General features: G+C 65.5%; 40 protein-coding genes and 2 tRNA genes. 13 read left to right on the top strand and 29 right to left on the bottom strand.

Translation table 11 applies throughout. The annotated features are described in order from the left end of the window. Window positions 1-29: 29 nt before the first annotated feature. Complete coding sequence (locus FGS76_RS03135) at window positions 30-1,469, bottom strand: helix-turn-helix domain-containing protein (protein ID WP_138771172.1); 1,440 nt, start codon at window positions 1,467-1,469, stop codon at window positions 30-32. A 347-nt stretch (window positions 1,470-1,816) separates the two neighbouring features. Between FGS76_RS03135 and FGS76_RS03130 the strand changes: the two genes are divergently transcribed. Then, window positions 1,817-2,344, top strand: a complete 528-nt coding sequence (locus FGS76_RS03130) for a hypothetical protein (protein WP_138771171.1) — start codon at window positions 1,817-1,819, stop codon at window positions 2,342-2,344. A 399-nt stretch (window positions 2,345-2,743) separates the two neighbouring features. On the opposite strand, the gene FGS76_RS03125 is transcribed toward FGS76_RS03130, so the two are convergent. The 10 genes from FGS76_RS03125 to FGS76_RS03080 form a co-directional block, all read right to left on the bottom strand. Further along, window positions 2,744-2,820, bottom strand: a tRNA-Pro gene (locus FGS76_RS03125). A 92-nt stretch (window positions 2,821-2,912) separates the two neighbouring features. Continuing rightward, window positions 2,913-3,269, bottom strand: coding sequence for a MerR family transcriptional regulator (locus FGS76_RS03120; protein WP_138771170.1), 357 nt, complete (start codon window positions 3,267-3,269; stop codon window positions 2,913-2,915). Then, window positions 3,250-3,549, bottom strand: a complete 300-nt coding sequence (gene ihfA, locus FGS76_RS03115) for an integration host factor subunit alpha (protein ID WP_138771169.1) — start codon at window positions 3,547-3,549, stop codon at window positions 3,250-3,252. The genes FGS76_RS03120 and ihfA overlap by 20 nt, the downstream gene beginning before the upstream one ends. A 28-nt stretch (window positions 3,550-3,577) precedes the next feature. Further along, complete coding sequence (gene pheT, locus FGS76_RS03110) at window positions 3,578-5,953, bottom strand: phenylalanine--tRNA ligase subunit beta (protein WP_138771168.1); 2,376 nt, start codon at window positions 5,951-5,953, stop codon at window positions 3,578-3,580. Between the two features lie 17 nt (window positions 5,954-5,970). After that, window positions 5,971-6,990, bottom strand: a complete 1,020-nt coding sequence (pheS, locus tag FGS76_RS03105; protein WP_138771175.1) for a phenylalanine--tRNA ligase subunit alpha — start codon at window positions 6,988-6,990, stop codon at window positions 5,971-5,973. 214 nt (window positions 6,991-7,204) lie between these two features. Next, window positions 7,205-7,564 (bottom strand): 50S ribosomal protein L20, encoded by a 360-nt coding sequence (gene rplT / locus FGS76_RS03100; RefSeq protein WP_138771167.1) that lies wholly within the window; start codon window positions 7,562-7,564, stop codon window positions 7,205-7,207. A gap of 25 nt (window positions 7,565-7,589) precedes the next feature. Continuing rightward, entirely contained in the window at window positions 7,590-7,784 is a 195-nt protein-coding gene (gene rpmI, locus FGS76_RS03095) for a 50S ribosomal protein L35 (RefSeq protein ID WP_138771166.1), read from the bottom strand. A gap of 62 nt (window positions 7,785-7,846) precedes the next feature. Beyond that, window positions 7,847-8,452 (bottom strand): translation initiation factor IF-3, encoded by a 606-nt coding sequence (gene infC, locus FGS76_RS03090; RefSeq protein WP_452039034.1) that lies wholly within the window; start codon window positions 8,450-8,452, stop codon window positions 7,847-7,849. Window positions 8,453-8,553: 101 nt separating this feature from the next. Continuing rightward, window positions 8,554-8,630: transfer RNA gene (locus FGS76_RS03085), tRNA-Val, on the bottom strand. A gap of 168 nt (window positions 8,631-8,798) precedes the next feature. Next, complete coding sequence (locus FGS76_RS03080) at window positions 8,799-9,497, bottom strand: GntR family transcriptional regulator (protein ID WP_138771165.1); 699 nt, start codon at window positions 9,495-9,497, stop codon at window positions 8,799-8,801. Window positions 9,498-9,688: 191 nt separating this feature from the next. Between FGS76_RS03080 and FGS76_RS03075 the strand changes: the two genes are divergently transcribed. The 4 genes from FGS76_RS03075 to FGS76_RS03060 all read left to right on the top strand — a co-directional run bounded on the left by FGS76_RS03075 (window position 9,689) and on the right by FGS76_RS03060 (window position 12,974). After that, window positions 9,689-10,231 (top strand): hypothetical protein, encoded by a 543-nt coding sequence (locus tag FGS76_RS03075; RefSeq protein ID WP_205717162.1) that lies wholly within the window; start codon window positions 9,689-9,691, stop codon window positions 10,229-10,231. Between the two features lie 152 nt (window positions 10,232-10,383). After that, on the top strand, window positions 10,384-11,811 hold the full coding sequence (locus tag FGS76_RS03070; protein ID WP_138771164.1) for a cytochrome ubiquinol oxidase subunit I: 1,428 nt from the start codon (window positions 10,384-10,386) through the stop codon (window positions 11,809-11,811). A 3-nt stretch (window positions 11,812-11,814) separates the two neighbouring features. Further along, window positions 11,815-12,828 (top strand): cytochrome d ubiquinol oxidase subunit II, encoded by a 1,014-nt coding sequence (gene cydB, locus FGS76_RS03065; RefSeq protein ID WP_138771163.1) that lies wholly within the window; start codon window positions 11,815-11,817, stop codon window positions 12,826-12,828. Continuing rightward, on the top strand, window positions 12,825-12,974 hold the full coding sequence (locus FGS76_RS03060; RefSeq protein ID WP_138771162.1) for a DUF2474 domain-containing protein: 150 nt from the start codon (window positions 12,825-12,827) through the stop codon (window positions 12,972-12,974). The genes cydB and FGS76_RS03060 overlap by 4 nt, the downstream gene beginning before the upstream one ends. Before the next feature lie 339 nt (window positions 12,975-13,313). On the opposite strand, the gene FGS76_RS03055 is transcribed toward FGS76_RS03060, so the two are convergent. From FGS76_RS03055 to dapA, 5 genes are all read right to left on the bottom strand, one after another. After that, entirely contained in the window at window positions 13,314-14,501 is a 1,188-nt protein-coding gene (locus FGS76_RS03055; RefSeq protein WP_138771161.1) for a phosphoglycerate dehydrogenase, read from the bottom strand. A gap of 75 nt (window positions 14,502-14,576) precedes the next feature. Next, window positions 14,577-15,293, bottom strand: coding sequence for a phosphoribosylaminoimidazolesuccinocarboxamide synthase (gene purC / locus FGS76_RS03050; RefSeq protein ID WP_138771160.1), 717 nt, complete (start codon window positions 15,291-15,293; stop codon window positions 14,577-14,579). A 28-nt stretch (window positions 15,294-15,321) separates the two neighbouring features. Continuing rightward, on the bottom strand, window positions 15,322-16,095 hold the full coding sequence (locus tag FGS76_RS03045; RefSeq protein ID WP_138771159.1) for an MBL fold metallo-hydrolase: 774 nt from the start codon (window positions 16,093-16,095) through the stop codon (window positions 15,322-15,324). 39 nt (window positions 16,096-16,134) lie between these two features. Next, window positions 16,135-16,746, bottom strand: a complete 612-nt coding sequence (gene bamC, locus FGS76_RS03040) for an outer membrane protein assembly factor BamC (protein WP_138771158.1) — start codon at window positions 16,744-16,746, stop codon at window positions 16,135-16,137. Beyond that, complete coding sequence (dapA, locus tag FGS76_RS03035) at window positions 16,746-17,627, bottom strand: 4-hydroxy-tetrahydrodipicolinate synthase (RefSeq protein WP_138771157.1); 882 nt, start codon at window positions 17,625-17,627, stop codon at window positions 16,746-16,748. Before dapA ends, bamC begins: the two co-directional genes overlap by 1 nt. A gap of 140 nt (window positions 17,628-17,767) precedes the next feature. Here dapA and bcp point away from each other — a divergent pair, with 140 nt between their 5' ends. After that, complete coding sequence (gene bcp / locus FGS76_RS03030; RefSeq protein ID WP_138771156.1) at window positions 17,768-18,232, top strand: thioredoxin-dependent thiol peroxidase; 465 nt, start codon at window positions 17,768-17,770, stop codon at window positions 18,230-18,232. A 618-nt stretch (window positions 18,233-18,850) separates the two neighbouring features. On the opposite strand, the gene FGS76_RS03020 is transcribed toward bcp, so the two are convergent. From FGS76_RS03020 to FGS76_RS03010, 3 genes are all read right to left on the bottom strand, one after another. Continuing rightward, window positions 18,851-19,330, bottom strand: coding sequence for a phasin family protein (locus FGS76_RS03020; protein ID WP_138771154.1), 480 nt, complete (start codon window positions 19,328-19,330; stop codon window positions 18,851-18,853). A 114-nt stretch (window positions 19,331-19,444) separates the two neighbouring features. Further along, window positions 19,445-19,738, bottom strand: coding sequence for a hypothetical protein (locus tag FGS76_RS03015; RefSeq protein ID WP_138771153.1), 294 nt, complete (start codon window positions 19,736-19,738; stop codon window positions 19,445-19,447). 21 nt (window positions 19,739-19,759) lie between these two features. Then, window positions 19,760-20,980, bottom strand: a complete 1,221-nt coding sequence (locus FGS76_RS03010) for a DUF445 domain-containing protein (protein WP_138771152.1) — start codon at window positions 20,978-20,980, stop codon at window positions 19,760-19,762. A 252-nt stretch (window positions 20,981-21,232) separates the two neighbouring features. Between FGS76_RS03010 and FGS76_RS03005 the strand changes: the two genes are divergently transcribed. Then, window positions 21,233-21,982, top strand: a complete 750-nt coding sequence (locus tag FGS76_RS03005) for an SCP2 sterol-binding domain-containing protein (RefSeq protein WP_138771151.1) — start codon at window positions 21,233-21,235, stop codon at window positions 21,980-21,982. Between the two features lie 80 nt (window positions 21,983-22,062). Here FGS76_RS03005 and FGS76_RS03000 read toward each other — a convergent pair whose 3' ends face one another. Beyond that, the gene (locus tag FGS76_RS03000; protein ID WP_138771150.1) at window positions 22,063-22,368 is read right to left on the bottom strand and encodes a hypothetical protein; all 306 of its coding nucleotides are present in this window, start codon (window positions 22,366-22,368) and stop codon (window positions 22,063-22,065) included. A 170-nt stretch (window positions 22,369-22,538) separates the two neighbouring features. On the opposite strand from FGS76_RS03000, the gene FGS76_RS02995 reads away from it, so the two are divergent. Next, complete coding sequence (locus FGS76_RS02995; protein ID WP_138771149.1) at window positions 22,539-23,312, top strand: nucleotidyl cyclase domain-containing protein; 774 nt, start codon at window positions 22,539-22,541, stop codon at window positions 23,310-23,312. A 3-nt stretch (window positions 23,313-23,315) separates the two neighbouring features. Here FGS76_RS02995 and cmoB read toward each other — a convergent pair whose 3' ends face one another. After that, window positions 23,316-24,281 (bottom strand): tRNA 5-methoxyuridine(34)/uridine 5-oxyacetic acid(34) synthase CmoB, encoded by a 966-nt coding sequence (gene cmoB / locus FGS76_RS02990; protein ID WP_138771148.1) that lies wholly within the window; start codon window positions 24,279-24,281, stop codon window positions 23,316-23,318. Window positions 24,282-24,420: 139 nt separating this feature from the next. Here cmoB and FGS76_RS02985 point away from each other — a divergent pair, with 139 nt between their 5' ends. After that, on the top strand, window positions 24,421-25,710 hold the full coding sequence (locus FGS76_RS02985) for an NADH:flavin oxidoreductase/NADH oxidase family protein (protein ID WP_138771147.1): 1,290 nt from the start codon (window positions 24,421-24,423) through the stop codon (window positions 25,708-25,710). A gap of 140 nt (window positions 25,711-25,850) precedes the next feature. Here the strand turns inward: FGS76_RS02985 and FGS76_RS02980 are convergent, their stop codons facing one another. Further along, window positions 25,851-28,397 (bottom strand): hybrid sensor histidine kinase/response regulator, encoded by a 2,547-nt coding sequence (locus FGS76_RS02980; protein ID WP_138771146.1) that lies wholly within the window; start codon window positions 28,395-28,397, stop codon window positions 25,851-25,853. Between the two features lie 130 nt (window positions 28,398-28,527). Between FGS76_RS02980 and FGS76_RS02975 the strand changes: the two genes are divergently transcribed. Continuing rightward, window positions 28,528-29,199 (top strand): hypothetical protein, encoded by a 672-nt coding sequence (locus tag FGS76_RS02975; protein ID WP_170214386.1) that lies wholly within the window; start codon window positions 28,528-28,530, stop codon window positions 29,197-29,199. 23 nt (window positions 29,200-29,222) lie between these two features. On the opposite strand, the gene FGS76_RS02970 is transcribed toward FGS76_RS02975, so the two are convergent. Further along, complete coding sequence (locus FGS76_RS02970) at window positions 29,223-30,101, bottom strand: AEC family transporter (protein WP_138771144.1); 879 nt, start codon at window positions 30,099-30,101, stop codon at window positions 29,223-29,225. A 76-nt stretch (window positions 30,102-30,177) separates the two neighbouring features. Here FGS76_RS02970 and mnmC point away from each other — a divergent pair, with 76 nt between their 5' ends. Both mnmC and FGS76_RS02960 read left to right on the top strand, forming a co-directional pair. After that, window positions 30,178-32,070 carry a bifunctional tRNA (5-methylaminomethyl-2-thiouridine)(34)-methyltransferase MnmC2/FAD-dependent 5-carboxymethylaminomethyl-2-thiouridine(34) oxidoreductase MnmC1 gene (mnmC, locus tag FGS76_RS02965; protein ID WP_138771143.1) on the top strand — a complete coding sequence of 631 codons (1,893 nt, stop codon included), beginning with the start codon at window positions 30,178-30,180 and terminating at the stop codon, window positions 32,068-32,070. 142 nt (window positions 32,071-32,212) lie between these two features. Beyond that, window positions 32,213-32,611, top strand: coding sequence for an MAPEG family protein (locus tag FGS76_RS02960; RefSeq protein ID WP_138771142.1), 399 nt, complete (start codon window positions 32,213-32,215; stop codon window positions 32,609-32,611). 122 nt (window positions 32,612-32,733) lie between these two features. Here FGS76_RS02960 and FGS76_RS02955 read toward each other — a convergent pair whose 3' ends face one another. The 6 genes from FGS76_RS02955 to smc all read right to left on the bottom strand — a co-directional run bounded on the left by FGS76_RS02955 (window position 32,734) and on the right by smc (window position 41,493). Continuing rightward, on the bottom strand, window positions 32,734-32,961 hold the full coding sequence (locus FGS76_RS02955; RefSeq protein WP_138771141.1) for a YheU family protein: 228 nt from the start codon (window positions 32,959-32,961) through the stop codon (window positions 32,734-32,736). A 25-nt stretch (window positions 32,962-32,986) separates the two neighbouring features. Beyond that, window positions 32,987-33,412 carry a hypothetical protein gene (locus tag FGS76_RS02950; protein WP_138771140.1) on the bottom strand — a complete coding sequence of 142 codons (426 nt, stop codon included), beginning with the start codon at window positions 33,410-33,412 and terminating at the stop codon, window positions 32,987-32,989. A 174-nt stretch (window positions 33,413-33,586) separates the two neighbouring features. Then, window positions 33,587-34,165: a transglycosylase SLT domain-containing protein gene (locus FGS76_RS02945; protein WP_138771139.1), complete on the bottom strand. Its 579-nt coding sequence runs from the start codon at window positions 34,163-34,165 to the stop codon at window positions 33,587-33,589. A 139-nt stretch (window positions 34,166-34,304) separates the two neighbouring features. Further along, a complete protein-coding gene (ligA, locus tag FGS76_RS02940) occupies window positions 34,305-36,659 on the bottom strand; it encodes an NAD-dependent DNA ligase LigA (RefSeq protein WP_138771138.1) in 2,355 nt (784 codons plus the stop codon). Between the two features lie 232 nt (window positions 36,660-36,891). Next, window positions 36,892-37,938: a cell division protein ZipA gene (zipA, locus tag FGS76_RS02935; RefSeq protein ID WP_138771137.1), complete on the bottom strand. Its 1,047-nt coding sequence runs from the start codon at window positions 37,936-37,938 to the stop codon at window positions 36,892-36,894. Between the two features lie 54 nt (window positions 37,939-37,992). Further along, a complete protein-coding gene (gene smc, locus FGS76_RS02930; protein ID WP_138771136.1) occupies window positions 37,993-41,493 on the bottom strand; it encodes a chromosome segregation protein SMC in 3,501 nt (1,166 codons plus the stop codon). 498 nt (window positions 41,494-41,991) lie between these two features. Between smc and dbpA the strand changes: the two genes are divergently transcribed. Beyond that, complete coding sequence (gene dbpA, locus FGS76_RS02925) at window positions 41,992-43,371, top strand: ATP-dependent RNA helicase DbpA (RefSeq protein ID WP_138771135.1); 1,380 nt, start codon at window positions 41,992-41,994, stop codon at window positions 43,369-43,371. The last annotated feature ends 265 nt before the right edge of the window (window positions 43,372-43,636 follow it).

Genomic DNA, 43,636 nt, shown 5'->3' with positions numbered 1-43,636 from the left:
CAACCATTTAATCCGCTTACCCATAATCTTTACGCTGGGTTCTTCGCATCCGCCTGGTCAGTCTGCTCCCTGCAGTCGTAGGTCAAAAAATGGACGGTCTTCCCCCTAACCGGCATCAAGAGGATATCTGAATAACGCGAACCGATGTTTTCGGTCACCAATTCCGGGCTCGCTTCCTCATTCTTAGCCATGACCGCTATAACCTCCCGGGCCCTCCGCCAGACGTGAATGCAGAACCAGCGAGCCAATAAGACCCTGGCTCCCTTATACCTCTCTCGTAACTGACCATTGGACAACAATTCGCGCTCTACCCTTTCAAGGAGGGCCCCGGCCGCATCCGGTTCACTCCGCTCGCCTCTCTCCCCGTCGTGCAGCTCCGTTGGATACTCGTTAACCAGCCACGTCACATAGTCACAAGCTTTGAATAGAAGATATTCTCGAACCTCTGCACGACGTGGTTCGCCGGCGAATGCCGAATATAAGGGCGGAGGCTTCTCCTCGCCTTCTTCCTCCTCCTGATGCGGTGGTACCAGACCGGGATAAGCGGAAGCCTCCGCCTCGATCCATCGATCCGAGTCACCGTCATTCACCTTACCGCTCACAGCAGCGGCGCTCCTTTTGTTCGAAATCCGATCGCACTTCCGGTGCACGGACGCCACAGGACTGAGTTCGCCTAGGTTCAGAAAGATGCCAGTCGAGGGAGTATCTGTCGCTAACTTTGGATAACCGATGGCGGCGCTGTTCAATACCAGGGCACTCGGCACCTTTCCTGGGACGAAGCGCCCGGTCAGGCCAGGGACCCTTAACGTGAAGAACCCCAACTGCTCCAGGCGGTGAAGATGATTACGGACTCGGGAAGGAGACATCCCCACCAGCCGAGATAGCCGACGAAGCCCAGCGTCGATCACCACCCCTCGTCTATCCGCCAAATTCCACAGAATCGCTAACAAAAGCTTGCCCGGAATGGCCAGGCGAGAAGGAAGCTGATCCTCAGCCTTAACCTGCACCCGCCCATCGAACGAATCAGTATTTTGACCTAACTGCACCGCGCGGCAGTGAAGAGCTGCAGCTACTTTATTCGCCTGACTAACGGCGCCCCGATCAATCGGCATGCTCGCCAACTTTTGCCCCAACGCTCTCTCCACACGGAACTCCCGCACAGGACGCCCCCGAGTAAATTTACCAGGTCCCCAGTCGGGCCAATCATCCTGATAGCGCGTCACCAAACACGGCCTTCGCTCCTCTGACCTGGGATCCGCGAGCAGCTCGCCTCTGGCGTCGAGAAATGTCTTTCGGCTGATCCCGAACAACTCCTGTAACTGCTTAATTTTCAGTCTCACCGGAGAGGTTCCGAACATGAGCCACACTCGCACCAGTAAGTACCTAGCCTCTGGTGAAAGCGCTGGATCTTCCGTGGTTAATAGCCACGCCATGCCACCCAGCTTGCCGTCAAGCGCGCTTTCATCCAAAATTAACACCTATTAAAAATAGAATTAAAACACGTCACAACTCTAATCGTTGATGTGTAATAATACAATCAAGAATATAATTTCGGACATCTCAGATCTAAGACAGACGTGGGGGAAATCCAATGGGGAGGGAGTGGCTCGACTGGTTTAAGTTCGAAGACCAAGAGCACTGTGAATGGGCTACCAAGTATCTCGGTCAGCGAGGCCACATAGTCGGTCCAGCGAATGGCTGGCGGTCACTTCAATCGCGTCTGAGCGGGCTGGTAGCGGAGTGGCCGGCGCGCGATCAGGCCACCCAAATGCCACAAGATCCTGCGCACGCTCCATACCTCATGCTGGAGCTGAGGATGCGCTCCGCGTACTACCAGTGGAAAAAAAGGCGGGACGATAAGCAGTTCAGCACCTACAACTTAAGAATGAGAAAAGATCTACGGCCTTTGCTGCGCCATCTTGCCAAAAATCAGAATATGACCATCAGCGAAGCTCTTGAGGATCTCGTGCGCCGAGAGAACAGCATGAGCCGGGATTTCCGGGCCGAAATGGACCGGCGCCTTGCAGAAGCGAGCCAGAAAGCGAGTCAAGAAGCGGAACACAAAGAAGAGCTGCAGAAGCAGCGCCTTGAGCAACACCAGCGTGTTATCACGCAGCTCACCAACCGGGCCGCAAACGTGGAGGTTCAGCTAGAAGGCCTCACAATAACGGACCAGGCGGCCCAAGAAGAGCGCGAAGCATTCGAAGGTTTGGTCGAGGAAAGAGCAAGCGTGATACGCGATGAGTACCAGGACGAGCTATCCCGGATTCCAAAGGCGCGTAGACGCTCCTCGGCCTCCCTACCACGCACCCCTCCTCCACCCCCGGACAACAGTACAGACTGAAAGCCAGTATCTACCGAAGCGTTTCCAGGTGATCCGCCCACCGCTGTAGCCACTCCCGGCCCCCTTCCTCATAGCCGTGCACCTTGACGCCCTCTGGGAATGCACCAGGACGCGCACAGGGTTGTTGTAGAGGGTACGGCGGAGGAGCCTGGCGTTAGGCTCGCGCAGGCCAGGGATGCTCTTCAGCACGCCGCTGCAGGAATCGACAAACCACCCTGCCCTTAATCACCTCGGACAGATAGAGCTCCACGGGTGCGCCCCGCTTTGGAAAAGGGCCTTCTACGCGACCGGGGTGCCACTCCGAGGCCGAGCAATTATTCGGTGGGGCAAAAAGTGGGGCAAAAATGCAGACAACAAAAAAGGGGCTAGGCTGTGAATCGCCTAACCCCTTGTTTTATTTGGTCGGGACGGAAGGATTCGAACCTTCGACCCCTTGCACCCCATGCAAGTGCGCTACCAGGCTGCGCTACGCCCCGAATCGTTGCCTCGGCGGGCGGTTGCCCTGTCGAAGCGGCGAGCATCATAACGGATCAGCGCGGGGGATGGAACCCGGATTTAGCCTGTTTGATCAGGTGTTAAGCACGTCCAGCACGTCTTCCAGCTCAACGATCATCTGGCGGATCATCTGGTGGTAGCGGGTGGCGTGCTCGGCGTTGGCGTCGCCGGACAGTTGCTGCCGGGCACCGCCAATGGTGAAGCCCTGCTCGTAGAGCAGGCTGCGGATCTGGCGGATGGTGAGCACGTCCTGGCGCTGGTAGTAGCGACGGTTGCCACGGCGTTTGACCGGCTTGAGCTGCGGGAATTCCTGTTCCCAATAACGCAGCACATGGGGCTTCACGTCGCACAGTTCGCTGACTTCGCCGATGGTGAAATAACGCTTGCCCGGAATCGCCGGCAGTTCGTCGTTATGACTGGGTTCGAGCATAGTCTTCAACCCGCTGTTTTAATTTCTGACCGGGCCGGAAGGTCACCACGCGACGCGCGGAGATGGGGATTTCCTCGCCGGTTTTCGGGTTACGACCGGGACGCTCGCTTTTGTCCCGGAGGTCGAAGTTGCCGAACCCGGAGAGCTTCACCGGCCGGTTGTCGGCCAGTGAGTCCCGGATTTCCTCGAAGAAGGTTTCCACCAGTTCCTTGGCTTCACGCTTGTTAAGACCGAGCTCTTCATGCAGCCGGTCGGCCATGTCTGCCTTGGTCAGCGCCATCGGAAATGCCTCGATCAAGCCCCTGCGATCAATCCCTGAGGGTCGCGTTAAGCTGTTGTTTTACCTGGGATACCACCTGCTCGACCAGGTCGTTGACCTGGGCGTCCCTAAGAGTGCTCGAAGCATCCTGGAAGGTCAAGGTCAAGGCCAGGCTTTTGCGGCCGGCCTGGATGTGCTCGCCCTGGTACACGTCGAAAATGTGTACCGTGCGCAGGCGCTCATCACAGGCCGCCCGCACCACCGCCAGCAACTCGCCGGCGGGCACTTCGGCATCGATCACAAAGGCCAGGTCGCGCTGTACCCGGGGCTGGTCGGAGACCGGCTCGAAGTGCGGCAGCAGACCCTGGCGCAGCGGTTCCAGGGCCAGCTCGAACAGGTACAGATCGGCGGGCAGGTCCAGGTCCCGGGCCAGGCGCGGGTGCAGCTTGCCCAAGTGGCCCACCACCTGGCCGTCGCGGACCAGTTCCGCGCATTGGCCGGGGTGCAGGGCCGGGTGCTGGCCGGGCCGGAAGCTGAACGCCGCCGGGTCGGACAGCGCGGTGAGGGCTTCCACGTCCCCTTTCAGGTCGTAGAAGTCCACCCGCCGAGGCTTGCCTTCCCAGTGGGCCGGGCGGGCGCTGCCGTACAGCAGACCGGCCACCCGCGGCTCCTGGGCCAGGCCGTCGGCGCCGGGTACGAAGCGCAGGCCGGTTTCGAACAGGCGCAGGCGGTCGATCTGCCGGTTCAGGTTGCGGGCGGCGGCGTTCAGCAGGCCGGCGAACAGGTTGGTGCGCATCACGCCCAGGTCGGCGGAAATCGGGTTCACCAGCGCCAGCGGCGGGTGGTCCGGGTCCACCTTGGCGAGCAGGTCCGGGGCCACGAAGCTGTAGGTGATGGCTTCCAGGTACCCCCGGTCGCGCAGGGTGTCGGACAGCTGGCGCAGGGGCAGCTGGCGCTCGCCGTCCGGTTCACCGGCCGGGGTGCCGGAGGGCACCCGGCTGGGCCAGTGCTCGTAGCCGCGTACCCGCGCCAGTTCCTCGATCAGGTCCTCTTCGATGGCCATATCGAAGCGCCAGCTGGGTGCCAGTACCGCCCATTCCCCGTCGCCGGTGCGGCGCACGGTCATGCCCAGGCGCTCCAGGATATCGACGATGTCGTCGTGCTCCAGGGCGGCGCCCAGCAGCGCGGTGGCGCGCTCCGCGCGCAGGGTGATTTCCGCCGGCTGCGGGGCGCGGGTGGCGTCACCGGCTTCGGTGACCGGGCCCGCCTGGCCGCCGGCGATCGCCAGGATCAGGGCGGTGGCGCGCTCCATGGCCCGGCTTTGCAGGGCCGGGTCCACGCCACGCTCATAGCGGTGGGAGGAGTCGGTGTGCAGACCATAGCCCCGGGCGCGGCCGGCGATGGCCAGCGGGTTGAAGAAAGCGCATTCCAGGAACAGGTCCACGGTGTCGTCGGACACGGCGGTGGGCCGGCCGCCCATGATGCCGGCCATGGCCACCGGGCCGTTGTGGTCGGCGATCACCAGGGTGTCGTCGCGCAGTTCCTGGGTCTGGTCATCCAGGGTCAGCAGTGACTCGCCGGCGCGGGCCTTGCGCACAACGATGCCGCCGCTGAGCTTGTTCAGGTCGAAGGCATGCAGGGGCTGGCCCAGCTCCAGCAGCACGTAGTTGGTCACATCGACGATCGGGTCGATGGCGTGCAGGCCGGCCCGGCGCAGGCGCTCCACCATCCACAGCGGCGTGGTGGCGGCCGGGTCGATGCCACGAATCACCCGGCCCAGATAGCGCGGGCAGCCGTCGGCGTCTTCCACGGTGACCGGGAAGGTGCTGTCGTCGGCGGCGGCCACCGGTTCCAAGGCGGGCTCGGTGAGCGGCGCCCGGTTGAGCACGCCCACTTCCCGGGCGATGCCGCGCAGGCTCAGGCAGTCCGCCCGGTTCGGGGTCAGGTCCACCTCGATGACGGTGTCGTCCAGGCTCAGGTAGTCGCGGATATCGGTGCCCACCGGCGCGTCCTCGGGCAGTTCCAGCAGACCGTCGATCAGGTCGTCCAGGCCCAGTTCGGAGCCGCCGCAGAGCATGCCCTCGGAGGGTTCACCGCGCAGCTTGGCCTTCTTGATCTTGAGATCGCCGGGCAAGTGGGCGCCGACCTTGGCGAACGGTACCTTCAGGCCCTCGCGGGCATTGGGGGCGCCGCACACCACCGGAAACAGGGATTCACCGTCGCTGACTTCGCACAGGCGCAGTTTGTCCGCGTCCGGGTGCGGCCGGCAGCTTTTGATCTCGCCGACCACCACGCCGGTAAAGGGCGGCGCCGCCGGTTCCACGGCGTCCACTTCCAGGCCGGCCATGGTCAGTTGGTGAACCAGGGTGTCGGTGTCGATGGCGGGGTTGACCCATTCCCGCAACCAGGCTTCGTTGAAACGCATTCTCGGTGATCCCTATTTCAGGCGAATTGCGACAGGAAACGGGCGTCGTTCTCGAAGAACAGGCGCAGATCGTTGACGCCGTAGCGCAGCATGGTGAGTCGTTCGATGCCCATGCCGAAGGCGAAACCGCTGTAGCGGGACGGGTCCACGCCACCGTGCTCCAGCACCTTGGGGTGCACCATGCCGCAGCCCATGATCTCGATCCAGCCGCTGTGCGAGCACACCCGGCAGCCTTCGCCGCCGCAGTGCACGCAGCCCACGTCCACTTCGGCGCTGGGTTCGGTGAACGGGAAGTAGCTGGGCCGGAACCGCACCGGCAGGTCGTCCACCTCGAAGATGTACTGCAGGAAGGCGGCCACGGTGCCCTTCAGGTCGGCGAAGCTGATGTTCTCGTCCACCAGCAGCCCTTCCACCTGGTGGAACATGGGGGTGTGGGTCAGGTCCGAGTCGCAGCGGTACACCCGCCCGGGGGCGATGATCCGGAACGGCGGCTGGCCTTTTTGCATCACCCGCACCTGCACCGGCGAGGTGTGGGTGCGCAGCAGCCGCCCGTCGCCGAAGTAGAAGGTGTCGTGCATGGCCCGCGCCGGGTGGTGGGCGGGAATATTGAGCGCCTCGAAATTGTGGAAGTCATCCTCCACCTCCGGGCCCTCGGAAATGTCGAACCCCAGACGCAGGAAGAAATCCTCCATGCGGCGGCGCATGCGCGTCACCGGGTGCAGGGCGCCGGGCAGCTCGCCCCGGCCGGGCAGGGTCACGTCCAGGGACTCGGCGCTCAGTTGCTGGTCCAGCGCGGCCTGTTCCAGCGCTTGGCGGCGCTCGTCCAGGGCCGCCTGCACGCGCTGTTTGCCTTCGTTGATCAGCGCGCCGGCCTTGGGCCGTTCCTCGGCACTCAGCCCGCCCAGGCTTTTGAGCAGTGCGCTGAGGTCGCCTTTCTTGCCCAGGTAACGGACCCGCACCTCGTCCAGGGCGCGGGCGTCCGCGGCGCCGGCCACCTCGGCCAGCGCCGCGTCCACCAAGCTATCCAGGTTTTCGATCATAAACCACCCGATTCGTTTCTTGGCCGCCTGATCGACGGACTTATTGCTGGGGCGTTTTCGCGGCTGAAGCCGCTCCTACGACCCCATGCAGCGTAGGAGCGGCTTCAGCCTCGGCACGACCCCGCCATCACAACGAAAACGGGGGAAGAGCGCGAGCTCTTCCCCCGTTTCAGAGAACTGTCGTCTTGTTACGGACGGATCGACAGTGTGCTCAGGCGGCGAGACTCGCTTTGGCTTTTTCCGCCAAAGCGCCAAAAGCCACCTGATCACGGACCGCCAGGTCCGCCAGTACTTTACGGTCGATCTCGATGGACGCCTTTTTCAGGCCGTCGATCATACGGCTGTAGGACAGGCCGTTGATGCGGGCCGCGGCGTTGATGCGCACGATCCACAGACGACGGAACTGACGCTTGCGTACCTTACGGTCACGGTAGGCGTACTGACCGGCCTTGATAACCGCTTGCACCGCTACGCGGAACACGCGGCTTCGGGCACCGTAGTAACCTTTTGCTTGCTTGAGAATTTTCTTGTGCCGGCGACGCGCCTGCACACCACGCTTGACTCGAGCCATTGTTCAGACCTCCAAAAACCGGTGTTTAGACGTAGGGCATCATGCGTTTGACCAGAGCCACGTCACTTTCGTGGACCTGGGTCTTGGGACGCAGATGGCGAATCGTCTTGGACGATTTCTTCGTCAGGATGTGGTTTTTGAATGCCTGCTTACGCTTGAAACCGGAGGCGGTTTTCTTGAAACGCTTTGCGGCCCCGCGGTTTGTCTTGATCTTTGGCATGGTACCTATCTCAAGTTCGTGTGTTTCGGTTCGTTGATAAGAACAAACAACCGGCGGACCGGTTATTTCTTCTTCTTGCTGCCCGGGCTGAGCACCATGATCATCTGGCGCCCTTCCATGTTCGGGCGTTGTTCGACGGACCCGTGGTCCGCCAAATCCGCTTCCACGCGCTCCAACAGTTCGCGACCCAGCTCCTGGTGAGCCATTTCGCGACCACGGAACCGCACGGTTACCTTGGTCTTGTCGCCGGCCTCCAGGAAGCGCTTGAGGTTACGCAGTTTCACCTCATAGTCGCCGGAGTCGGTGCCGGGACGGAATTTAATCTCTTTCAGCTGGGTCTGCCGCGTCTTCTTGCGGGACTCCTTGGCCTTCTGCTTCTGCTCGAACAGGTGCTTGCCGTAATCCATGATCCGGCACACCGGTGGTTCCGCGTCGGGCGAGATTTCCACCAGATCCAACTGCTTGCCACTGGCTTTCTCGAGGGCTTCCTCGACGGTGACGATGCCGATTTGCTCACCCTCGACGTCGATCAGCCGAACCTCGTTCGCCTGGATTTGCTGATTGATTCTGGCGCGCTGCTCGCGGCCTTTGCCTCCACGCTTAATGTCGTGAACCTCCGGTTGGTTATTCGAACTATGCCGGACGGACACCATCGGGGCGCCGTTCAAGGCATACGTCATCCTCAAGAATAGCCGTCCATTCTAAGTCACGGCACCGCACCCGTAAACCCGGGGGTCACGGAAGCGGTAAAAGAGGGTGGCGCGAAAACTGGTAGAACCGGGCGGATTCGAACCGCCGACCTCTGCCATGTCAAGGCAGCGCTCTAACCAACTGAGCTACGGTTCTGCAGAGGGGCGCAATTCTAGGCAGACAGGACGCCGCTGGCAAGCCCCTTTGTTCCGCCCGCCGTTCGGCGGGCGGAACGTTAGCTGCAAGCTGCAAGCTACAAGCTGCAAGCTGCAAGCTGCAAGCTACAGGCAACCCCGGAGCCAGCTTGCAGCTTGTAGCTTGTAGCTACTTCTTGTTGCGTCGTCCGCGCCAGGCGGCTTCGATCTGGCGGGCGCGGGTGATGGATTCCTCCACCAGCGCCGATTGGCGTTCGGCGAACTCGCGGATGATCTCCAGGGCGGAGCGCACGTCACGCTGGAAGATGGTCTCCACCAGGGCCTTGAAGAACGACAGGCATTCCTTGATCTCATCGCCGTCCAGGTGCAGGGCCATGAAATAGGTGCGCTGCAGCGCCGGGTGCAAATCGGTGAGTACGTCCTCCACGAAGCTGTTGCGGGCGAACGGATAGGCGTGCTCCAGGAAGCGGAAGCTGAGGTCGAAAAAGCGGTCCAGATCCCGGTCCGAGACCGCCAGCTGCAATTCGTGGATCAGCGCGATGATCGGGTCCAGGTCCTCCTCGCGCACGTTCTTGATGGCCTTGCGGATCACCAACCCGAGCAGCACCTGGACCAGCTCATAGAGGCCGCGCACCTGGGATTCGGAGAGATCCCGGACCACCGCGCCCCGGCGCGGCAGGATGTCGATCAGATGGCGGCGCTCCAGGATCAGCAGCGCCTCGCGCACGGAACCCCGGCTCACTTCCAGCTCGCCGGCCACGCGCAGTTCCTGAATCCGGTCGCCGGCCAGCATTTCACCTCGGATGATCTGACCGGCCAGATGACCGGCAATCTGCTCGGAAAGGCTTTCCCGGGCTTTGAATGTCATGGTTTGTCCAACAATCCCCTGATATTGTCCGACTATACAACCATTCGCCGACAATAAAACAAGGGTACCGCGTCACCAAGCCTGTAAAAGCATTGGCAAAACTGCGCCCCCGGTCATGACAAGGGCGGCACGGCATGGTTAATTGCGGAGACAAGGAACGCAGTCGGGCGGCCTGGCCGCCGGGGGCAGTCATGAAACCGTTGATCACCGAACTGGCGGAGCTGGACGCCCTGTTCGATCACTACGCGGAACGCTTCGGCAGGGACCAGACCCCCTATCGCAACCATGTGTACCGGGTCATCAACCTGGTGGCGGCGCAACGGCCGCTGACCGGTGACGACCTGCGCAAGGTGGAACTGGCCGGTTTTTTCCACGACGCCGGCATCTGGCTGGCCGGCACCTTCGATTACCTGGGCCCCTCCGCCCGCCTGGCCTGCCATTACCTGGATGAACTGAACCTGGCCCACTGGGCCGACGATATCCACGCCATGGTTGTCCAGCACCATAAGCTCACCGGCACCGGCGAATCGCCGGACAACCTGGTGGAAGCCTTCCGGCGCGCGGACTGGATCGACCTGTCCCTGGGGCTGGTGCGCTTCGGCGTGCCGCGCCGGCGCATCCGCGAGATCCAGGAGCGCTTCCCCAACGCCGGCTTCCACGGCCTGCTGCTGGGCATGGCCGCCCGCCGGCTGTGCACCCATCCCTGGAATCCGTTGCCCATGCTACGTAGATAGCTGCGTAGATAACTACGGAGATAACCACCTGGACAATCCGTCCAAGGACAGAATGCCCAAGGACACCATGTCCAGGCGCTCCCCACCGCCACTCCGCCTAGAATCCATGCATCGCCGGCCGGCAAGGGGCCGGCCCGCAACGGAGACAGCGGATGGCGGAGTCGCTCGCGCTCGACCTGGCCCGTATCCAGTTCGGGTTCACTATTTCCTTTCATATCATTTTCCCGGCCATCACCATCGGTCTGGCCAGCTACCTGGTGGTGCTGGAGGGCCTGTGGCTGTATACCCGCCGGACTCTTTACCGGGACCTCTACCACTTCTGGTCCAAGATCTTCGCGGTCAACTTCGGCATGGGCGTGGTGTCCGGCCTGGTGATGGCCTACCAGTTCGGCACCAACTGGAGCTTTTTCTCGGAATTCGCCGGCGGTGTCACCGGGCCGCTGCTCGCCTATGAGGTGCTTACCGCCTTCTTTCTGGAGGCCGGCTTTCTCGGCGTGATGCTGTTCGGCTGGAACCGGGTGGGCCCGGGGCTGCATTTCTTCTCCACCGTGGTGGTGGCGGTGGGCACCCTGATCTCCGCGTTCTGGATCCTGGCCTCCAACAGCTGGATGCAAACGCCCCAGGGCTTCCAGGTTATCGACGGCCGGGTGGTGCCCACCGACTGGTTGGCGGTGATCTTCAATCCTTCCTTCCCCTATCGATTGGCGCACATGACGGTGGCGGCTTTCCTGGCCACCGCCCTGTTCGTGGGCGCCTCGGCGGCCTGGCACCTGCTGCGCGGCCGCGACCAGCCGGCCATCCGCACCATGTTTTCCATGGCCATGTGGATGATGGTGGCGGTGGCGCCGCTGCAGGCGCTGATCGGCGACCTGCACGGCCTCAACACCCTGCAGCACCAGCCCGCCAAGTTGGCGGCCATGGAGGGGCACTGGGGCGGCGAGCCGGACCGGGGCCAGGGGCTGCCGCTGCTGCTGTTCGGCTGGCCGGACATGGAGGCGGAAACCACCCACTGGGCGCTGGGCGTGCCACGCCTGGGCAGCCTTATTGTCACCCACAGCTGGGACGGCACCATTCCCGGCCTCAAGGATTTCCCCGCCGAGGATCGCCCCAACGCCGCCGTGGTGTTCTGGTCATTCCGGGTGATGGTGGGCCTGGGCCTGCTGATGATACTGCTCGGCGCGCTCAGTGTGCTGCAGCGCTGGCGCGGTCGCCTGTACCACTCGCCCGGGTTGCTGCGCTTCGCCCTGGTCATGGGGCCGGCCGGGTTGGTGGCGATCCTGGCCGGCTGGTACACCACCGAGATCGGCCGCCAGCCCTGGGTGGTGTACGGCCTGATGCGCACCTCGGAGGCGGTGTCGCCCCACGCCAGCGGCACCCTGGCCCTGTCCCTGGGGCTGTTCGTGGTGGTCTATCTGTTCGTGTTCGGCGCCGGCGTGGCCTACATGCTGCGGCTGGTGCGCAAGGGCCCGGTCACCGACGAGGGCCGCGAGCAAGGCGACGGCGGCCCGGGCCACCAGCGCCACGCCATGCGCCCGCTGTCGGCGGTGCGCGAGACCTTCGACGACGACGGGAGGGCCTGAACCATGGGCATCGATCTACCCCTGCTGTGGGCACTGATCATCGGCTTCGGCGTGATGATGTATGTGCTGATGGACGGTTTCGACCTGGGCATCGGCATCCTCTACCCCTTCATACCCGACAAGCACCATCGGGACGTGGCCATGAACACGGTGGCGCCGGTGTGGGACGGCAACGAGACCTGGCTGGTGCTCGGCGGCGCCGGCCTGCTGGCGGCGTTTCCGCTGGTCTATTCGGTGGTGCTGACCGCCCTGTATATCCCGCTGATGTTGATGCTGCTGGGGCTGATCTTTCGCGGCATCGCCTTCGAGTTCCGTTTCAAGGCCCGCGAGCGGGAGCGGCACATCTGGGACAAGGCCTTTATCGGCGGCTCCTTCACCGCCACCTTTTTCCAGGGCGTGGTGCTGGGCGCCTACGTGAGCGGCCTGCCGGTGCGCGACGGCGCCTACACCGGCGCTCCCCTGGACTGGTTGGCGCCCTTCCCGCTGTTCACCGGGGCGGCGCTGGTGTGCGCCTATGCGCTGCTGGGCAGCACCTGGCTGATCATGAAAACCGAGGGCGCCCTGCAGGCGCGCATGGTCGCCCTGACCCGGCCGCTGGCCTGGGCGCTGCTGGCCTCCATCATGGTGGTCAGCCTGTGGACGCCGCTGCGCGATCCGGCCATCGCCGCGCGCTGGTTCAGCTTCCCCAACCTGCTGTGGTTCTCGCCGGTGCCGCTGCTGGTGGCGGCCGGCTGGGTGGCGCTGCTGCGCGCCCTGCGCCGGGGCCGGCAGGTGGCGCCGTTCGTGCTCACCCTGTTTCTGATGGGGCTGGGCTATGCGGGCCTGGCCATCAGTGGCTGGCCGCATATCCTGCCGCCGGACATCGACCTGTGGCAGGCCGCCGCGCCGCCGCAGAGCCTGGGCTTCGCCCTGGTGGGGGCGCTGTTCATTATTCCCATCATCCTGGCCTACACCGCCTTCGCCTACTATGTGTTTCGCGGCAAGGTGCGCCCCGGCGACAGCGGGTATCACTCATGAGCGGGCGGGAACCGGCGGCGCCCCGCCCCTCCCGGCTTCGCCGGCTGGGATGGCTGGTGCTGATTTGGGGCGCCAGCGTGGCGACACTGGCCGGGGTGGCCGCGCTGATGCGCGCCTTGATGAACGCCCTGGGCCTTCAGGCCTGAGCGGCGTCGGATCGGAGGCCGGGAAGTTACCCACAGAATCTGTGGATAAGTCTGTGAACTTTCTGTCAGGAAATCCGCCCGGGGCCCATTACGGCGGCGCTGACCCCAAAATGACGAAAAAATATCCATTATATGAAAATCGAACAAAATCAATGAGTTATAAATATCTCCCGGCAAAATCAAGCGGTTACGCTCACTTGTTCATGACGGGCTCACCGATGCCCGTTCGCTGTGCAAAACTCCGACTCACCGTGGCGGCGCGCACCTTGAGAAAGCTTTTTCATAACAAAGCCCGGGTTACCGACCGGGGCGGCGGGCCGCCGGGGCCGCCACCGCGGGTCAGGCCGGGTCCCGGGCGCCGTGCACCAGGCGCACGTTGATCACCCCTTCCAGGCGGCCGATGCGCGCCAGCACTGCCGGGGACGGCGCCTCCGCCAGGTCCAGCAGGTTGTAGGCGAGCTGGTCCCGGCTTTTATTGAGCATGTCCAGCACGTTGATATTGGCGTCCGCCAGCTCCGAGAGCACCGACCCGAGCATGCGCGGCACGTTGCGGTTGGTCACCGCCAGCCGGGCACCGGGGCCCGGCTCCAGGATCAGGTCCGGAAAATTCACCGAATGGCGGATATTGCCGTTCTCCAGGAAATCCACCAGGGCGTCCGCCGCCATCACCGCGCAGTTCTGCTCGGACTCGTCGGTGCTGGCGCCCAGGTGCGGCAGGGTCAGCACCCCGGGCACCCCGGCCAGGGCCAGGCTGGGAAAGTCGCTGACGAAGCCGCCCAGGGCCCCGTTATTGAGGGCGTCCGCCACCGCGCCGTCGTCGACGATGCCCTGGCGGGCGAAGTTGAGCAGCACCGCGTCCGGTTTCATTACCGCCAGTTGCTGGGTGCCGACCAGGTCGCGGGTGGCGTCCAGCAGCGGCAGGTGCAGGGTGACGAAGTCCGCCCGCGCCAGCAGCGCTTCCAGACTGGCCATGGGCGTCACCTGGCTGGGCAGCCGCCAGGCGGCGTCCACGCTCAGCGCCGGATCGTAGCCGATCACCGCCATGCCCAGGTCCAGGGCGATGCGCGCCACCCGCGAGCCGATCGCGCCCAGGCCCACCACGCCCAGGGTGCGTCCGCTCAGTTCACGGCCCAGAAACTGTTTCTTGCCGGCTTCCACCTGGCGGTGCAGATCCGCTTCGTCCGCCGCTTCCAGGGCGTGCACCCAGTCCAGGCCGGCGCGCAGGTGGCGGGCGGACAGCAGCATGCCCGCCAGCACCAGTTCCTTCACCGCGTTGGCGTTGGCGCCGGGGGTGTTGAATACGGGGATGCCGCGCTCGCTGCAATGGGCCACGTCGATGTTGTTGACGCCGGCACCGGCCCGGGCCACCGCGTGCACCGTGGCCGGCAGGGCGTCGGCATCCAGGGGGTGGCTGCGCAGCAGGATGGCGTCCGGGTCGGACAGGTCGCTGGCGATTTCGAAGCGGTCGCGGGGGAAGCGTTCCAGGCCGCGCAGGGCGATCTGGTTATGGGTGCGGATACGGAACATGGCGGCTCTCCGGGTGGCCGGGGTTGTTGTTTTCCCCAAGCCTCCCGGAAAAGCGCCGTTGTGACCAGACCCGGATCAGTATTGGAAGGTCATGCCCAGGCGGTGGCCCACTTCCTCGTAGGCCTCGATAACGTTGCCCAGGTCCTGGCGGAAGCGGTCCTTGTCCATTTTTTCGCGGGTGTCCTTGTCCCACAGGCGGCAGCCGTCCGGGGAGAATTCGTCGCCCAGCACCACCTCGCCGTGGAACAGGCCGAATTCCAGCTTGTAGTCCACCAGCAGCATGTTGCCGTCCAGGAACAGCTTCTTGAGCACGTCGTTGACCTTGAAGGTCAGCGCCTTCATGGTCTCGATCTGCTGGTCGGTGGCCCAGCCGAAGCTGCGCACGTGGTATTCGTTGATCATCGGGTCGCCGAGCGCGTCGCTCTTCAGGAACATCTCGAAGGTGGGCGGGTTCAGTTCCTTGCCCTCTTCCACGCCCAGGCGGCGCACGATGGAACCGGCGGCCACGTTGCGCACCACGCACTCCACCGGAATCATCTCCAGGCGTTTGACCAGGCACTCATTGTTGGAGAGCAGCTTCTCGAAGTGGGTGGGCACGCCGGCGGCTTGCAGCTTTTCCATGATGGCGGCGTTGAACTGGTTGTTGACCGCGCCCTTGCGGTCCAGCGCCTGCTTCTTCTTACCGTCGAAGGCGGAGGTGTCATCGCGGAAGACGATCACCAGCTTGTCCGGATCGTCGGTGGTGAATACGGACTTGGCCTTGCCGGCGTAGAGTTCGTCGCGCTTTTCCATGAAATAACCTGCGTTGATGGGTCTTGGTTCAGTGAATGTCGAGCCAGTCGAACCCGTGGTTCTGGCCGGCCACCCGGATTCGTTCCTGGCCCCGGGCCACCGCCCGGTGGATCTGGGCCAGGGCGTGTTCGGGGGTGTTATTCTGCTCGCTCAGGTGCGAAAGCACGAGATGCTGCAGGCGGTCCACGTTGCAGTGGCCCAGCAGGGTCGCCGCCTGCTCATTGCTGAGATGCCCGAAGTTGCCACCCACCCGGCGTTTCAGCGAGGCCGGATAGGGGCCGTTGGCGAGCAGCTCCGGGTCATGATTGCACTCCAGCACCAGGGCGTCGCACTCCCGGTAGCACTCCACCACATGGGGCGTCAGCGAACCCAGGTCGGTGAGCACGCCCAGCTCCCGGTCACCCCAACTGAAGCGGTACTGGCAGGGTTCGCGGGCGTCGTGGGGCACGGTCACCGGCGTCACCGTCAGGCCCTGGACCTGGAAGGTCCGGCCCGGCCGCACCTCCCGCCACAGCGTGTTCTGAAAGCCGGCGGGCTTGCCGGTCACCGCCCGCGCGGTGCCGAAGGTGCTGTACAGCGGCACGCCGTGTTTGCGCGCCAGGGCGCCGGCGCCGCGCACATGGTCCCCGTGTTCATGGGTGATCAGCACCGCCGCCAGGTCCTCCGGGGCCAGCCCGAACAGAGCCAGGCGGCGCACCGTCTCACGCAGGGTGAAACCGCAGTCCACCAGCACCAGGGTGTCGCCGGCGCGCACCAGGGTGCCATTGCCTTTACTGCCACTGCCCAGGGATGCCAGTCGCAACTACCCTACTCCCGCCTTTGCGTTCCAGGTAATCCGGACTCAGAGTTCGCGATGCACGCTTTCCAGAATCGCCAGGCTGGAGTCCTTGCCGGCCAGCGCCGTGCCCTCGCCGTTGAGCACCGCCACCTGAATACCGTTGGTGGTGTGGCTCAGCTTGAGTTGGGCCTGGGGCGGCTGCAGCTGATAGCGCTCCGGCGTGGTCAGAAAGAACACACCCTGGTCGCGGTTGCGGTCGGTGACGCGCAGATCGGTCTGGGTCAGCGCCTGGGTCACTTTCTCCCAGGCCCAGGCGAAGCTGGTCGGCATCATGATGATCGGATAGCCGCTGCCATCCTTGCCGAGAACCGCCTGACCCTGCTGGCCCGGCGGCGGCGTCGGCGCGGCGTCGTCATCCTGGTCGTCGCCGGCGACGGCCACCAGTTGCGGCGGACGCGGCGCCTTGAAGCCGTCCTCGCCCTCACGGACGCCGACGATGCGCTGGTCAATTCGCGGCACCGCGTAGAGCGGCGCCTCGCCGATGAACACCATGCCATCGGGCACCGTCATCGGCTCGATGACCTCGGCGTCACGATAGTGAAGGCTACTGTCCGGAAGCAAGCCGCAGCCGGCCAGAGCCAGTGCCACGGCGGTTACTGCAATACTGCGATGCATCATCCCTCCAGGAGTCCGCAGCCGCGCAACGTCTCGCGCAGACGCGGCTGGGCGGCCTTGGACAGCGGCACCAGCGGCAGCCGGATACCATTGTCGATAAGGCCCATTTCATAGAGCGCCCATTTGGTCGGTATGGGGCTGGGTTCTATGAACAGATCGCGATGCAGGGGCTCAAGTTCCGCATTCAATTCGCGGGCGCGGTCGGTGTCACCGTCCAGGGCGGCCTGGCACATGGCCGCCATCTTCGCCGGGGCCACGTTGGCGGTCACCGAAATGTCGCCATCGCCGCCGCCCAGCATCAGTTCCAGGGCGGTGGCGTCGTCGCCGGAATAGATCAGGAAGTCGTCGCCGCAGCGCTCGCGGATTTCCCGGGCCCGTTCCAGGTTGCCGGTGGCTTCCTTGATGCCGACGATGTTCGGCACCTTGGCCAGCCGCTCCACGGTCTCGGGCAGCAGGTCGCAGGCGGTGCGGCCGGGCACGTTATAGAGAACCTGCGGAATATCCACCGCCCGGGCCACCTTCAGATAATGCTGATAGAGGCCTTCCTGGGGCGGCTTGTTGTAGTACGGCGTGACCAGCAGGCAGGCGTCGGCGCCATCCCGTTTGGCATCGCGGGTCAGTCGGATCGCTTCCTCGGTGCTGTTGGCGCCGGTACCGGCGATCACCGGGATACGCTTGTCCGCCACCGCCACCACTTCACGAATGACGCTGTCGTGCTCCTCGAAACCCAGGGTGGCGGATTCGCCGGTGGTGCCCACCGCCACGATTCCATGGGTGCCTTGTTCCACATGCCAGTTCACCAGAGCGCGCAAACGTTCCCAATCGACGGAACCGTCCTCGCGCATGGGGGTGACCAGGGCCACGATGCTACCGCGAATCATGCCGTTATCTCTCTTCGTGCAAAGGGCGATATGGTACAACCGGCGCCGGGGGCAAGGGAACCTCTACCGGTGCATCCGTCGGACCGGTAAGCTCCCGGTTTTTCGCAACGCCCATTCACGAGACAAGCCAAGGATCGTTCATGAGCATCAAAGAAGGCCAGCCGGCCCCGGATTTCACCGCCCCGGCGACCAGCGACACCACCGTTACCCTGTCGGCCCTGAAAGGCCGCAAGGTGGTGCTTTATTTCTACCCCAAGGACAGCACCCCGGGCTGCACCACCGAAGGCCAGAACTTCCGCGACCTTTATCCCAACTTCCAGGAAGCCGGCTGCGAGGTATTCGGTGTCTCCAAGGACTCCCTGCGCCGCCACGAGAACTTCAAGGCCAAGCAGGAGTTCCCGTTCGAGCTGATCAGCGACGAGGACGAAACCGTCTGCCAGCTGTTCGACGTGATCAAGCTGAAGAAAATGTACGGCAAGGAGTTCGAGGGCATCGAGCGCAGCACCTTCCTGATCGACCAGGAAGGGGTGGTACGGGACGTATGGCGCAAGGTGAAGGTCAAGGGCCACGCCGAGGAAGTGCTGGACGCGGTCCACGCTCTGTGAGCCGCCCGGGGTTATGCACAGATGCCGTGGGCAACTCTGTGGATAACCCCTGGAAGACCGCGCCGGGCGCGGCGTTGATCAGCCGCGCCACGGTCTGCGGTATTTTTAACCCATTTTTTCTTTACCTGTTCCGCCCTGAAAAGCGCCCGCCAACTTGCGCGGGGGTTTTCCACAAATACTGTGGATAACCCTGTGGGAAAAATGCGGAAAACAGCGCCGAAGGGCCTCATTCAGGCCCCCGCCCCAGTTTGACGTTTTTTTGACCAAAATAAGAAAATCGTTTTAAAACAATAACTTAAATAAATTTTATCGGCGGGTATTGACGTCGCCCGGTTCGTTGTTACCTTCTTTCCCATCCCCACACATGCTGTGCACAAATTCAGGACACCGTTCGCTTGTCAATAGTGAAAAGGCGTCAACGGCCACTCCCGAAAAGAGGGCACGGCGGTGCCGCCACCGGGAACACGCAGCCATGTCCGGCCCCGGCGTCGGGCACCGGCGGTCGCCGGTTTTCCGGTCAAATGTGGATAACTTTGTGGATAGGGTGTCAGGAAAGGGCGGATAACCGGGTTTTACCGGCCCCGCCGCCCCGTTGCGGGGCAGCCGGGCCGGCCGGGTTCAGCGGCTGCCCGGCAGGTCGTCGTCCGGGTCCAGGTCCGGATCCACGTCGTGGTCGGCGCGGGCCCGGTCCATCTGGTCCAGGGCGTTGGTGAGATCCTGCACCCGCTGGCGCAGGGAATCCACTTCCCGCTTGTTGGGAATGCCGAGCCGCGACAGCGCCTTGCCCAGGCGGTCGTCGAAGGCCTTCTCCATGCGGTCGATGGTCTCTCCGGTGTGATGGCGCACCCGCTCCTTGATATCTTCCACCTTGGGGGTCTTTTCCTTGGCGCGCCGCTCCACCTCGCGGCCGGCTTCCACCAGGGCATCGAAAAAGCCGCTGCCTTCTTCCTCGGCACGGGCATAGGCGCCCAGACCGGCCAGCCAAATCTGATGGGTGTATTTGCGCAGGTCGCGGGTGGCGCCACTGAGGGCGCGCAGGGGACGGCCGCGCTCGTCCCGGGGGATTTGATCGTCGTCGTGATCGTCGCGATCGGACATGGTCCTGTTCTCCTGGCTCAACGCTGGCGTCGCTTGACGCAGGCGGCGAGTATAGGCCAAAGATGACAGGCCCTGCCAATCGTCTGTCGGACAATTCCCCGGTGCCGCCCGGGGTTATTCCTGGGCTGGCGGGTCGCCGTCGTCGCGGCCCCGGCGGCCGCCCACCAGGCGCGCCAGATCCCGGGCCCGGTCGCGGATCAGGTCCCGGGATTTACCAGTGAGCACCGCCACGAACCGCTCCGTCAGGCGGTCGGCGCCGGCCTCGAAGCGGCTGTCGATGTGCCGCTCCAGCTTCGGTCCCAGCCAGAACTTCACCGCCAGGCCCACCGCCACCAGGGTCACCAGCGACGACAGCAGGGCGCAGCCGATCAGCAGCCAGGCCAGATCCGAGGGGGTGATGGGGTCCATGGCTTCTCCCTGCCCGTTTCGTCAGGCCAGACCAAACAAGAAGATCAACTGCGCCAGCCCGGCCAGCGCCCCCAGGAAACCGCCCACCAGAATAAGAATCCATTCGTCTTCCTGGAACGCCGGGCGCAGCAGATCCTGGAAGTCGTCGGCGCTGAGCGCTTGCATACGGTCGCGCATCAGCCGTTCGATGATGGCGCTGCGCTCGCGGTTGAAGTGGTCGTCCTCGAACGGCTCCACCGCCAGATCCACCGCCTTGTCTTCCACCGCCCGCTTGAGATCGGCGTAGCCGCCGGGGCCGACGGTGAGCTGGGCGGCGGTGCGCACGAAGCCGCCGTTGAGCAGCGGCTTGAGGTGACGCTTGATCAGCGCCTTGGTGCGGTCACCGCGGGGGCCATTGATCACCTGGTACATGATATTGCGCAGCGTCACCAGTTCCTCGGTGGTGAGCCGGGCGAAGGACTCGGCCACGTCGCGCTGGCGCTTGAGAAACAGCCCCTGCACCCGGAACGGGCCCACCCGCACCGGGTTCAGGGGCCGGAAGATCACGTTCAGGGCCAGCCAGTTGGTGGCGATGCCGACCAGAAAGCCGAACATGGGCAGCACCCAGTTATCGGGCACCAGGATAAACACCGGTATCTGGATCAGGCCGAACAGAAAGCCGAAATAGAACCCGGAGTTGGTGACGAAGCGGAACTCGGGCTCGCCCACCTCCTGGAACATCTGCACCATCAGCGCCTTATCGGAACGCATGCGCTCGACGATCATGTGCTTCATGTCCACCAGGTTTTCCAGGTTGCGGCTGATGTCGTCGACCACATTGTCCATCACCGCAGGGATGGCGCGGCGGGCGCGGGCGTAGACCCGGCGGCGCACCGCCAGGGGCAGGTTCTCCCAGAGCACCGCGTTGCGCTCGGTCATCACCTCGTCCACGTATTCCTCGATGCGGGCCTGCACGCTCTTGGTCAGGTGGGCGGCGATCTTCTCCGGCTCCATCTCGCGGAAAAATTCATCCAGGCTGCCCAGCTTCTGCAGGGTCTTGTCCACCACGATGGCGGCCATCTTCTCTACCTTGGACGGAATAATGCCCTGCCAGCCGAACACCGGCCGGATGCCAATGAACTCCAGCGGATAGAAAGTCATCTGCACCGCCGCCCAGTTGGTGGCCCAGCCCACCGCGCCGGCGATGAACGGCATACTGATGTACTTCCAGAGGTCCGGATGGGAAAACAACGAATCCAGCATGTGGGTGAACAGCCCTCCCAGGATGACGCACGGGTCGCCGGGCCGGGCCCGGAGGTTGAACAAGCCTAGCCGGCAAAGGCCGCCGGGAACAGTTCCCCCGGGCGCCGGGCGCGGTCAAAAAAGCCAATGTTATGTGGTTGCCCGATATAGATAGTCAGTGAACCGGTGCAATGTCATTTTTTGGCAACCGGCGCGCCCTTCGTCATACTGCCGGGTAGGACCCGCCCATCGCCAAGAAGGATTCCGTCTCACATGACCTCGCCGTCCTCGTTGCCCGGACTGTTTATGTACGGGGCCCTGGAAACCCTGCTCAATCAGGCGCTCACCGGCGACCCGCGCGGCCGCGAGCAGCTTGCCGCCCTGCACGGCACCGCCGTGCGGCTGCGCGGCGAGCAGCCCATGTGGGTGCTGTATGTGCTGATCTACGAGGACGGCGTGGAGCTGCACGACGATTACGAAGGGCCGGTGGACGTGCGCGTGCGCGGGCCGCTGGGGGCCATGCTGCACTGGCTGCTGGCCCCCAACAGCGCCGACGCGGAAGAAAACCTGCGCATCACCGGCCCCGCCGACACCCTGGACAAGCTGCAGCGCATGGTCGGCGAATTCAGCCTCTGGCCGCTGGTGCGCAACTGGCTCGACGACCATGTGCGCCTCAAGGAACTGCTGGCGGTGCTGCGGCGGGAAGACCCGGTATGGCTGGAGCAACTGGCCGGGCTGCCCGACCGGGTGGGTGAGCTGGCGGCACAGATGGCCCGCCAGCAGCTGCTGCAGGAAGACATTCTCGAAGAGCTGCGCGAACTGCGCCGGGATATCCGCCACGCCCGGCGGCTGGACCTGGCCTTTCTGGTGGCCGGGCTGGGCCTGATGCTGGTGGCGCTGCTGCGCGCCCTGGGCCATTGGCAGGACACCTGGCACGCCCTGGCCCATGACCATGCCTCGCTGGCGATGATCAGCTTCGGGCTGGCTTTGATTATCGGGCGCTTGCTGCACCGGCAGCGTTGATATCGCGACTGAAGTCGCTCCTACGGCGGGGGGATGGCGGTGCGCTGTAGGAGCGACTTCAGTCGCGATAATCCCTCCCGCTATTTCTTATTGAAGAACCGGCTCAGCCGTTCGCCCACCATTTCGGTGCTGGTGCGCGCCAGGCTGCGGCTGGTTTCCTCGATCATTTCCCGGGTGGGCAGATTGCGCACGCCATCATTGATGCCCCGTTTCACCGCCTCCTCCACCCGGGCGGCGATCAGGTCGGCGGCGTTGCGCGCCTCTTCCTCCAGGTCGCCGCGCAGCCGGCGGCGCAGCACCGGTAACAGATAGAAGTGCGCCCAGAGCGCCAACGCCAACAGCGTGATGGCGGCGGTGATCACAGCGGTGAGCAAAATGGTGGTCATCAATGGCGGTCCCCGATAACCGGTTCGTAACCAAAACCGGTATTAATGTAACCGTTGGTACGGGCGGGAAGTACTGCTTAGCAAAACACTTACTATGGTGCTTGTCACATTCGCTATGGACGGCCCGTGCAACGCAGGAGCGAATAATAACTTCGACACGGGATGACAGCATGACCACCGGGACGGACACCCCCCGCGTACAAAGTCAAAATCTCGATGCGCTGACACCTTTGGTGTCCCTGTGCCAACGTTATCAATTGCCGCTTTCGTTGCTGGCGATTCAACTCAAGGATCTCACCGCCCTGGGCCGGGAACTGGGCGGCGGCCAGCTGCGTGCTCTGCAACGGCAGCTGGCCCTGGCCGTGGAACGGCGGGTGCGCCAGGAAGATGCCCTGGTCACCTGGCAGCGCGGTTATCTGGTGCTGTGCCTGCCGGGCACGTCGGTGGACGGCGCGGAGGGGCTGGCGCAACGATTACAGGATTGGTTCCAGCAGACCCGCTTTACCCTGCCGGACCGGGTGCTGCGGCTGTCCACCGCCATGGCCGTGCACGTGGTCGACAGCGAGGCCCGGGACGGCGCCGGGCACGAGCCGATCCGTGAGCTGGTGATGGACACCCTGTGCCTGCTGGCGGTGGACGACAGCGACCGGCAGCCGGTGCTGTCGCGGCGCGCCCAGGCGCAACGGCGGAACCCGAACACCGCCCCCCAGCAGCACCACGCCCGCCCCGGCTGGCCGTCCACGGCCATGGAAAACGGCGACCCGCCCGGTCAGTTCCGCCATCTGGTGGAAACCCTGAGCCGCCATGGCGAGGGCATTCTGGTACGCGCTCTGTCGCCGGCCCTGCGGCGGCTGGACGAACCCACCCGGCTGTGTCTGATCGACCACCTGCTGGAAGCGTCACTGATGCCGGCGGACGCCGGGCCCCGGACTTCGGACGCCTGAGCGTCACACCCGCCGGGCGATCATCACCGCCCGGCGCGGCGCCGGGTAGCCTTCGCGGGTGCGGCCGGCATCCTCCGGGTCGAGAAAATCCGGCAACGACTGAAAACGCATCCAGTCGGTGGCCCGTTGCTCGTCGGTGGTGGTGACGCATTCGTCCACGCAGCGCACCTGGTCGAACCCGCAGCGCCGCAGCCATACCGCCAGGTGCGCGGTGCTGGGCAGGAAGAACACATTGCGCATCGCCGCGTAGCGGCCTTCCGGCATCAGCACGGCACGCTCCCCGCCTTCCACCACCAGGGTTTCCAGCACCAGCTCGCCGCCCGGGCGCAAGGCGCCGGCCAGCTCCATCAGATGGTCCAGCGGCGAGCGCCGGTGGTAGAGCACGCCCATGGAAAACACCGTATCGAAGGCGCCGCTGGCGGCGGGCAGCTCTTCCATGCGCAGGGGCGCGAACCAGAACGGCGCCGCCGGTGCGTAGCGGCGCACCGCCAGATACTGCATCAGGAACAGGGGCGTGGGATCCACGCCGAGCACCGTGTCGGCGCCGGCGCCGAGCATGCGCCAGCCGTGGTAGCCGCTGCCGCAGCCCACGTCCAGCACCCGGCGGCCGCGCAGATCGGCCAGGTGTGGGGCCACCCGTTGCCACTTCCAGTCGGAGCGCCATTCGGTATCGATGGGCAGGCCGAAGAACCGGAACGGCCCCTTGCGCCAGGGCATCAGCCCTTCCAGGGCGGCGCGCAACGCCGCCGGATCGGCGCCGCCGGGCTCGCCCACGGTCACCGTGTCCCGGTCGAAGGCGCAGGGCGCCGGCCCGGCGGGCAGTGCCTCCACGGCGGCCCGCCAGCACGGCAGGTCGCCGTGGGGTTTGTCGAGCAGCCGTTCACGGCTCAGCGCCATCACCGGCGCCGCGTCCGGGCCCAGCAGCGGCGCCAGGCCGGCGTTCAGATCATCGAGGTAGGTATCCAACATGGGCGCGATTATCCCGGCGCCGGCAAGGCCGCGCAACACGGCGCCGATTGGCCCGCATGGACCACGCCACTCGGGGCACACTGACGCCACTTTATTCGCGCCACTGTTATTGATCAGCACCACCGCCATGAGGACCGCCATGACCGTGCCCCAGGAACAGCCCGCCACTCTCGACCAGTCCGTTACGCTTGATCAACCCATTACTCTTGATCAACCGTTGACCCTGCCCTGCGGCGCCACCCTCAAGAACCGCCTGGCCAAATCCGCCATGAGCGAAACCCTGGGCACCCCCGGCAACCGAATGACACCGCGTCTGCCCCGGCTCTACCGCACCTGGGCCCGGGGCGGCACCGGCCTGCTGATCACCGGCAATGTGATGGTGGACCAGCGCGCCATCGGCGAACCCTGCAATGTGGTGGTGGAAGATCGCCGCGACCTGCCCCGGCTGCGCGACTGGGCGCGGGCCGGCAAGGAAACCGGCGCCGCCATCTGGGTGCAGATCAACCATCCCGGCAAACAGGCGCCGGCGGCCCTCAACCGCCGCTCGGTGTCGCCCTCCGCCCTGCCCTTCGAGGACCCGGGCCTGAAGCGTTTTTTCCATACCCCAAAAGCGCTCAGCGAAGAGCAGATCCGCGACATCGTGCGGCGCTTCGGCGAGACCGCCGCGATCATGAAGGAAGCGGGCTTCGACGGCGTGCAGATCCACGGCGCCCACGGTTATCTGGTGAGCCAGTTCCTGTCGCCGCGCCATAACCGCCGCGAGGACCGCTACGGCGGCAGCCCGGAGAACCGGCGCCGCTTCGTGCTGGAGGTTTACGACGAAATGCGCGCCCGGGTGGGCGACGACTTTCCCGTGTCCATCAAACTGAACTCGGCGGATTTCCAGAAAGGCGGCTTCAGCGAGGACGAGTCCATGGCGGTGGTGGAGGCCCTGGCCGCCCGCGGCATCGATCTGATCGAGATTTCCGGCGGCACCTATGAGGCGCCGCGCATGGCCGGCGCCGGGGTGCGCGAATCGACACGGCGCCGGGAGGCCTACTTTCTCGAATACGCGGAGCAGGTCCGCCAGCGGGTGGCGGTGCCGTTGATGGTCACCGGCGGCTTCCGCTCCCGGGAAGGCATGGTCCGGGCGCTGGCCGACGGCGCCACCGATCTGATCGGCCTGGCCCGGCCACTGGCCCTGGACCCGGCGTTGAGCGCCCGGCTGCTGGCCGGCGAGGACGTGACCAGCCCGGTGGCGCCGATCCGCACCGGCATCCGCGCGGTGGACAACGCGGCGATGATGGAAGTGTCCTGGTACACCCTGCAACTGGCGCGCATGGGCCGGGGCAAGGCACCGCTGCAAAACGCCGGCGGCCTCAGCTCGTTGCTGAAAATCGCCGGCACCCTGGGCTGGCGCCGTCTCAGAATGGGCCGCCTGCGCGCCTGACCCGCCCCCCCTCTGATCCACCCTCCTGTAGGAGCGGCTTCAGCCGCGATTGCCCACGCAGGGAAGGGTAGCGAGGGATCGCGGCTGAAGCCGCTCCTACAGAGAGGGTGGCGTAGAGGGTGGCGTAGAGGGTGCGTAGTTCAGGGGGCGCTCAGGTATTGGTGCAGCGCGGCCTGCATGGCGCTCAGGGTGAGGGGTTTGATCAATTGCCCGTCCATGCCCACCTCGCGGATGCGCTTGGCGTATTCGGGCATGATGTGGGCGCTGAGCGCCAGAATCACCGCCGGCCGCCAGCCGTTTTTCTGTTCCAGGGCACGCATCCGGCGGGCGCTTTCAAAGCCGTCCATCACCGGCATATCCAGGTCCATCAGCACCAGACGATAGGCGCCACCGCCGGCGCGGAAATGTTCCAGCGCCTGGTGGCCGTCGTCGCCGAGCACCGGGGCCGGCACGCCCAGGCGCTCCAGGTAGCCACGGGTGACCATCTGGTTCACCGGATTGTCCTCCGCCACCAGCACCCGCAGGCCGCCGTGGGCGGGCTCGGGCTCGCGCTGGGCGATCAGCGGCACCCGCCCCGGGCCATCGTCGCTGAGCAATTGCTGCAGCTCCGCCACCGTCAGCACCGCGCGACGCACCAGGGTGATGTCGTCGCGCATCACCACCTCGCCGCTTTCGCGCATGCCGCACAGCAACACCGGCCGGAAGCCGGTACCGCGCTGGCGCGCCGGGCGCAGCCCCTGGTCGAGCTGCACCCCGTCGGTGACGCCATGGACCAGCAAATGGGTCACCGGCGACCGGGCCAGGGCATCGCGCACGCCGTTCAGGTCGGTGACCACGGTGACATGGGCAAAACGGGGATCGCGGCACAGCAGCGCCTTGAGATTACCCGACTGATCCCACACCAGCGCCGGCTCCCGGGTCGGCTCCGGCATCGGTACCGGCGGCGTGACCATCGGCACGGTGAGGATAAAGTGGAAGCAAGAGCCCTGGCCCGGGGCACTGCGCAACTGGATGTCGCCGCCCATCAAACGCACCAGTTCCTGGCTGATCGACAGGCCCAGGCCGGTGCCGCCGAAACGCCGGGACACCGACGCCGAGGCCTGGCTGAAATGCTGGAACAGGCGGCGTTGCTCGTCCTTGCTCATGCCCAGGCCGTTGTCTTCCACCGCGAACCGGATCACCGCCCGGTCGTCGTTCAGGCTCAGACAGCGGGCGCTGACCCGCACCCAGCCATGGCGGGTGAACTTCACCGCGTTGGAAACCAGATTGGTGAGCACCTGACGCAGGCGAGGCGCGTCACCGCTCACCACCGCCGGCAAATTCGGGTCCACGTCCACCAGCACCAGATCGCCGTTGTCGCTGGCCGGCAGGCTGAACATATGGGCACAGTCGATAACCAGCGCCGCCGGATCGAAGTCCTCCGCCTCCAGTTCCAGCTTGCCGGCCTCCAGCTTGGAGTAGTCGAGCACATCGTTGACCAGGGTATTAAGGGTGCGGCCGGCGTTTTCGATCAGGCCGATATAATCCTGCTGGCGCGGCGACGGGTTGGTTTCGCGCAGCAGTTCCGCCAGCCCCAGCACGCCGTTGAGCGGGGTGCGGATTTCATGGCTCATGCGCGCCAGAAACTGACTCTTGGCGCGTACCTCCGCGCGCCCGCGAATGGCGCGGCCGGCCACACGCATGAAGATCAGGCTGGCGGCCAGCACCGCCAGATACAGCAGCAACAGACCGGCCACTATCCAGGCGGTAACCAGGTCGCCATGATCGGCGGCGCGGTCCGCCAGCCGTTCCGCCAGATCCAACAGGAATTCGTCGAAGCTGTTCAGCGCGGCCTGGCGGGCGCCGCTTTCCGCCACCACCTCCTGCCAGGTCAGCGTCACCGTCTCCGGCCGCACCAGCCCGGCCTCGGCCCAGGCCAGGTAGTCTTGCAACTCGGCGCGCAGGTTGCGCCAATGTTGCCGCAGGCGGTCGTCGTCGGCCCGCGCCGCCAGCGCCTGGGCCTGCCCTTCCACCTGCAACAGGCGCTCACCGAGCCGGGATACCGCCCGCGTCAGGCGGCGGTGATCCTCCTCCCCCAGCTGGCCGTCGCCGGCGGCGGCGTACAGCCCCACCGCCCGGATAATCCCCAGGTCCAGGCGCAGTTCATAGATGCCGGTGAGCGTCAGCGACAGGGCTTCGGTGGGACGGGGGCGGGTTTCGGCGGCCAGATCGGACATATACAGCACCGCGGCCAGGGTGCGGTAGAGATGCTCGTTGACCTGCTCAACGCTGTCGAAAATGGCGGCCGCGCCCTGCTGATCCAGCGCCCGGTCGGACAACGGCCGCAACTCCCGCCAATCACGCACCAGCCCCCGGGTCTGGTCCGGCAAACCGGCCACCCGGTCGGAAACGCTCTGATCAAGCAGCGCCTGCAGGCGCTGGCCGGTGAGTTCCTGGGCGCCACGCCAACGCTCCTCCAGCGGCGGCAGCGGCCAGCGGCCCACCGCCGGGGAAAAGTCACGCACTCTTTCCAGCGGCGCGATCACCGCCATGCCGGTGCGGAACAGACTCAGGTCCTCGGCCATGGCCAGGTGATGCTCGCGCTGCTCCCAGCGGTACTGAAACACCAGACCCGCCACCAACAGAAACGGCAAAGTGACAAGAATCACCAGCAACAGGGTGGCCGAGTACTTTTTGGGTTGTGCCATTCATGCCCCCCAAGGAGCCGCGGGTCGGACCGCGCGTGCCAAGGCGTTGCTGTCACTTTATCATGGCCCGGTGAACGAACCGTATACCCGGCCCCGGGGGACCCCATTGCAGACAGTCAGGCCGAAATTCTTGGTGCTTCTCAAGCCGCCGGTGGCGCCGTTACTGGCACTGTCATTGGCACTGTTACTGGCGGCCTGTCAGGGACCGGCGCCGGCCACCCTGCCCAACCTGCAAGCCGGCGGCACCCTGCCCCGTCCGGCGAACGCGGCGCCGGCGCAATTGGACGGTTACCAGATGCCAGCACGGCTGGCCGGTCTGGAGGGCGACGGCGCCATCAGCCGGCCCGGGGAGGACGGCTGGCGGCAATGGCGCTTCGCCGACGCGGACACCCGGCTCAAGGTGACACTCTATGGGCTGCCCGGCGGCTGGCAGGATTTGAGCGCCACCCGCATCGTCAGCGGACATTACGGCCAACTGCGCCAACAGCGCGTCAACCGGGTGTATAACAGCCGGGATCAGTCGATCCGTGTGGTGGGGGAGAGATTGTTCGATCTGGAAGGCCATGTCACCGCCAGCGGTGCCTGGCTGATTAACCGCCCGGGGCAACGGCCGCTCCATGAGACCCTGCTGCTGACCACCGGGCCCGGGCATTTCATCCGGCTGGAGGCGGCGTCCCGGCAGCGCGACACCACCGCCCTGCTGCGTCTCAGCAAACGGGCCCTGGCGGAGTTCCGGGCCGGCCAGCGGCGCGTCGAAGACAGCGGCGCCGGCAAGATGGAAGCGCCGCCCGCCGCGAAATAAGGCGGGCGGTACGGCGACCGCCGCTAGGGCAACGCCACCGCCAGCAACAGCGGCAGGGTCAAAAACGAAAGCAGCGTGGAGAACACCACCATGGCCGCCACTTCCTCCGGGCCCTGGCGGTAGGTCTGGGCGAGCAGATAGTTGAACACCGCCACCGGCATGGTGGACTGGATCAGAATGACGCCGCGCAGCACGCCGTCCACGCCGGCCAGTTCGCACACCAGCCAGGCGGCGGCGAAGCCCAGCACCAGCCGCAGCACCGAGAAGGCGGCGCCGGGGCCGGCATGGCGCACCCGCAGTTGGGACAGCGACACCCCCAGGGTGATCAGCATCAGCGGGATGGTCAGGTCACCGATCAACGCCACGCTGTTGAACAGCCACTCCGGCAGCCGCACCTGAAACAGCACCATGGCCACGGCGATCACCACCGACACCAGAATCGGATGCCGGAACAGCTTCCAGGACAGCCCCTGGCCGCTGACCACCGCCAACCCGAACGAGAACTGCACCACCGAGGTGAGCATCATCCAGGCCAGCCCCAGGGCCAGGCCATGGTCGCCGAACGCCAGCATCGACAGCGGCAGCCCCATGTTGCCGGTGTTGGGAAACATCATCGACGGCAGGAACACGCGCAACGGCCGGCCGGACAGGTGCAACACCAGCCAGGCCACCAGGCCGGTCACCGTGAGCACCGCCAGGAACAGGCCGGTGACCCGCGCCAGGGCGGCCAGGTCCAGATCGCTTTTGCCCAGGGTGGCGACGATCAGGCAGGGCGTGGCCACGGTGGTGACCAGGGCGGTGACCATGCGCATGTCGAAGGGCCGGCCGCTGCGCCCCCAGAAAAAACCGATGCCGGCGCAGGCCAGCACCGGCGCCATCACCGCCCAGATTTTCGCGATCATGCTACTATCTCCGCCCCGGCGAACCGCGCCGGGCAGTTGCGATTCAAGCGGCGTAGTGTGAGGAGCCCGCCCCATCATGTCCATCGGCGATTTTGCCCCGATCCGCCCGGCCCGCCTGCACTGGCAGGACCACACCCCGGTGGCCACCGACTACGACGATCCCTACTTCTCGCGCCAGGATGGCCGCGCCGAAAGCCACTATGTATTTCTCCAAGGCAACCGGCTGCCGGAGCGGTTCGCGGCGCTGGCCGACGGCGACGGCTTCGTGATCGGCGAGACCGGTTTCGGCACCGGCCTGAACATGCTGCTGGCCGCCGCCCTGTTCCGCCGGCTTGCCCCGGCCGGGGCGCGGCTGGATCTGTTCTCGGTGGAGAAGCATCCGCTCACCGCCGCTGACCTGGACCGGGCCCTGGCCGCCTGGCCGGACACCGCCGACACCCCGGAGTGGGACGCGCTCCGCGACGCCCTGCGCCAACAGTACCCGCCGGCATCGCCGGGTTGCCACCGGCTGTGGCTGGCGGACAATGTCAGCCTCACGCTGATGCTGGGCGAGGCGGAACCGCTGTGGCGGCTGTGCCCGGCGCAAGTGGACGCCTGGTTCCTGGACGGCTTCGCCCCGGCGCGCAACGGGGACATGTGGCAACCGGCCCTGTTCCGGCAACTGGCGGCGCACAGTCGGCCCCGCGCCACCCTGGCCACCTTCACCGCCGCCGGCGCGGTGCGCCGAGGGCTGGCGGACGCCGGTTTTCAGGTCCAGCGCATCGACGGCTTTGGCCACAAACGGCACATGGTGGTGGGCAGCTTCGGCGCGGACCCGGCGGCCTGGCGCCCGGCGCGCCAACGCCGGGGCCAAGCGTTGGTCGTCGGCGCCGGCCTGGCCGGGGCCACCGCCGCCCGGGCCCTGGCGGAGCGCGGCTGGCAGGTTACCGTGCTGGACCCGGCGGGCATCGCCACGGCGGCCTCCGGCAACCACGCCGGCGTGGTCTACAGCACCCCCAGCCCGCACCTCACCGCTCAGAATCGCTTCTATCAATTGAGTTACGGCCATGCCCTGCGCTGGCTGGCAAGGCACCGTTTCCCGGGCGACGGCCAGGGCGCCCTGAACGGGGTGGTACAGCACTATGTGGACGACAAACAGAGCGCCAAGATCCGCGCCGCCGCCGACAGCGGCGCCTGGCCGGACTCCCTGCTGCTGGCCGGCGACCACCGCGCGGAGCTGCGCGGCGGCGGCTACCTGAATCCCCCCGCCTGGTGCCGCACCCTGCTCGACCATCCGGCGATCCGGGTGCGCCAGGCCGCCGTCACCGCCCTGGCCAGCGGCACGCCGGCCCTGGCCACCCTGGACGACGGTGAACAGATGAACGCCGATGCGATCGTGATCGCCACCGCCGGCGCCGCCAAGCAGCTCACCGTGGACGGCGCCACCCTGGACTGGCTGCCACTGAAATTGATTCGCGGCCAGGTCAGCTACTGCGCCGCCACCGAGGCCAGCACCGCCTGGCAGCAGGCCCAATGCCACGGCGGCTACCTGACCCCGGCTCTGGATGGCCTGCACTGCGTGGGCGCCACCTTCGACCTGCACAACCCGGACCCGGCGCCCCGGGACCAGGACGACGCCGACAACTTGGCGCAACTGCGCCACCACCTGCCGGACCACTGGGCGGAGCTCGGCGGCGAGCACATCCAGGTGGTGAACCGACGCGTGGGCCTGCGCTGCCAGAGCACCGACTTCCTGCCCCTGGCCGGCCCCCTGCCGGACCCGGCCCGGGACGACCTGGCCGCCCTGCCCGGCCTGTGGCTGAACATCGCCCACGGCAGCCGCGGCATCACCGGCACGCCGCTGTGCGCGGAAATCCTCGCCGACCGCATCAGCGACGCCCCGCCACCGGCGGACCGGCCATTGCTGGACGCGCTGGATCCGGGAAGATTCTTAAGAAGAAAAAAGAAGAAGTTAAAAGTTAAAAGTTAAAACGCGACCATGGCCTTGCCAGCCGTCATGGCCGTGCCCGCGCTCAGGGGAAAACCGGTAATGCCCGGGCCAAGGTGCCCAAACCCGGCTTCCTTTCAACTTTCAACTTTCAACTTGTAACTTAAACCCATGAGGCTGCCCCATGTTCCCAATCACCGCCCTCTACGCCGCGCTCTGCGGCCTGCTCATTCTCGCCCTGTCGTTCAACGTGGTGCGCTACCGCTTCGGCCGGGGTGTGTCCCTGGGCGACGGCGGCGACATCCACATCAACCGGGCGGTGCGCGCCCATGGCAACGCGGTGGAGTACGTGCCCCTGGCGCTGATTCTGATCGGTTTGCTGGAGGGCAATAACGGCAACGCCTGGGCGTTGAATCTGTACGGGCTGGTGCTGGTGCTGGGCCGTCTGGCCCACGCCTGGGGCATGGTCGGGCCGGGCAGCGAGGTGAACAGCTTCCGCAAGCTGGGGATCGTCGCCACCTGGGCGGTGCTGCTGGCGGCCAGCGTGCATTTGCTGGTGATCGTGGGGTTGTATCGCGGCTGAAGCCGCTCCTACGGAAACGAACGTGGTAGGAGCGGCTTCAGCCGCGATTGGGGTGGGTGCCAGCTTCAATCGCGACTGAAGTCGCTCCTACAGCTTTCGAAGACGACTGGGGGCTGGGTATCTTACAGCCCCGCTTCACGGAGCTGCTCTCGGTTGAAGATGGACACCGTTTCCGTGGCTTCGTCGAACACCACCGCCGCCTCGCCCCGTTTCAGCTGGGCGCGCACCTGCTCCACCTTGGTGGCGGTGGCGATTTCCTGCTCGCCGTAATCGGTGCCATCACGGGTGACGAATTCCTCGATCAGGTTGTGCAGGGCGTCGGCGGGAATCTCCTGCCAGGGAACGATCATCGGCTACCTCTGAACATATCCGGTGCTAAACAACATTGCCTTCCCGGGACCATTCGCAGCGTACCCGCAGCGGGTCGTCGGAGGGTTCGTGGTAATCGTCGGCGCAGTCCCAGTGAAAGGTGTGGGTGCCGGCCAGCTCGGTGTCCAGATGCACCACCGCGCTGACCCAGTACATCTGCTTGAGCAACCGCTCGAACTTGGCGATCCAGTGGGCCCATTCGTACTCCACCGCCCGGTAGGACTGGCCGAAATGAATCACCTGGGTCTGGTACCCGCCACCGCCCGGGTCCCCGGAAAACGCGAACATATCCTGGCCAAGAAACGGCGACCCGTCCGCCTCCGGCAGAGCGCGGATGGCACGACGGTTATGGAAACAACTGGCCTTGCGCTGCCGCTCGTCCCCGAATGGCAGGTGTTTGATGCAGCCGTAGACAATCGACTCGTTATCCAAACTTGCTCCTGGATTCAGGGAGGCGACCACAATAGCCCGTTATCAGGGGCAAGTTGAAAGTTCAAAGTTAAAAGTTGAAACGCGGCGCTGGCCTTGCCAGCGGTCATGGCCGTACCCGCGCTTAGCCCAAAGGCCGGCCTCCTTTTAACTTTCAACTTGTAACTTTCAACTCCCTTAACGCCCACACCGCTCCATCTGCACCGCATAACGGCTGGCCATGTCCTGGGCGCGGCGGGCCGAGCGTTGCATGTAGGGGCGGCTTTTCCAGACGCCGCGGGCGTAGCCTCCGTGGCCGGCGTAGTAGGCCAGGTAAAGATGGTAGGCGTCGTTAAGGGCGATGCCGTTGCGCACATGGCTTTGGTAATGGTACCAGCCGACGAAGTCCACGGCGTCGCCGAAGTTGTCCCGCTTGGCGCCGCCGTGACCGGTTTCACGCTGGTACCAGGCCCAGGTGCCGTCCAGGGCCTGGGGATAGCCGTAGGCGCTGGACGGCCGCTTCCAGGGAATAATGCCGAGCAGTTTGGTGCGCGGCGGCTTGGCGTGGGCCTGGAAGCCGGATTCCTTGTAGATGGTGGCCATCAGGATCGCCACCGGCACGCCGTATTCATTCTCGCTGCGCTTGGCGGCCTTGTACCAGTTGTTGAACCAGCCGCCCTTCTGGTCGAACACCGCGCAGACGTCATCGATGTGGGTGGGGGTGGTGGCGCAGCCGCCGAGCAGCAGCAGCGTGAGCGTCACAATCAGCACGCGCATGGAGGGACCTCGAAAATCCGGCTTGGCGACATGGTACCGGGCGCGGCGGCGGGCCGCCATCCTGGCGGGACCGGCGCGCGGGGGGGGATCGCGGCTGAAGCCGCTCCTACATAACAAGGAGCCCGCCGTAGGAGCGGCTTCAGCCGCGATCCCCCGCGGACTCGGCGAGAAATTCCATGAACTGGTCCTCGTCCATCACCTCCACGCCCAGCTTTTCCGCCTTGGCCAGCTTGGAGCCGGCGGCTTCGCCGGCCACCACCCGGGCGGTGCTTTTGGAGACGCTGCCGGCGACCTTGGCGCCCAGGCTTTCCAGGCGTTCCTTGGCCTCGCTGCGGGTGAGCCGGCTCAGGGTGCCGGTGAGTACCCAGGTCTGGCCGTCCAGGGGGCGATTTTCTTCCTCCGCCGGAGTCGTCTTCTTCTTCAATGTCTGTACTTGCACCCAGGCTTCTTCAAAACGTTTTTCCCAGCCATCCGAGTTTAGCGCCACAGAAATTTTATCCAGAATACCAGCTTTGATACCCGGCACCGCTTCGCTCTCATCTGAACGGATTGCTTCCATCAGAGCATCCCAACTCTGATAGTAACTCCCAACATTGTCCAAAGTCTTCTGCCCTACCCCCTCTACGCGCATACCCATTCGTTTGGCCGATTGAAGCAGTGCAGATAGCGTAAGACTATTAACGAATGAGGCAGATGGCTTACCGGAGGACTGAGGTTTCACCCCACCTCCCTCGTGGTCCTGGTCAGCGATCAAGCCATCTATAACTTCTTTATTGTGCTCCTCAGAGAAGAAGGCAGAGATTGCTCTTGCCACCTCCGTTCCGACATCCGGAACCTGAAGAAGCAGCAAAGGCGATGCGTCACGAATCGCTTGTAGGTCACCGAAACAGTCCGCCAGGGCCTTCGCGGTTTCCTCGCCAATCTGCAGGATACCCAGGGCGAACAGAAAGCGGTTGAGTCTGACCTGTTTGGACGCTTCCAAGGCCTCAATCAGGTTATCGGCGGACTTCTCGCCCATCCGCTCCAGGCCGGCCACGTCCTCCGCCTTGAGGCGGTAGAGGTCGGCCACGTTGTCCACCAGGCCCTGGTCCACCAGGGCGTCCACCAGCTTGTCGCCCAGGCCTTCGATGTCCATGGCCCGCCGCGAGGCGAAGTGCTTGATGGCTTCGCGGCGCTGGGCGCCGCAGATCAGGCCGCCGGTGCAGCGCGCCACCACGCCGTCGTCGGCGCGCAGGATTTCGCTGCCGCACACCGGGCATTCCTCGGGCAGATGGATTTCCCGGGCGTCCTTGGGGCGCCGCTCCGGCAGAGCGCGCACCACCTTGGGGATCACGTCGCCGGCCCGGTACACCACCACGGTGTCGCCGATGCGAATATCCAGGCGGCCGATCTCGTCGATATTGTGCAGGGTGGCGTTGCTGACGGTGACGCCGCCCACCTGCACCGGTTCCAGTTTAGCCACCGGGGTCAGGGCGCCGGTGCGGCCCACCTGCCACTCCACGCCGTTGAGCACGGTGAGCTCTTCCTGGGCGGGAAACTTGTGGGCGATGGCCCAGCGCGGCGCGCGGCTGACAAAGCCCAGATCGCGCTGCCAGTCGAGACGGTCCACTTTGTAGACCACCCCGTCGATGTCGTAATCAAGCTGGTCACGCCGTTGCTGGATGTCGTTATAGAACGCCAGCAGCGCCTCGAGGCCCTGGCAGCGTTTCACCTCCGGATTAACGCGCAGGCTCAGTCCGCGCAGGCGCTCCAGCATGGCGGAGTGGGTGTCCGGCCAATCCTCGCCTTCCAGCCGCGCCACCGAATAGGCGTAGAACTCCAGGGGCCGCTCGGCGGTGATGCGCGAGTCCAGTTGCCGCAGGCTGCCGGCGGCGGCGTTGCGCGGGTTGGCGAACACCTTCTGCTCCGCTTCCTGCTGGCGGCGGTTGAGTTGTTCAAAACCGGAGTGCGGCATCACCACCTCGCCGCGCACTTCCAGCAGCGCCGGCGGGTTGTCGCCGCGCAGGCGCAGGGGCACCGATTTGATGGTGCGCACGTTGGTGGTGATGTCCTCGCCGGTCTCCCCGTCGCCGCGGGTGGCGCCGCGTACCAGTTCGCCGTTTTCGTAGACCAGTGATACCGCCAGGCCGTCCAGCTTGGGCTCCGCCACATAGTCTATGGGGCCGCTCACATCCAGGCGCTCGCGCACGCGCTGGTCGAAGTCACCCAGTTCCTCGTCGCTGAAGGCGTTGCCGAGGCTGAGCATGGGCACCGCGTGGCGCACCTCGTCGAACGCTTCAAGGGGCGCGTCACCGACCCGCTGGGTGGGGGAATCGGCGGTGATCAGGTCCGGGTGCTGTTGTTCCAGTTCCTGGAGGCGGCGGAAGACGCGGTCGTATTCCGCGTCCGGCACCGCCGGGTCGTCCAGGGTGTAGTAGCGGTAGGACCAGTCATTAAGGGTGTCGCGCAGTTTCTTGATCTCGTCGGCGGGGGCCGGGGCGTTCTTCGAGGTCACTGGGAATCGGGTCCTTGGGTTACGGGTGCCGGATTTTGTCGGGGTCGGGCTGTGCACGGAGTCGGTTTAGGGCGGCCGGCGGGCGCTCCGCTTCGGCCGCGATAACGATCGGGTGGGTTCCGACGAGGCCGTTATCGCGGCTGAAGCCGCTCCTACCGTGTTGCCGTCTTGCCGTGTTGCCGTGTTGCCGTGTTGCCGTGTTGCCGTGTTGCCGTGTTGCCGTGGGCGCCGGTCAGGCGCCGTGGGAGACGCGCTGGCGGCGCTCGAATTCCTGCACGCGCTGGCGCAGGTGTTCCATGGTTTGCGGGGTCAGCACGCTGCGCTGTTCATCCTTGAGGTCGCCGTCCAGTTCCTCGGCCATGCGGCGGCCCACCGCCAGCATGCGGTCCAGGGCGGCCAGCGGTTCACCGGGGCCGGGCAGTTTCATGAAAAAGGTGATGCCGGCGAATTGCTCTTCTTCCATGGTGTCGATGTCGAAGGTGCCCGGCTCCACCGCGTTGGCCACGGAGAATTCCAGACGCTCCTGGCCGGCGGTTTCCCGGTGGCGGTGGAAGATGTTCATGTCGCCGTAGCGCAGGCCGCTTTCCAGCAGCAGCCGCAGCATGGCCTGGCCGTCGAAGCGGTCCGGGCGGCGCGAGATCAGATGGAACACGATCACTTCCAGGGGCGCGGACTCCGGGGCCTGGGCGCGGGGCTTTTTGGCGCGGGGCGGTTCGGGGGCGTCTTCCCGGGTATCGCGGCTGAAGCCGCTCCTGCGGACGGGGTCGGCGGTGTTCGTCGCTTCGGTGGCGCGGGGCGGTTCCGGGCGTTCGTGTTGTCGCGGCTCCGGCAGGCTTTCTTCCCGGGGCGGCGGCGTTGCCGGCTCGCGCACCCGGGGCGCCGGTTCGTGTTCCTCTTCCTGTTCGGGCTCGTCGGCACCGAACAGGCTCTGCTGCTCGGCGCGGCGGGCGGCGCTGATCTCGGCCGGGTCCTGCTGAGGGGCCGGTTCGTCCGGGTCCATCATCATCGGCGGATCGACGGCGTCGTCCTGGTCCACCCGGCCCATATCGAAACCGGGCTGCATCTCGTCCCGCCGACGCACCCGGGGCTTGCCCAGATCGGTGGGGTAGTCGTCCTCGTCCGGGTCCTGGCCCGGGCTTTTTTCCTTGCCGAAGCGGCGGTCGATGCGCATGCGCAGGCGGCCGTGCCGCTCGCGGATCATGCGCCGCACGCCATCGGCAAGAATCAGCAGGATCAGAATAACCAGAATGCCGATCAGTGTTTCCAGATTCAGGCCCATTTTGCCTCTTCCTTAGCTTGGCTCGCGTCGCCCAGATTCATTGGATCACCATCGTTACATGGCCGCCATTTCGGCGGCCTCGTCCACGTCCACGGACACCAGGCGGGACACGCCCGGCTCGTGCATGGTCACGCCCATCAGGGTGTGGGCCATTTCCATGGCGATCTTATTGTGCGTGATATAGATAAACTGTACCCGCTCGGCCATTTCCGACACCAGATTACAGAACCGTCCCACGTTGGCGTCGTCCAGCGGCGCGTCCACCTCATCCAACAGACAGAACGGCGCCGGGTTCAGTTCGAAAATACTGAACACCAGGGACAAGGCGGTGAGCGCCTTCTCGCCGCCGGACAACAGGTGGATGGTGCTGTTGCGCTTGCCCGGGGGCCGCGCCATGATCGCCACGCCGGTGTCGAGCAGGTCTTCGCCGGTCAGCTCCAGATAGGCGTGGCCGCCGCCGAACACCTTGGGGAACAGCTCCTGGAGCCCCTTGTTGATGCGGTCGAAGTACTCCTTGAAGCGGGTGCGGGTTTCCCGGTCGATCTTGCGGATGGCGTTTTCCAGGGTCTTGAGCGCGTCCTCCAGATCGTCGTTCTGCTGATCCAGGTACTGCTTGCGCTCGGACTGCTGCTGGTATTCGTCGATGGCGGCCAGGTTGATCTGCCCGAGGCGGCCGATGCGCTGGGCGATCTGCTCCAGCTCAGCGGACCAGTGCCGCTCATCCGCCTCTTCCGGCAGGTTGCGCAGCACCGTGTCCAGGTCGAAATGGTCCTCGTCCAGCTGCTCGGCCACGGTCTGCCGGCGGGTGGTCAGGTCCTGCCACTGCATGCGCTTGTTGTTGATGGTGTCGCGCACTTCCTGGGCCTGGCGCTCGTGCTGGCCGCGCCGGCCTTCCAGGTCGCGCATCTTGTGTTCCACGTCTTCCAGCTGGCGGCGCGCCTCGGTCAGGTGTTGCTCGGACTCCAGGCGCTGCTCCAGTTTTTCTTCCAGCTGTTCCTGCAACTCCCGGGCCGGGTCCTCATCGCCGCCGGCCTGCTGCTCCAGTTGCGCCTTGCGCTCGCTGAGCGCGGCCACCTGGGATTCCAGCCGCGCCAGGTTTTGGCGCAGGGACTCCGCCTGGGTGCGCGCGCCCTGGGCGTCCATGGCCAGCTGGTGGCTGCGGTCGCGGTGCTGGCGCGCCTGCTGGCGGGCGTCTTCCAGGCGGGCGCGGGTTTCGTCCCGGCGGGTCAGCAGCGCCTCGCGCTCGCCGGAGTCCTGCTCCATGGCATCCAGGGCTTCCTGAAGCACGGCGCGGGCTTCCTTGATCTGATTCTGTTCCTGGTCGAGCTGGCCACGGGCCTCGTCCATCTCTTTAGTGAGGCGTTCGCGGCGCATGGTGATCTGCTCCAGGCGCACCTGGCGGGCGCTGACCTGGGCGTTCACCTCGCCCAGCTCCCGGTTCAGGCGGCTGGCCTGGCGCTGCACTTCCTCGCGCTCTTCCTCCAACTCGGCGATGCGCTCACGGGCCTCTTCCAGGCCGGCTTTGAGCTCGTCCACCCGGGCCTGGCCGGTGTCGATGCGGCCGCCCAGGGCGTCCAGTTCCCGGCGCCGTTCCAGGATGCCGGCTTCCTGATCCTGCTCGCGCACCACCTTGAGCCAGTCGGCGCCCAGCCAGATGCCATCGCGGGTGACCACCGACTCGCCGGGGGCCAGCCGGCCGCGCAGCGCCAGGGCGGCGGGCAAATCCTCGGCGGCGTGGACGCCGGCCAGCAGCCCCTCGGGCACCTCGCCGGTGACGTAATTGCTCAGAGCATCGGCCGGGCCGGCCGCGGAAGACGGCGCCGCGCCATTGTCCACCAGGGTGACCCGGCCATGGGTCAGGTCGCCAAGCCAGTCCCCCACCGGGTCCAGGCCCTCGATGGCCACCGCCTGCAGGGCATCGCCGAGCACCGCTTCCACGGCTTTTTCCCAGCCTTCCGCCACCTCCAGCCGGTCCGCCAGACGCGGGCGCTGGTCCAGATCGTGCCGGGCCAGCCATTCGCTGACCGCGCCGTCGTCGCCCATGGCCGCTTTTTGCAGGGCCTCCAGGGAGGTGTGCCGGTTCTTGTCCGTTTGCAGCCGGTCCCGGGCCTCATCCAGCTCGCGGCCCCGGTCGCCGTTTTCCCGGCGCATCTGGTTGATCCGTTCCTGCAGGCTCTCGGCGCGCAGTTCGCTCTCTTCGCGCTGCTCCTTATATTCCTCCACCTGCTCCTCGAGCTGGCGCATCTCCTGGGCCAGCGGGCCGGCGTCCAGGGATTCCTGCTCCTTGGCCAGCCGCTCCAGGCGGTCGCCCAGGCGCTCGATGGATTTTTCCAGGTGCTGGATGCGCGACTGCTCCACCTCCGCCTGGCGGCGTGATTCGCCGGCCTTGTTGTTGAACCCTTCCCAGGCCTGCTGCCAGTCCTGCATGGCGTCCTCGGCCAGGGCCAGGGTCTCGGCGGCGGTCTCTTCCCGCTCGCGGGCCAGATCCAGGTCCGGCTCCAGGCCGGCCAGGCTCTCGTCCAGTTCCGCCAGCTTCTCCGCGTCGGTGCGCTGGTGCTGGTCGGCTTCCTTCCAACTGGCGGTGACCTGCTCCAGCTCCTCGTACAGCTGCTGGCGACGCTCGCGCTGGTGCTGGATACTCTGTTCCAGCCGCGCCACCTCGGCGCCCAGGGCGTAATAGCGCTGCTGCACCTGGTTGAAGTTCTCCTGCACGTCGTTATGGCTCTCGCGCAGGTGCTCGATCTCCGCGTCGGCGTGGCGCTGCTCGGCGATGCGCGCCTCCAGGGCCACTTCCAGCTCGGCGATGATCTGGTCCAGCTGACGCACCTGCTGATCCAGCCCCCGCCAGCGCAGCGCCTTCAACTGGGCGCCCTTCTGGCGCTCCTCTTCCTTATATTGCTTGTACTTCTCGGCGGCGGCGGCCTGGCGGCTGAGACGCTCCAGCTGGCGCTCCAGCTCATCACGGATATCGGTGAGCCGCTCCAGGTTCTCGCGGGTGCGGCGCATGCGGTTCTCGGTCTCGCGGCGGCGCGCCTTGTACTTGGAGATGCCCGCCGCTTCCTCGATATAGACCCGCAGTTCCTCCGGCTTGGCCTCGATCAGCCGGGAAATCATGCCCTGCTCGATGATCGCGTAGCTGCGCGGGCCCAGACCGGTGCCCAGGAAGATATCGGAGATGTCCTTGCGGCGGCACTTGGTGCCATTGAGGAAATAGTTGGACTGGCCGTCCCGGGTGACCTGGCGTTTCACCGAGATCTCGTTGAACTTGCCGTACTCGCCGGTAACGGTGGCATCGGAATTATCGAACACCAGCTCGATGGACGCCTGGGCTACCGGCTTGCGCGCGTTGGAGCCGTTGAAGATCACATCCGCCATGGACTCGCCGCGCAAATGCTTGGCGGAGGACTCGCCCATCACCCAACGCACCGCGTCGATGATGTTGGACTTGCCGCAGCCATTGGGCCCGACCACGGCGGTCAGATTGTCCGGAAACAGCGCCGACGTGGGGTCCACGAACGACTTGAAGCCGGCCAGCTTGATGGTTTTCAGTCTCATAGCGTGCGTATCGCGGCCGCAACCGCTCCAGAACAGGGCCAGGGGTCCCGCCTGGCTGGGGGACCGTAAGCAGAGCTTAAGCCGCCTAGTCTAGCGGCAAGCGGAGCCGAATTCACCCGGCGCGGCGCCACTTTCCGTGTGTTTGCCGTAACCAACCCACCCCGGGGTCGGACCACGCTAACCGGCTGATTTCAATAAAAATACCGTAAAATAACCCACCCAAATAGGGCTTAAAGCGTTTTATGGGCTCTCTGAAGAGGCCGCTAATGAGCCCAACCTCCTTATACGGCCCTGCTTGGACCCTTCTTTTCACCCCGAAAAAACCGGCTTATGGCCTTCTGTATTGGCCTGTGGCCCCATCTAGGTAACCTGGAATCAAGCAGTTAGCGTGGTCCGACCCCGGGTGGAGACCCCGGGTGGAACCAGCCGGCTGCGGGCAGTGCTTGATTCAGTGCTAGACTGCCGCCTCTTTTCGATGCACCCAAAGCAGGCGCCACCGTGACCAATACCGATTTTGCTTCTCTCCCGCTGGATGCCGCGACGCTGGCCAATCTGGCCTCGCTGGGCTTCTCTGCCATGACGCCGGTGCAGGCGCGCAGTTTGCCGCCGATCCTGCAGGGGCGGGACGTGATCGCCCAGGCGCGGACCGGGTCGGGGAAGACCGCGGCGTTCGGGTTGGGTTTGCTGCATCCGCTGAATCCCCGTTTCTACGGGTGCCAGGCGCTGGTGCTTTGCCCGACCCGGGAACTGGCGGATCAGGTGGCCCAGGAAGTGCGCCGGTTGGCGCGGGGAGCGGACAATATCAAGGTGCTGACGCTGTGCGGCGGGGTGCCCATGGGGCCGCAGGTGGGGTCCCTGGAGCATGGCGCCCAGGTGATCGTGGGCACGCCGGGGCGGGTGCAGAAGCACCTGGCCAAGGGCACCTTATCCCTGGATGGGCTGAATACCCTGGTGCTCGACGAGGCCGACCGGATGCTGGACATGGGCTTCGTGGACAGCATCAGCGAGATCATCGGGCAGACGCCGGCACGGCGTCAGACGCTGCTGTTTTCGGCCACCTGGCCGGCGGGCATCCGTGCCCTGGCGGACCGCTTTCTGCGTGACCCGGTCACCGTGGAGGTGGAGGACACCGACGACCGCCCCGCCATTGAGCAGCGCTTCTACGAGGTGGCGCCGGAGCAGCGGTTGGAGGCGTTGACGCGGGTGCTGTACAGCCTGCGGCCGGTTTCCTGTGTGGCGTTTTGCGTGACCAAGCAACAGTGCCAGGAGGTGGCCGATCATCTGGTGGCCAAGGGCGTGTCGGCGATGGCGTTGAACGGCGACCTGGATCAGCGTGACCGGGATCAGGTGCTGGGCCGCTTTGCCAATCGCAGCCTGTCGGTGCTGGTGGCCACGGACGTGGCCGCCCGCGGGCTGGACATCGCCGCGCTGGATCTGGTGATCAATGTGGAGCTGGCCCACGACCCGGACACCCATACTCATCGTATCGGCCGCACCGGCCGGGCCGGCGAGGCGGGTCTGGCGGTGAGCCTGGTGGCGCCCCGGGAAATGCGCCGGGCCCTGGCTCTGGAGGACCGGCTGGGCACCCTGCCCTGGCTGCCCCTGGAGGAGGTGCGCCCGCATGCGGACCGGAGCCCGCTGGAGGCGCCCATGACGACGCTGTGCATCGGCGCCGGGCGCAAACAGAAGCTGCGCCCCGGTGACATCCTGGGTGCGCTCACCGGCGACGCCGGCATCCCCGGCGACAAGGTGGGCAAGATTACCCTGTTCGACAACCAGGCCTATGTGGCGGTGGAACACGCCGTCGCCGACAAAGCCCTGCAGCGCCTCAATAGCGGCAAGATCAAAGGCCGCTCGCTCCGCGTCCGCCCGCTTTAACCGGCCGCTCTAACCGGGGTCGGACCACTCCAGGTTGTTGATTGTCATGGGAAAGGTGCGCTTTTTCGGTAGCCTCCAAGCCTTTAAAGAGCGTTTTAGCCCCCCAAAAGCCCGCTCAGGAATGGGAAGGAAAGGCTTAACACGCCTTTCTGACCAGAAAACGCCCTTCTAAGCAAACTAAACTGCTGAAAAACCCCCGCAAACCGCCTGAAATCAACTAGTTACGGTGGTCCGACCCCCATAAAAAAAGGTTCATCGCACTTTG

It is taken from the genome of Alloalcanivorax gelatiniphagus (genome assembly GCF_005938655.1).
In the GTDB taxonomy this organism is placed as follows: Bacteria; Pseudomonadota; Gammaproteobacteria; order Pseudomonadales; family Alcanivoracaceae; genus Alloalcanivorax; species Alloalcanivorax gelatiniphagus.
This window is presented reverse-complemented; position numbering and strand designations above follow the sequence as displayed.

What these genes read in the sequence shown, in the direction of transcription:
- FGS76_RS03130 (WP_138771171.1), top strand. Translation starts at nt 1,817, where the DNA reads ATGCGCTCCGCGTACTACCAGTGGAAAAAAAGGCGGGACGATAAGCAG.
- FGS76_RS03120 (WP_138771170.1), bottom strand. Translation starts at nt 3,269, where the DNA reads ATGCTCGAACCCAGTCATAACGACGAACTGCCGGCGATTCCGGGCAAG.
- ihfA (WP_138771169.1), bottom strand. Translation starts at nt 3,549, where the DNA reads ATGGCGCTGACCAAGGCAGACATGGCCGACCGGCTGCATGAAGAGCTC.
- pheT (WP_138771168.1), bottom strand. Translation starts at nt 5,953, where the DNA reads ATGCGTTTCAACGAAGCCTGGTTGCGGGAATGGGTCAACCCCGCCATC.
- rplT (WP_138771167.1), bottom strand. Translation starts at nt 7,564, where the DNA reads ATGGCTCGAGTCAAGCGTGGTGTGCAGGCGCGTCGCCGGCACAAGAAA.
- rpmI (WP_138771166.1), bottom strand. Translation starts at nt 7,784, where the DNA reads ATGCCAAAGATCAAGACAAACCGCGGGGCCGCAAAGCGTTTCAAGAAA.
- FGS76_RS03080 (WP_138771165.1), bottom strand. Translation starts at nt 9,497, where the DNA reads ATGACATTCAAAGCCCGGGAAAGCCTTTCCGAGCAGATTGCCGGTCAT.
- FGS76_RS03075 (WP_205717162.1), top strand. Translation starts at nt 9,689, where the DNA reads ATGAAACCGTTGATCACCGAACTGGCGGAGCTGGACGCCCTGTTCGAT.
- FGS76_RS03070 (WP_138771164.1), top strand. Translation starts at nt 10,384, where the DNA reads ATGGCGGAGTCGCTCGCGCTCGACCTGGCCCGTATCCAGTTCGGGTTC.
- cydB (WP_138771163.1), top strand. Translation starts at nt 11,815, where the DNA reads ATGGGCATCGATCTACCCCTGCTGTGGGCACTGATCATCGGCTTCGGC.
- FGS76_RS03060 (WP_138771162.1), top strand. Translation starts at nt 12,825, where the DNA reads ATGAGCGGGCGGGAACCGGCGGCGCCCCGCCCCTCCCGGCTTCGCCGG.
- FGS76_RS03055 (WP_138771161.1), bottom strand. Translation starts at nt 14,501, where the DNA reads ATGTTCCGTATCCGCACCCATAACCAGATCGCCCTGCGCGGCCTGGAA.
- purC (WP_138771160.1), bottom strand. Translation starts at nt 15,293, where the DNA reads ATGGAAAAGCGCGACGAACTCTACGCCGGCAAGGCCAAGTCCGTATTC.
- bamC (WP_138771158.1), bottom strand. Translation starts at nt 16,746, where the DNA reads ATGCATCGCAGTATTGCAGTAACCGCCGTGGCACTGGCTCTGGCCGGC.
- dapA (WP_138771157.1), bottom strand. Translation starts at nt 17,627, where the DNA reads ATGATTCGCGGTAGCATCGTGGCCCTGGTCACCCCCATGCGCGAGGAC.
- bcp (WP_138771156.1), top strand. Translation starts at nt 17,768, where the DNA reads ATGAGCATCAAAGAAGGCCAGCCGGCCCCGGATTTCACCGCCCCGGCG.
- FGS76_RS03020 (WP_138771154.1), bottom strand. Translation starts at nt 19,330, where the DNA reads ATGTCCGATCGCGACGATCACGACGACGATCAAATCCCCCGGGACGAG.
- FGS76_RS03015 (WP_138771153.1), bottom strand. Translation starts at nt 19,738, where the DNA reads ATGGACCCCATCACCCCCTCGGATCTGGCCTGGCTGCTGATCGGCTGC.
- FGS76_RS03010 (WP_138771152.1), bottom strand. Translation starts at nt 20,980, where the DNA reads ATGCTGGATTCGTTGTTTTCCCATCCGGACCTCTGGAAGTACATCAGT.
- FGS76_RS03005 (WP_138771151.1), top strand. Translation starts at nt 21,233, where the DNA reads ATGACCTCGCCGTCCTCGTTGCCCGGACTGTTTATGTACGGGGCCCTG.
- FGS76_RS03000 (WP_138771150.1), bottom strand. Translation starts at nt 22,368, where the DNA reads ATGACCACCATTTTGCTCACCGCTGTGATCACCGCCGCCATCACGCTG.
- FGS76_RS02995 (WP_138771149.1), top strand. Translation starts at nt 22,539, where the DNA reads ATGACCACCGGGACGGACACCCCCCGCGTACAAAGTCAAAATCTCGAT.
- cmoB (WP_138771148.1), bottom strand. Translation starts at nt 24,281, where the DNA reads ATGTTGGATACCTACCTCGATGATCTGAACGCCGGCCTGGCGCCGCTG.
- FGS76_RS02985 (WP_138771147.1), top strand. Translation starts at nt 24,421, where the DNA reads ATGACCGTGCCCCAGGAACAGCCCGCCACTCTCGACCAGTCCGTTACG.
- FGS76_RS02980 (WP_138771146.1), bottom strand. Translation starts at nt 28,397, where the DNA reads ATGGCACAACCCAAAAAGTACTCGGCCACCCTGTTGCTGGTGATTCTT.
- FGS76_RS02970 (WP_138771144.1), bottom strand. Translation starts at nt 30,101, where the DNA reads ATGATCGCGAAAATCTGGGCGGTGATGGCGCCGGTGCTGGCCTGCGCC.
- mnmC (WP_138771143.1), top strand. Translation starts at nt 30,178, where the DNA reads ATGTCCATCGGCGATTTTGCCCCGATCCGCCCGGCCCGCCTGCACTGG.
- FGS76_RS02960 (WP_138771142.1), top strand. Translation starts at nt 32,213, where the DNA reads ATGTTCCCAATCACCGCCCTCTACGCCGCGCTCTGCGGCCTGCTCATT.
- FGS76_RS02955 (WP_138771141.1), bottom strand. Translation starts at nt 32,961, where the DNA reads ATGATCGTTCCCTGGCAGGAGATTCCCGCCGACGCCCTGCACAACCTG.
- FGS76_RS02945 (WP_138771139.1), bottom strand. Translation starts at nt 34,165, where the DNA reads ATGCGCGTGCTGATTGTGACGCTCACGCTGCTGCTGCTCGGCGGCTGC.
- zipA (WP_138771137.1), bottom strand. Translation starts at nt 37,938, where the DNA reads ATGGGCCTGAATCTGGAAACACTGATCGGCATTCTGGTTATTCTGATC.
- smc (WP_138771136.1), bottom strand. Translation starts at nt 41,493, where the DNA reads ATGAGACTGAAAACCATCAAGCTGGCCGGCTTCAAGTCGTTCGTGGAC.